At 66.6% G+C, this 47,212-nt stretch carries 43 protein-coding genes and 1 rRNA gene; 15 read left to right on the plus strand and 29 right to left on the minus strand.

Features of this window, described 5'->3' with window-relative positions:
• Positions 1-86: 86 nt before the first annotated feature.
• The 5 genes from FXF75_RS06925 to FXF75_RS06945 form a co-directional block, all read right to left on the minus strand.
• Positions 87-1,517, minus strand: a complete 1,431-nt coding sequence (locus FXF75_RS06925; RefSeq protein WP_163520955.1) for a S8 family serine peptidase — start codon at positions 1,515-1,517, stop codon at positions 87-89.
• A 167-nt stretch (positions 1,518-1,684) separates the two neighbouring features.
• Entirely contained in the window at positions 1,685-2,662 is a 978-nt protein-coding gene (locus FXF75_RS06930; RefSeq protein ID WP_163520957.1) for an NAD-dependent epimerase/dehydratase family protein, read from the minus strand.
• 98 nt (positions 2,663-2,760) lie between these two features.
• On the minus strand, positions 2,761-4,227 hold the full coding sequence (locus FXF75_RS06935) for a flippase (protein ID WP_163520959.1): 1,467 nt from the start codon (positions 4,225-4,227) through the stop codon (positions 2,761-2,763).
• A 57-nt stretch (positions 4,228-4,284) separates the two neighbouring features.
• Entirely contained in the window at positions 4,285-4,695 is a 411-nt protein-coding gene (locus FXF75_RS06940) for a hypothetical protein (RefSeq protein WP_163520961.1), read from the minus strand.
• Positions 4,656-6,086 (minus strand): hypothetical protein, encoded by a 1,431-nt coding sequence (locus tag FXF75_RS06945; protein WP_163520962.1) that lies wholly within the window; start codon positions 6,084-6,086, stop codon positions 4,656-4,658. Before FXF75_RS06945 ends, FXF75_RS06940 begins: the two co-directional genes overlap by 40 nt.
• Positions 6,087-6,425: 339 nt before the next feature.
• On the opposite strand from FXF75_RS06945, the gene FXF75_RS22030 reads away from it, so the two are divergent.
• A complete protein-coding gene (locus tag FXF75_RS22030) occupies positions 6,426-6,593 on the plus strand; it encodes a hypothetical protein (protein WP_205427226.1) in 168 nt (55 codons plus the stop codon).
• A gap of 10 nt (positions 6,594-6,603) precedes the next feature.
• Here the strand turns inward: FXF75_RS22030 and FXF75_RS06950 are convergent, their stop codons facing one another.
• The 8 genes from FXF75_RS06950 to FXF75_RS06985 all read right to left on the minus strand — a co-directional run bounded on the left by FXF75_RS06950 (position 6,604) and on the right by FXF75_RS06985 (position 15,149).
• Positions 6,604-7,635, minus strand: a complete 1,032-nt coding sequence (locus FXF75_RS06950) for a glycosyltransferase family 4 protein (RefSeq protein WP_163520963.1) — start codon at positions 7,633-7,635, stop codon at positions 6,604-6,606.
• Positions 7,636-7,822: 187 nt separating this feature from the next.
• Positions 7,823-8,911, minus strand: a complete 1,089-nt coding sequence (locus tag FXF75_RS06955; RefSeq protein ID WP_163520965.1) for a GNAT family N-acetyltransferase — start codon at positions 8,909-8,911, stop codon at positions 7,823-7,825.
• On the minus strand, positions 8,908-10,035 hold the full coding sequence (locus FXF75_RS06960) for a polysaccharide deacetylase family protein (protein WP_309221764.1): 1,128 nt from the start codon (positions 10,033-10,035) through the stop codon (positions 8,908-8,910). Before FXF75_RS06960 ends, FXF75_RS06955 begins: the two co-directional genes overlap by 4 nt.
• Positions 10,028-11,089 carry a non-hydrolyzing UDP-N-acetylglucosamine 2-epimerase gene (gene wecB, locus FXF75_RS06965; protein ID WP_163520966.1) on the minus strand — a complete coding sequence of 354 codons (1,062 nt, stop codon included), beginning with the start codon at positions 11,087-11,089 and terminating at the stop codon, positions 10,028-10,030. Before wecB ends, FXF75_RS06960 begins: the two co-directional genes overlap by 8 nt.
• On the minus strand, positions 11,086-12,507 hold the full coding sequence (locus FXF75_RS06970) for a nucleotide sugar dehydrogenase (RefSeq protein WP_163520968.1): 1,422 nt from the start codon (positions 12,505-12,507) through the stop codon (positions 11,086-11,088). Before FXF75_RS06970 ends, wecB begins: the two co-directional genes overlap by 4 nt.
• Positions 12,504-13,493, minus strand: coding sequence for a Gfo/Idh/MocA family protein (locus FXF75_RS06975; RefSeq protein WP_163520969.1), 990 nt, complete (start codon positions 13,491-13,493; stop codon positions 12,504-12,506). The genes FXF75_RS06970 and FXF75_RS06975 overlap by 4 nt, the downstream gene beginning before the upstream one ends.
• On the minus strand, positions 13,483-14,571 hold the full coding sequence (locus FXF75_RS06980; protein WP_163520971.1) for a DegT/DnrJ/EryC1/StrS aminotransferase family protein: 1,089 nt from the start codon (positions 14,569-14,571) through the stop codon (positions 13,483-13,485). Before FXF75_RS06980 ends, FXF75_RS06975 begins: the two co-directional genes overlap by 11 nt.
• On the minus strand, positions 14,568-15,149 hold the full coding sequence (locus FXF75_RS06985) for an acyltransferase (RefSeq protein WP_163521149.1): 582 nt from the start codon (positions 15,147-15,149) through the stop codon (positions 14,568-14,570). Before FXF75_RS06985 ends, FXF75_RS06980 begins: the two co-directional genes overlap by 4 nt.
• A gap of 493 nt (positions 15,150-15,642) precedes the next feature.
• On the opposite strand from FXF75_RS06985, the gene FXF75_RS06990 reads away from it, so the two are divergent.
• Positions 15,643-16,203, plus strand: a complete 561-nt coding sequence (locus tag FXF75_RS06990; RefSeq protein ID WP_163520973.1) for a hypothetical protein — start codon at positions 15,643-15,645, stop codon at positions 16,201-16,203.
• Position 16,204: 1 nt separating this feature from the next.
• Complete coding sequence (glmM, locus tag FXF75_RS06995; RefSeq protein WP_163520974.1) at positions 16,205-17,563, plus strand: phosphoglucosamine mutase; 1,359 nt, start codon at positions 16,205-16,207, stop codon at positions 17,561-17,563.
• A gap of 88 nt (positions 17,564-17,651) precedes the next feature.
• On the opposite strand, the gene FXF75_RS07000 is transcribed toward glmM, so the two are convergent.
• The 3 genes from FXF75_RS07000 to FXF75_RS07010 all read right to left on the minus strand — a co-directional run bounded on the left by FXF75_RS07000 (position 17,652) and on the right by FXF75_RS07010 (position 20,155).
• Positions 17,652-17,879 (minus strand): hypothetical protein, encoded by a 228-nt coding sequence (locus FXF75_RS07000; protein ID WP_163520976.1) that lies wholly within the window; start codon positions 17,877-17,879, stop codon positions 17,652-17,654.
• Complete coding sequence (locus FXF75_RS07005) at positions 17,869-18,036, minus strand: hypothetical protein (protein ID WP_163520977.1); 168 nt, start codon at positions 18,034-18,036, stop codon at positions 17,869-17,871. The genes FXF75_RS07000 and FXF75_RS07005 overlap by 11 nt, the downstream gene beginning before the upstream one ends.
• A 583-nt stretch (positions 18,037-18,619) precedes the next feature.
• Positions 18,620-20,155 (minus strand): right-handed parallel beta-helix repeat-containing protein, encoded by a 1,536-nt coding sequence (locus tag FXF75_RS07010; protein ID WP_163520979.1) that lies wholly within the window; start codon positions 20,153-20,155, stop codon positions 18,620-18,622.
• A gap of 230 nt (positions 20,156-20,385) precedes the next feature.
• Between FXF75_RS07010 and FXF75_RS07015 the strand changes: the two genes are divergently transcribed.
• From FXF75_RS07015 to FXF75_RS23460, 4 genes are all read left to right on the plus strand, one after another.
• A complete protein-coding gene (locus FXF75_RS07015) occupies positions 20,386-22,020 on the plus strand; it encodes an alkaline phosphatase family protein (RefSeq protein ID WP_163520981.1) in 1,635 nt (544 codons plus the stop codon).
• An 8-nt stretch (positions 22,021-22,028) separates the two neighbouring features.
• Entirely contained in the window at positions 22,029-23,051 is a 1,023-nt protein-coding gene (locus tag FXF75_RS07020; RefSeq protein ID WP_163520982.1) for a GNAT family N-acetyltransferase, read from the plus strand.
• A 145-nt stretch (positions 23,052-23,196) separates the two neighbouring features.
• Complete coding sequence (locus FXF75_RS07025) at positions 23,197-23,415, plus strand: hypothetical protein (RefSeq protein WP_163520984.1); 219 nt, start codon at positions 23,197-23,199, stop codon at positions 23,413-23,415.
• A gap of 314 nt (positions 23,416-23,729) precedes the next feature.
• Positions 23,730-25,487, plus strand: coding sequence for an alkaline phosphatase family protein (locus tag FXF75_RS23460; protein ID WP_205427228.1), 1,758 nt, complete (start codon positions 23,730-23,732; stop codon positions 25,485-25,487).
• Between the two features lie 80 nt (positions 25,488-25,567).
• Here the strand turns inward: FXF75_RS23460 and FXF75_RS07035 are convergent, their stop codons facing one another.
• The 4 genes from FXF75_RS07035 to FXF75_RS07050 all read right to left on the minus strand — a co-directional run bounded on the left by FXF75_RS07035 (position 25,568) and on the right by FXF75_RS07050 (position 29,279).
• On the minus strand, positions 25,568-25,954 hold the full coding sequence (locus tag FXF75_RS07035; RefSeq protein WP_163520986.1) for a methylglyoxal synthase: 387 nt from the start codon (positions 25,952-25,954) through the stop codon (positions 25,568-25,570).
• A gap of 118 nt (positions 25,955-26,072) precedes the next feature.
• Entirely contained in the window at positions 26,073-27,494 is a 1,422-nt protein-coding gene (locus FXF75_RS07040) for a hypothetical protein (RefSeq protein WP_163520987.1), read from the minus strand.
• Between the two features lie 127 nt (positions 27,495-27,621).
• Positions 27,622-28,215 carry a metal-dependent hydrolase gene (locus FXF75_RS07045; protein WP_163520989.1) on the minus strand — a complete coding sequence of 198 codons (594 nt, stop codon included), beginning with the start codon at positions 28,213-28,215 and terminating at the stop codon, positions 27,622-27,624.
• 47 nt (positions 28,216-28,262) lie between these two features.
• A complete protein-coding gene (locus tag FXF75_RS07050; RefSeq protein ID WP_163520991.1) occupies positions 28,263-29,279 on the minus strand; it encodes a DUF1616 domain-containing protein in 1,017 nt (338 codons plus the stop codon).
• Between the two features lie 385 nt (positions 29,280-29,664).
• Between FXF75_RS07050 and FXF75_RS23295 the strand changes: the two genes are divergently transcribed.
• Together FXF75_RS23295 and FXF75_RS07060 are read left to right on the plus strand one after the other, a co-directional pair.
• Complete coding sequence (locus FXF75_RS23295) at positions 29,665-31,881, plus strand: PKD domain-containing protein (RefSeq protein WP_163520992.1); 2,217 nt, start codon at positions 29,665-29,667, stop codon at positions 31,879-31,881.
• Positions 31,882-32,371: 490 nt separating this feature from the next.
• Positions 32,372-32,572, plus strand: coding sequence for a XapX domain-containing protein (locus tag FXF75_RS07060; RefSeq protein WP_163521151.1), 201 nt, complete (start codon positions 32,372-32,374; stop codon positions 32,570-32,572).
• 305 nt (positions 32,573-32,877) lie between these two features.
• Here FXF75_RS07060 and FXF75_RS07065 read toward each other — a convergent pair whose 3' ends face one another.
• From FXF75_RS07065 to FXF75_RS07085, 5 genes are all read right to left on the minus strand, one after another.
• Entirely contained in the window at positions 32,878-34,737 is a 1,860-nt protein-coding gene (locus FXF75_RS07065; protein ID WP_163520994.1) for an FAD-binding protein, read from the minus strand.
• Positions 34,738-34,750: 13 nt separating this feature from the next.
• Entirely contained in the window at positions 34,751-35,644 is an 894-nt protein-coding gene (locus FXF75_RS07070; protein WP_163520997.1) for a succinate dehydrogenase/fumarate reductase iron-sulfur subunit, read from the minus strand.
• Between the two features lies 1 nt (position 35,645).
• The gene (locus FXF75_RS07075) at positions 35,646-36,011 is read right to left on the minus strand and encodes a succinate dehydrogenase (protein WP_163520999.1); all 366 of its coding nucleotides are present in this window, start codon (positions 36,009-36,011) and stop codon (positions 35,646-35,648) included.
• A gap of 1 nt (position 36,012) precedes the next feature.
• Positions 36,013-36,405 (minus strand): succinate dehydrogenase, cytochrome b556 subunit, encoded by a 393-nt coding sequence (sdhC, locus tag FXF75_RS07080; RefSeq protein WP_163521002.1) that lies wholly within the window; start codon positions 36,403-36,405, stop codon positions 36,013-36,015.
• Between the two features lie 120 nt (positions 36,406-36,525).
• The gene (locus FXF75_RS07085; protein WP_163521004.1) at positions 36,526-37,596 is read right to left on the minus strand and encodes a succinylglutamate desuccinylase/aspartoacylase family protein; all 1,071 of its coding nucleotides are present in this window, start codon (positions 37,594-37,596) and stop codon (positions 36,526-36,528) included.
• Positions 37,597-37,711: 115 nt separating this feature from the next.
• Between FXF75_RS07085 and FXF75_RS07090 the strand changes: the two genes are divergently transcribed.
• From FXF75_RS07090 to FXF75_RS07100, 3 genes are all read left to right on the plus strand, one after another.
• Positions 37,712-39,055 (plus strand): RimK family alpha-L-glutamate ligase, encoded by a 1,344-nt coding sequence (locus tag FXF75_RS07090; RefSeq protein WP_163521006.1) that lies wholly within the window; start codon positions 37,712-37,714, stop codon positions 39,053-39,055.
• A 168-nt stretch (positions 39,056-39,223) separates the two neighbouring features.
• Complete coding sequence (locus tag FXF75_RS07095; RefSeq protein WP_163521008.1) at positions 39,224-39,667, plus strand: hypothetical protein; 444 nt, start codon at positions 39,224-39,226, stop codon at positions 39,665-39,667.
• A 47-nt stretch (positions 39,668-39,714) separates the two neighbouring features.
• The gene (locus FXF75_RS07100; RefSeq protein ID WP_163521010.1) at positions 39,715-40,326 is read left to right on the plus strand and encodes a DNA-3-methyladenine glycosylase; all 612 of its coding nucleotides are present in this window, start codon (positions 39,715-39,717) and stop codon (positions 40,324-40,326) included.
• Positions 40,327-40,553: 227 nt separating this feature from the next.
• On the opposite strand, the gene FXF75_RS07105 is transcribed toward FXF75_RS07100, so the two are convergent.
• Complete coding sequence (locus tag FXF75_RS07105; protein WP_163521012.1) at positions 40,554-40,931, minus strand: hypothetical protein; 378 nt, start codon at positions 40,929-40,931, stop codon at positions 40,554-40,556.
• Between the two features lie 535 nt (positions 40,932-41,466).
• Here FXF75_RS07105 and FXF75_RS07110 point away from each other — a divergent pair.
• The gene (locus FXF75_RS07110; protein ID WP_163521153.1) at positions 41,467-42,477 is read left to right on the plus strand and encodes an ABC transporter ATP-binding protein; all 1,011 of its coding nucleotides are present in this window, start codon (positions 41,467-41,469) and stop codon (positions 42,475-42,477) included.
• Positions 42,474-43,301: an ABC transporter permease gene (locus tag FXF75_RS07115; RefSeq protein ID WP_163521014.1), complete on the plus strand. Its 828-nt coding sequence runs from the start codon at positions 42,474-42,476 to the stop codon at positions 43,299-43,301. Before FXF75_RS07110 ends, FXF75_RS07115 begins: the two co-directional genes overlap by 4 nt.
• A 58-nt stretch (positions 43,302-43,359) precedes the next feature.
• Here FXF75_RS07115 and FXF75_RS07120 read toward each other — a convergent pair whose 3' ends face one another.
• The 3 genes from FXF75_RS07120 to FXF75_RS07130 form a co-directional block, all read right to left on the minus strand.
• Positions 43,360-44,454: an outer membrane lipoprotein-sorting protein gene (locus FXF75_RS07120; protein WP_163521016.1), complete on the minus strand. Its 1,095-nt coding sequence runs from the start codon at positions 44,452-44,454 to the stop codon at positions 43,360-43,362.
• 167 nt (positions 44,455-44,621) lie between these two features.
• Entirely contained in the window at positions 44,622-45,008 is a 387-nt protein-coding gene (locus tag FXF75_RS07125; protein WP_163521018.1) for a hypothetical protein, read from the minus strand.
• On the minus strand, positions 45,005-46,072 hold the full coding sequence (locus FXF75_RS07130; protein WP_163521020.1) for a PQQ-binding-like beta-propeller repeat protein: 1,068 nt from the start codon (positions 46,070-46,072) through the stop codon (positions 45,005-45,007). Before FXF75_RS07130 ends, FXF75_RS07125 begins: the two co-directional genes overlap by 4 nt.
• A gap of 1,072 nt (positions 46,073-47,144) precedes the next feature.
• On the opposite strand from FXF75_RS07130, the gene FXF75_RS07135 reads away from it, so the two are divergent.
• Positions 47,145-47,212: ribosomal RNA gene (locus tag FXF75_RS07135) — 16S ribosomal RNA — on the plus strand; the annotation flags it as partial.

The raw sequence follows: 47,212 nt of genomic DNA on the forward strand, positions 1-47,212 counted from the left end.
ATAGCGGTGAACGAGGAGTATCCGAAAACAGTCACCGGAACGAACGCCGAGGACGCAACAGCAGAAGTGAGAACGGTCCGCGCCGGTTATCGGAGGCGCTTGACCAGTCGGCGGAGGTCGAGGTGACCCGCCCCGTGGTACAGTTCGCCGCCCGGTGCGTCCGTCGCGGTCTCCTTTATCAGCGACTTGAGTTCTTCTGCGGAGATGTCGGGTCGGAGCGAGCGCGCGAGCGCGACTGCGCCGGTCACTTGCGGGGCCGCCATCGACGTGCCTGCCTTCCAACCGTAGCCGGGAGTCGGTTCGCCGTCGGCGTCGTGCTCGACGACGCTCGAGTACACGAGGTCGTAGAACCAGCCCTCGACGCCCTTCTGATACGCGTCGAGGTCGTAGTTTCCACCCTCGGCGCTCACGTCCACGCCCTCGCCGTAGTTGGTGTACTTCGCGGGTTGGGTCGTCGGTTTCTCCAACTTCTTGAGTCCCTTGTCCTCGCGGCTGGCCTTCTTGTCGTCCCAGAGGTAGCCGATGGGACCCGTCGCGGAGACGCCGAAGATGCCCTCGACCTCCGTCGGGAGGCTGATGACGTCGTCGGGGGTCATGTCGACGCCGGCGTTCCCGGCGGAGTTGACGATTATCATGTCCTGCGAGCGGGCGTACTCCGCGAGACGACTGTAGGCCTCCTTCACGTCGGCCACCCAGTCCTCGTTCGGGTTCGCGGGCGGGTACCCGACGCTGAAGTTCGCGGCGTCACAGCCCTTGGTCGCGGCGTCGGTGAGCGCCGCAATCGTGTCGCCGGTCGATGCGCCTTCGCCCGGGACGCCCGAGAAGACGCGGTGAGCGACGATTTCGGTCTCCGGCGCGGTACCGAGGACGCCCTCGCCGTTCGCGTTCGTCCCGGCGACGATGCCCGCGACGTGAGTCCCGTGGTCGCCCGCACCGTTGGGTCGGAAGTCGTAGTCGTCGGTGGTGTAGTTCGCCGACAGTTCCGCGTTGACCACGTCCGCGAGGTCCGGGTGGCCGTCGTAGACGCCCGAGTCAACGACCGCGACGCGACTCCCCTCGCCCTTCGTGGTGTCCTGAACGGTCCGACCGTTACCGGGGTTCTCGGTCAGGTCGCCGACGCGCTGTTTGCGCTTGTCCCACTGGAGTTCGGTGTTGGTCGGTTCGCCGCTGTCCCACGCGGGACCCTTGCTGCCCTCGCCGTTCGCGTCGTGTTCCTTGGCCGGGCCGCCGTCGTACGTCTGGTCGTCTCGGTAGACCGTCACGTCCGGCGTCGTGGACGCCTCGCCGGGGACCACATCCGGGTCGCCCCGCGCCGCGAGGAGGTCGATTTCCGAGATGTCGTGGATAATCTCCACGTCCTCCGGGACCTCACTGCGCGAAACCTCCTGCAGGTCTACGAGGAACCGCGTGTTTCGCGTTCCGCTTCCGCTGGCACTGACCGGTCCACTCACCAGCGCTGCGCTACCGACGGCGCTCCCCGCCGCCTTGAGGAACGTCCGCCTGCTATGGTCTGACATGCATCACATACATCCACCACAATTCATATAAATGTTTATAGACGGGTGAGTAAACAGAAATGGACGAATTATAGGTTTATTGTATCTTCCTTCCGGGAGTAGAACTGTTCACGGAACGATAGTTGTCGACACAGTCTGTCGAGCGAAAACGGAACGCGCGACTCCGATTACCGGAGTTCCTTCAGTTCGGCCAAGTCACGGAGACCTGCCTCCAGCGAAACCGACGGCGCGTACCCGAGTTCCGTCCGCGCCTTCGAGACGTCGGCCTCGCTGTGTCGAATGTCGCCCGGTCGCGGTTCGACGTGAGTAATTTCGGCGTCGGAGTCTGTCACCTCGACCACCGTCTCTGCGAGTTCCTCGACTGTAACGCTGCGTCCCGTCCCGACGTTGAACGCTTCACCTACGCGGTCGGTCGTCGCCGCCAACAGGTTGGCCTGTACCACGTCCGAGACGTGGACGAAATCGCGAGTTTGCTGGCCGTCGCCCTCGATAGTCAGCGGGCCGCCGTCGGCCGCTTGCCGGAAGAAGACGTTCACGACCGCGCTGTACTCGGGGTTCTGGCGCGGCCCGTAGACGTTGAAGTAGCGTAGCGCCACGGTCTCCAGTCCGTACAGGTCGTGGTACCGCCGGGCGTAGTGGTCGAGCGAGAGTTTGTCGATGCCGTACGGCGAGGTGGGGTCCTTCGAGTCGCCCTCGGAGACCGGCACCGACTCCGGGTGGCCGTAGATGGCGGCCGACGACGCGAGGACGACGCGGGCGTCCTCCTCGCGGGCGCGTTCGAGCAGGTCCACGGTCGCCGCGGCGTTGACCCGGTTGCTCTCCGGCGGGTCCGCCACGGACTCCTCGACCGACACCAGCGCGGCCTCGTGAAACACGAGGTCAGTCCCGTCCATCGCCTCCGCGACCGTCTCGGGGTCGCAGACGTCACCTTCCACGAGGTGTGCGCCCTCGGGGACGTGTTCGCGCGCGCCGCCAGAGAAGTCGTCGAGCACGCGCACCTCGTTGTCCCCGACCAGCGCCTCGGCGAGGTGGCTCCCGACGAAGCCAGCGCCTCCGGTTATCAGTACGGTCCGGTTCGACACGTCGGGCGTCCAGTTCGCTCCGACCGCGGAGTCGTCGGACGCGTCGGTGTCGGCGTCGTTCATGCTCCGACCCTCGCCGCGGAGAGCCAAATAACTGGGAGGTTAGTTCGTGACATGGGTTTCGGTGGGTGATTTCGTTCGTCGAATCGTCTGTTCGGTCGTCAGGTGAGGATGGTTCTGACGCGCCGGAGGTCGAGGAGGCCGCCCGCGACCGACAGTCCGGCCCAGACCGCCACGCCCGCCAGAACCGAGACGACGAGCGCGGGGATGCCCGCAATCTGGACGAGAATCCCGTACACGGCGGCCGACATCGCCGCCGTGACCGCGACCACCGCCGCGAGGTGACGGACGAGTTCGCCGACAGACAGCGACAGTTCGGCGTGGATGACCCAGAGGGTCACCGCCAACACCGCGGTGTGGGTGATGACGGTGGCCGCGGCCGCGCCGACTACGCCGAACGCGGGAATCATCACGAGGTTCAACAGGAAGTTGCCGACCGACCCGCCGCCTTTGGCGACGGCGCGTTCGCGCGCCCGGCCGAGGAAGTCGAGGGCGTCCCCGGTGACGTACGAGACCGCCTGAAGGACGACGTAGGCGGCGAACACTTGGAGGACGGGCACGGCACCGACCCACTTCTCGCCGAAGATTAGTCGAATCGCGGGTTCGGCCACGATGACCATCCCGGCGGCGGCCGGGATGTAGAGCAGGAGGATGTACTTCAGCGTCGTCTCGTATATCTGTGCGGCGTGGTCGGTCTCGCCTTCGGCCTTGTGTTCGCCGTAGGCGGGCGAGAGCGTGAACCCGAGCGAGGCCGCGGGCGAGTGGATGAAGTCCACTATCTGCTTCGAGAGGTAGTAGTAGCCCACCGCGACCGGGTTCATGAAGTAGCCGACCAGAATCGTGTCCACGCGCTTGTCGAGGATGTTGGCTCCGCGGGTCGCTGTCAGCGGGACGCTGTACCGGGCGACCCGCCGAGTCAGACCGTCCTCGGGCGGTTCGTCGCGGTCGGCGTCGCGGTAGCACTTCCGGTAGAGCAGGCCGAGACCGACCGCCGCCCCGACGCCGTAGCCCACGATGTAGCCGACCAGCGCGCCGACCGCGCCGCCGACGAGGAGGACGAACACCACCGCGAGGAGCAGACGGCCGACCGACCCGACCGCCCGAATCGCTGCGCTGTAGGTTATCCGGTTGTAGCCTTGGAACAGCACCTGCGAGAAGGTGAACAGCGAGTGGACCGCGACGTACCCCGCGCCGAGGACCAGCAGGGGACCGATTTCTGGTTGGCCGACGACCCGGGCGACGTGCCCGCTGAGGAGCGCGAACAGGCCACCCACGACGCCGATGGCCGCGAGGCGGTAGACCACCGCCGCTCGGAGGACGTGAGGGACCTGACTCGGGTTCGTCTCTCGGTACTCCGTGATGTAGCGCGCGGCCGCCTTCGCGATGCCGAGGTCGGTGAACAGTTGGACGACGCCCATCACCGCCAGCGCCGCCCCGAGTAACCCGTACTCCGTCTGGGTGAGCAGGACTCTGGCGAGGACGACCATCAGCACGCCGCTGGCGACCATGTGGAGAGCGCGGGCGCTCAGCATCGCCTTGAACGAGCGCGCGAAGCGTTTCAAGTCCATAGTGGTTCGAGTGCATCGTCGTTCGGGTTCGGACAGTTGCGTGCGATTCGCGTCACGTTAGCTCGTCCCGTTTATCCGGTACATCTGGAAGCCGCCGTTGGCCTGCACGCGGTTCAGTCCCGGCGCGGCGTCGAGCGAGCGGAACCCGCGCGCGCCGAACCGGAAGCCGTCGTACACCCGCAGGTCGCGCTGGCGCGCCCGGTCGGTGAACGTGAGGTATCGGTCGTCGTAGTGACGCGCCACGTAACTCCCGGTGAAGTTCTCCCCGACCGCGGGATGGGAGTCGTGGGTGTAGAGGCTCCCGGCAGCCAGTTTCAGCCGCCGACTCTGCTGGTAGCCCAGAACACCGTCGGTCCACCGCTCGCCGCCCGACCGGATGCCGACGAACGGACTCGACCCGCGGTGTTCGATGGCCGTCTCGTACCCGCTCATCTGGGCCTCGGAGACGTGGCTGGAGCTCTGGTACATGTACGGCGACTGGTAGACCGTCGGGACCGACAGCGCGAGCATGACCACGACCGCGACGCCCACCACCCTCCGCGCGTCCCCGGCGAGAATCGCGTCGAGAGAGCGTCCATCCCGCGAGCGAGCGCCACCGCGCCGAGTATCGTCACCAGCACCATGATGAACCCGAGCTGTCGGAAGTGCAGCTTCTCGTAGCTGACGATGAAGTAGGCGGTGAACAGTCCGAACAGCGGGACCAGCGCGAGTCCGAGGTACCGGGAGAACGACCGCACGTCGGGAGCGTCCTCGAACCTGCCGAGGAGACCGCCGAGGACGGATACTCCGGCGAGCGCGCAGAACACGACGCTCACGAGGAACAGTTTGGCGAACAGCATCTGGAGGGACCCGCCGACCGCCGACACCGACCCCGCGGCCTGCGTGGTCTCCTGACCGAACCGGAACCCGCTGGACAGCATGCCGAGCAGCGCGGAGGTGGCCCCGGTTGCGCGCTCGTGACGGGGTGCCCACACCGCGAACACCCCGGCGAGGAACACCGTCTGGAGCGCGAGCGTCCGGTGGTCGGTCTCGCGACTCCCGACGAGGCGGGCGAGGAGTTGGAGACCCAGTATGGAACCGAACACGACGAGGACGTTCGCGGCCTGCTGGGGGTGGACCAGCACGACCGCCATCGAGGTAATCGCCATCAACGCCCCCGTCGGTGTCCCGACGAACAGGCCCTCGCGGTCGGCGCGGACGAGGTACCGCGCCGCGAGGTAGAGTATCAGCGGTAGGAACATGATTGCCTGCGTGGTCGGGTGGGGCATGTCGAAGACGCTGACGTTGTTTAGCGGCAGGAACAGCAGCGCCGCCAGCGCCGCCAGCGTGGTCGCGCGCCGGTCGCGGGTGATGGTCCACGTGGTCAGCGGGACGAACAGGAGGAACACCGCGGTGAACGCCGACACCATCACCAGCATCGCGCGCGGGAGTCCCATCCCCGTCACGTCCGAGAGAATCACCGCGACGGTGTGGGTCCCGGGGTAGAGGAAGTTCAGAACCGAGAGCTTTCCGGCGGCGATGTCCTTGGCCCACCCGAGGTGGGTCAGCGAGTCGCCCGCGCCGAAGAAGTAGTACGACCGCACCACCGGCAGCGAGGCCACCGCGAACATGGCGACTCCGGCGAGGACGAGCGCCAACCGTCCCCGTACTCCGTCGGCCCGCAGGCCGACGAAGACCCCCACCAGCAGCGCGATGCTCGTTCCGACCCAGAACGCGACCGGCGTCCCGGCGTATATCGAGAGTTCGTACGTCTCCGGCGGCGACCCGTGGGCGAGGAGTACCGCCGCGGCGAGCGACACGAAACCGACGATGAGTGCGCCTTTCTCCCGTCTCCGGGAGGTGTGCGTGTCCGTATCCATGGTAATGTCAGACCGCGCCCGTCCGGACGCGTAGCTACTTCCAGAACTCCCCGCGTCGGGGCTTTGTTATGGGCCGCCTGAGCCGCCGTAGGCGGTGAAAAACCCGTCACTGACGGGGATTCGACGGGCGCGAACGGAGAGCGGAACTTCGAGACGGTCGCCGCTTGCGCGAGTAGATAGGCCGTCGAGAACCGAACTCAGTCCGCCTCGGGGTACCCCGGCGTGCCTCCGAGTCGGTTGCCGTCGCCCGGTTACCTGAGAGTTAGCTAACCCTTATTAACTCGCGGCGGTAAGTTACCCATAGAAACCCGCTTACGGAACAGAAGCGGGGGACACCCAATGACCGAGAAATACGATACCGACAACAACCGCGACGAAGACGCGTTCGAGACGGAGCGATACGCCGCCGTCAGCGACGGCGCGGGCGAGATGGTGGTCTACGACACCGAGAACACCGACGCGTGGCTCAAGTCCGACGCGGCGGTCGAAGTCGACGAGATGGCGTAGCCGAGTCGCGTCAGCCCTCCTCTTTCTGATACGGCGGAGATTCGACAGTCTGCACCGCACGAGCGTCGAGTACCGTCTCCTCCGTCCCGCGACTCGCGGCGGTTCCCGCTACTCGCCGACTCGCGGAGTTCCGGCCGAGCGCGCGCTCGTAGACCGCCGCGAGTCGCGCCGCCGTCCGCTCGACGCGCAGGTCCGCGACCGACTCCCGGCCGTTCGACCGCCGGGGGTCGGCGAGCACGTCGGCCAGCGCCGCGGCGAGTCTCGCGTCGGAGTCGCCGACGAACGACGGTGAGACGCCGCGCAGGCGCTCGCGCACGTCGCCCACGTCGGTCGCGACCACCGGCAGGTTACAGCACAGCGCCTCCTTGACCGAGTTCGGCAAGCCCTCCCAGCGAGAGGTCAGCAATAGCGCGTCGGCGGCGTTCATGTAGTCGGGCATCCGGTCGTGGTCCGCGTCGCCGAGCGAGTGGAGTTCCACGGGGGCATCGACTCGCTCGCGGGCCGCCTCCACCACGCGTCCGGCCCGCGGGAAGTCCTTGACCTCCCGGTCGGGCGCGTAGGGAAACAGGACGTGGCGAGCGTCGTCGCTCCACCCGACCGCGGCGCGGGCCTCGGCCTTCGGCGCGGGCCGGAACTGGTCGAGGTTCACCCCGTGGGCGACGACGTGGGTCTCCCGGTCGAGTTCGTCCGCCATCTCCTCGGACATCACGACCACCTCGTCGGCGCGCCGGGCGCAGGTCCGCGAGAGCCACCCGAACGTACCGAGCAGGTCCGACCCCCACAGCGAGAGGACGACCGGGAGCCGAGACTGGGCGAGCGCGGCCGGGGCGGTCAGGCCGTAGTTGGCGTGGACGAGGTCGTAGTCGCGCCCGGACTCGGCCAGCACCTCCGGGACGACTCGGAGGTAGTCCCGAATCGACCGGCCGGTTTCGGGGTCGCCGGGCACTTCGAGCGTCGTTCGTTCGACACCTAACTCCGCCAGCGCGTCCGTCTCCCGCCGGTAGAATCCGGGGACGTTCGCGGTAACGCTCAGCACGTTCATTGGTTCTCCGTGGTCCGAGAGGAACCACTTCTCGGCTACTTGACTCGGGTCGGCCTTTGTAATTCGCCCGTTTCAGCGGTTCAACGGGCGGTCACGGAGGATAGACTCGACGGACGGTCGGTTAAGTACTCTAAAAACGAGGCGCGTTCGTCGCTACTGCGGTTCGCGCGCCGGGCGGGTCAGACGCTCACTGGACGAGTTTGTATGCCCGCTTCGCGACGTCCATCGCCGCGCCCTCCGACTCCACGACGTAGTAGGGCACGAGGTCCGCGCCGAACTTGGCCTTGTACCGGCAGAGGCGCTCGGTGTTCGCGCCCATCAGGTCGTACTGGGTCACCGACTCGACCGGCGGGTCCTCGATGAGGTCCTCGACCAGTCGCCAGTGGATGAGGCTGTTGACCGCGGTCCCCTCGTAGATGCACTTCGCGCCGCCCTGCCAGAAGTAGGCGTGGTCGTTCGAGTAGAGCGCGGTGATGCCCGAGAGGTACTCGCCGTCGCCGTCGCGGGCGACGTAAGCCCGCGCCCGGTCGTTCTCCGCCAGCGCCTCGAACAGGTCCCGGACGTACGGCCACGTCAGCGCGAACGGTTCGTCCTGCTCGGCGTAGCGCGCCTTCGTCGCCTCGAACACGTCGCGTGCGCCCTCCACTCCTTCGGTCTGGACGGTCACGTCGAGTTCCTCGGCGTCCCGAATCTCCCGGCGGAGGCTCTTGGAGAACGACTTGCGCACGTCGTCGGCGCTCCGGTCGGCCACGTCGAGGAAGTAGGTGAAGTTCGGTTCGACCTGCAGGTTCCCCCACGCGTACGGCCGGGGGTCGCCGTAGGCCGCGTTGCACTCCATCCGGAAGAGCGTCAGTCGCGAGTCCACGTCGAGTCGGTCCAGAACCGTCTCGGCCATCGGCGACTCCACGCCGGCCTCGGCGAGTCGCCGGTCCAGACCGAGGTCGGTGCCGACCTGCTGGAGCACTTTCTCGGTGAACTCGTTGTTGACCTTCTCCTGCTTGCGGCGCTTCGGACTCGTCGGCATCAGAATCGGCCCGAGGCGCGGGATGCCCATGCTCGGCGGCGGCGACGTGACCGCGGTCCCCACCGACTTCCGCTGGACGAACACCGGCAGGAGCGCGATGGGCTGTTGGCCCTTGAACCCGCCGAACAGTTTCATCTCGGCGTCGGTGTGGCGCGCGACCACCTCCAGCGCCTCCGGTCGGTGAAACACTTCGAATCCGTCACTCGGCAGCGCAGACTCCCACTCCGACAGTTCGAGTTGCTCGACTCTCATCCTGTTGACTCCGTGTTAGCACCGCTTTTCACTTTGTTATCGTCCACCTGTTCGGTGTGTAGGCGTCCCCTGTGGCGGTTTTCGGCGCGGCCGGTCGCGGCGGTACTCGGGTCGTCCGTCTCCGCTCTCTGGGTTTCCGAGTCGTCGGTCCCGACCGCTTCGGCCGCGGTTCGCGCCTCGCCGTCCACGGGGTGGGCCATCCGGTCGTAGTAGTCGGCGGGCGGGCCGACCCACGCGCCCATCTCCAGCGCTCGCTCGACGAGGCGCCGGTAGAGACGCCGATACCCCGGGAAGTCGGTCTGATTGAACAGTCGAGGGTGCCACAGCGCCGACATCACCGCGCCCTCGTCGGCGGCCTCCGCCAGCAGTCGCTCGCACTCGGACCACGCCGCCGCGAAGTCTTCGCCGGGGTCCGGAAGCGCGCACTCCATGACGGTCAGCGGGAACACCACGAACTCGTCGTCGAACGGCCGGAGCGGCAGGTAGCCGTGGTCGAACCCGTACTCCTCGCTCGACCCGAGGCTGGCGTCGTACCGCAGGCCGAGCGCGCGGTGGTGGTCCCACGTCTCCGGCCCGCGATTGAGGTGGTGCTGGCGACCCCCGACAACCTCTTCGCCGAGCGCGGCCTCCAGTCCGGTCTTCTCCATCCGAAGGCGGTCCCTGTCGTCGTACGAGTCGTAGGAACCGTGGAGACCGACCTCCCACCCGCCGTCCCGGAGGCGGTCGAGCAGGGCGAGCATCTCGGGCGTCTCGATGTCGTACCGACCCAGATGCTCGACCCAGTAGAAGGGGTCCAGCCAGTCGCTCGGCGAGCGTTCGAGGACGTGCTGCTCGCGCAGGAAGTAGAACGCCGAGCGGACGCCCAGCGACGCTTCGAGGTCCGTGATTTCCTCGAACTGCCACCACGGGTTCTCGCCGGGCAGCAGTCCAGTCAGTTGGCGGGGGTCGCGGTGTTCGACGGCGTGGTACACCGACTGGACCGTCTTGTACGGTCGGTCCACGTCGTGAGTCAGCAGCAGCGCGAACTCGGCGTCGGCGACCGCCGACGGGACGCCGGCGACGTGAGGGTCGTCTTCCGGTCCGGTCCGTCGCGGGTCCGCGCCCGAATCGTCGGGGTTAGGCATCGTCCAACAGGGTAGTGATTCGGGCCGCGGCGTCGCCGTCGCCGTAAGGTCGGGGCTTCTCGGACGGCGGGTCGGCGTTCGCCAGCGCGCGGCGGATGCGCTCCGGGTCCGCGCCGACCAGCGCGTTCCACCCGGCTTCGACCGTCTCGAGCCACTCGGTCTCCTCGCGCATCGTCACGCAGGGCGTGTCGAGGAAGAACGCTTCCTTCTGGACGCCGCCGGAGTCGGTCGCCACCGCGTCGGCGCAGTCCTGCAGGCGCACGAAGTCGAGGTAGCCCGCCGGGTCGGTCAGGGTCAGTCGCTCCCGGGCGTCCTCGTAGAGTTCGTATTCCCGCATACGGTTTACCGTGCGGGGATGTGCGGGCAGGACGACCTCCCGGGGGTCCTCGGCCAGCGCGTCGAGGATGGCCGCGAGTTTCTCGGGGTCGTCGGTGTTGCCCGCGCGGTGGACCGTCGCCAGCACGTACTCGCCCGCCTCCACGCCGAGGTCCTCCAGCACCGTCGAGTGTTCCTCGGCCCGGTCGCGCGCCCAGAGGACGGCGTCGTACATCACGTCGCCGGTGTCGTGGACCGCGCCCGGGACCGACTCCTCGCGGAGGTTCTCGACCGCGCGCCGGGAGGGCGCGAACAGGAAGTCGGCGGCGTGGTCGGTCAGCACCCGATTGACCTCCTCGGGCATCTCGCGGTTGTAGCTCCGGAGTCCGGCCTCGACGTGGGCGAGGTCGGTGTCCATCTTCGACGCCGCTACCGCCGCCGCCAGCGTGGAGTTAGTGTCACCGTAGACCAGCACCGCGTCTGGGTCCTCGGTCTCGATTCGCTCTTCGAGACCGACTATCATCTCGGCGGTCTGCGCGCCGTGGCTGTCCGACCCCACGCCGAGGTTGTCGTCGGGTTCCGGGATGCCCAACTCGTCGAAGAACACGTCCGACATCTCCTCGTCGTAGTGTTGGCCCGTGTGGACCAGCACCTCCTCGTGACTCCGGCGGAGTTCGCGGGACACCGCGGCGGCCTTGACGAACTGGGGTCTCGCGCCGACCACGGTCAGAACCTTCATCGTCGGCCCTCCTCGCGGTCGGCCGCGTCGATACGTCCGTCCGTCGCGTTCGAGTTCGTTTCCATTGATTCTCCGCTCCCGATTGTGTACACTCGGTGGTCGGTCCCGTCGAGTTCGAGCGTCTGGCGGCCGTCCACGACCACCAGCGGGTCGAACCGACCCCACGAGATGTCGTCGAACTCCTCGTGGGGCGTCACGAGCACGACCGCGTCGAGTCCGCGGTCGTAAATCTCATCCTGCGATATCATTTCGGCGGCGAACCCCTCGGCGTCGTCCAGCATGGGGTCCACCGCGACGACCTCCGCGCCGAGGTCCGCGAGTCGCTCGGCGATTGGACCGGCGGGCGTGGCGCGGGTCTCCTCGACGCCGGGCCGGTAGGTCAACCCCAGTACCCCGACCGTGGCGTCCTCCGGCGAGACGCCCTCGGCGTCGAGTTCGCGGGTCAGCGTCTCGACCGTGAACCGTGGCATCGAGTCGTTGACCTCGCGGGCGGTCTCCAGCAGTCTGGCCTCGGTGTCGAACCCGTTGATGACGAAGTAGGGGTAGTAGGGGATGCAGTGACCCCCGACGCCGGGACCGGGCGTGTGAATCTCGCAGAACGGTTGGGTGTTGGCCGTCTCGATGGCCTCGTTCACGTCGATGCCCAGTTCGTCGGTCAGCGTCGCCAACTCGTTGGCCAGCGCGATGTTCACGTCCCGGTAGAGACCCTCGAACACCTTGACGGCCTCCGCGGTCGTGGCGTCCGAGACCGCGAGCACGTCGTTGTCCGTGATTTCGCCGTAGACCAACGCCGCGACTCGGGTGCTCTCGTCGTCCGCGCCGCCGACCACCTTCGGGTACGCGCCGCGGATGTCTTCGAGCGCCCGCCCGCTGGCGGTCCGCTCCGGGCAGAACGCGAGACCGAACTCGTCGTGGCCCGCCGCCTCGGCGAGCATCGGTTCGAGAAGGTCCTCGCAGGTCCGGGGCGGTACCGTACACTCCACGACGACGAGGTCGCCGGGGTCGAGTCCCGACCCGACGTCTTCGGCCACCGACTGCAGGATGGAGAGGTCGGCCTCGTGGTCGTCTGTGATGGGCGTCGGCACGATGACGACGTGCAGCGCCGCGCGGTCCGCCGCTTCCGCGGGGTCGTCGGTGGCCTCGAACGCGCCCTCTCGGACCGTTTCGGCGACCAGTTCGGGCAGGCCGGGTTCGCGCTTGACGTGGCACGCTCCGTCGTTGACGGTCTCGACCACCTCGGGGTCCACGTCTGCGCCGACGACGTTGCCCGACACGTCGGCGTACACCGCGGCGAGGGGGAGTCCCATCTTGCCGAGACCGTACACCGCGACCGGGACCCGCCCGGAGCGGAACGCCTCGCGCTGGTCGGACTCGGGCAGGTCGCTGTCGTACAGGTGGACGACCTCCTGCAGGCTCACCGGGCGCTCACCTCCGCGGGCCGTCGCTCGTCGGCCGCGATGTCGTCGATGCGCCGCACCACTTCGAGGACGCGCAGGCCGTCCTCGCCCGAGACCACCGGGTCGGCGTCCGAGGTGGCCGCGGCGACGAACGACTCCAGTTGGTTCTTGAGCGGTTCGCCCGTCTCGACGGTCGGGCGCTCCACGATGCTCTCGTGGCGGTAGCGCACGTCGCCGTTGTCCTCGATGTACTCGGGCAGCGAGTGGCGGTGAATCTCGACCGACCGGTCGATGTAATCGACGTTCACCCGACAGCTCTCGGCGGTTATCGAGAGTTTGCGGACCCGCTGTTGGGTCACCCTGCTCGCGGTGAGCGAGGCGACGGTCCCGTCGCCGAACTCGAGGGACGCGGTGGCGTACTGGTTGTTCTTGACCCCGTTCGCGGTGACGTTTTCGGGGGCCTCCCCGAGCATCGCCAGCACCACGTCCACGTCGTGAATCATCAGGTCCAGCACCGCGCTCTCGTCCACCCCTCGGTCCTCCGGCGGCGGTCCGAGTCGGTGGGCTTCGACCGCGATGACGTCGAGGTCGGCCACGATGTCGGCCAGCGCCCGAATCGCGGGGTTGAACCGCTCGATGTGGCCGACCTGTATCGTCACGCCAGCGTCGTCGGCGCGCTCTATCAGTTGGCGGCCGACCGCGGGGTCGTCCACGAACGGTTTCTCGACTAGCACGTCCACGCCGTGGTCGATGCAGTCGCTCGCGATGTCGGCGTGGAACTGGGTCGGGACAGCGATGGAGGCCACGTCGGCGGCGTCGAGGAGCGCGTCCATGTCCATCGCGCGCGTGCCGTGGTCCTCGGCGACTTCCCGGGCCTGCTCGTCGTCCACGTCGAAGACGCCGACCAGATTCACGTTCGGCAGTTCGCTGTACACTCGCGCGTGGTGGCGGCCCATGTTTCCGACGCCCACGACCGCGGCGTTCGTCGGGTTGCGTTCAACGTTCATACTCTTGGATAGCGGCGGTGATAGTTCGGAGGTCGTCTTCGGAGACGTTCGGGTGGACCGGCAGGGAGAGCGCCTGCTCGGCGGTTCGCTCCGCGACCGGGGCGGTGTGGCTCACGCCGTCGTAGGCCGGTTGCTCGTGGATGGGCGTCGGGTAGTAGACGCCCGTGCCGACGCCCTCGTCGGCGAGGTGGTCGGCGAGTCCGTCCCTGTCGTCGGTCCGAATCGTGTACTGGTGGTAGACGTGGCGGCGGTCGTCGGGTTCGGTCGGCGTCACCACGTCGGCGTCGGCCAGCGCGTCGGTGAGGGCGGCGGCGTTCGACCGCCGGGCCTCGTTGAAGTCGGGCAGGCGGTCCAACTGGACCCGGCCGATGGCGGCCGCCATCGAGGTCATCCGGAAGTTGTGCCCGACCCGGACGTGTTCGTAGCCACCCGAGGGCGGCCGACCGTGGTTGACGAAACTCGCGGCGCGTTCGGCCACGTCCTCGCGGTCGGTGGTTATCATCCCGCCCTCTCCCGTGGTCATGTTCTTGGTCGGGTACATCGAGAAGCAGGCCGCGTCGCCGAACGACCCGACGGTCCGCCCGTCGAACGCCGCGCCGTGGGCCTGTGCGGCGTCCTCGACCACCGCGAGGTCGTACTCGTCGGCCACGTCGAGCAGGCGGTCCATCTCCGCGGGGAGTCCGTAGAGGTGGACCGGCACGACGGCGGCCACGTCGTACTCGCGCCGAATCGCCTCCTCGACCGCGGTCGGGTCGAGGTTGAAGGTGTCGGGGTCGATGTCGGCGAACACGGGTTCCGCGCCCGCGAGTCGAATCGCGTTGGCGCTGGCCACGAACGAGAACGGCGTGGTCACCACCTTGTCGCCCTCGCCGACGCCGACCGCTTCGAGGGCGGCGTGGAGCGCGGTGGTGCCGTTGCTCGTGGCGACGGCGTAGTCGGTCTCGCAGAACGCCGCGAACTCGTCCTCGAACGCCCGCACTTCGGGACCGTCGGCGATTCGCCCCGACGCCATGACCTCGCGGACGCGCTCGATTTCGCGCTCGCCCATCTCGGGGGCGGCGATGGGAACGTCGGTCATGCGATGTCGTTCCCCCCGTCGAGGGCCTCGGGCAGCGAGCGATGCTCAGCGGGCGCGCCCATCGCCAGCGTCTCGGGCGGGACGTCCTCGGTCACGACCGCTCCGGCCGCGACGAACGACCCCTCGCCGACGGTGACGCCGGGGAGGAGCGTGGCGTTCGCGCCGACCGAAACGTGGTCTTCGAGAGTCGGGCCTTCCAACTCCACGTCCTTCCGAATCGGGTAGGGGTCGTTGGTCAGGACCGCGCGGGGACCGACGAACACCTCGCTCCCGATGGTGGTGTCGGTCGGCACGTAGACGCCCGTCTGGAGGCTGACGTGCGACCCGATGGTCGTCGTCCCGTCGATTACCGTGTCGGTGCCGACCACCACGTCGTCGCCGATTCGGGTATCCTCGCGCACGAGGACGTCGTGGCCGGTCGTGAAGTCGTCGCCTATCTCCACGTCGGCGTAGACGATGCTCCCAGAACGAATCGTGGCGCGGTCGCCCACGACCGGCGGCGACGCGCCGTCGCGGTGGCGGTGGCCGACCGTGGCGGCCGGGGAGACGTGGCAGTCGTCGCCGAGTCGGGGGTCGATTCGACCGTCGGTCTCGGACCGGGTGTCGGCTTCGGTCACGGTGTACTCACCTCCGCGCGTGAACGGGGAACCGTTCGAACGCTCGTAGTCGGTAGCGGAATCATAGTAGGTCAGTCGCTCTGCCCGGCCGTATCGCCGGACGGCGGGCCGGGCGTTATCGACTCAATGACCTGCTGACCTCTTTGTTATATGGCACCTTGAGACCGAGTATCCGCGGCCTATCCGGCCACCGTCGGGGGAATCCGGTCTCGCGCCTCGCCGGTTTCGGCCGCGAACGACAGGCACCCCGTGTCCCGACACCGACGCGGACAACTGGGTCGTACCGGCGGTCCGAGCGACCGTACCGTGACGTTACCCCCCGACAGCAACTGGGTAACAAAGTGCCAACGTGCCAATTTCAAGGGTATGCGGCGGTCTTACCTGCGGACATCCTCCCAACCCGGTGGCTCTGAACGTGTATCGCCTCCGACGACCTGCCGATACCGACGGGAGCATGTCTCGCGCTGACGAACTCTCTCAGGACGAGGTCTTCGAGGTCCTGAAGAGTCCACGACGTCGATACGCGCTGTACTACCTCCGTCGGGAGGGCGGCGAGTCCGAACTCTCCGACCTGACCGAGCAGGTCGCGGCGTGGGAGAACGAGACGACGCCCGCGGCGCTATCGACCGACCAGCGCAAGCGCGTGTACATCTCGCTCTACCAGACCCACCTCCCGAAACTCGACGAGGCGAACATCGTGGAGTACGACCGCGACGCGGGTATCGTCCGTCTGGGCGACCGGGCGGCCGACCTCGACATCTATCTAGGCGACGTCTCCCGCGAGGAGTTCCCGTGGGACCGATACTACCTCGCGCTGGTCGCGGCCAGTTCCGTCCTCGTCGCGGCGGTGTGGCTCGAGGTTCCGCTCTTCGGCGCGATTCCGGGACTCCTGTTGGCGACGCTCATTCTCGTCGTGTTCGGCGTGTCGGCGGTCGTCCACTTCCTGTCGTACAGGCGCGGCGGCACTGTCGGCACGCCGCCAGAACTGCATCACGCGAACGGAGAGGGCAACTGATATGTTCGGAACTAGCGGTATCCGCGGACGAGTCGGCGACGAAGTGACCTGCGACCTCGCGCTGGCGGTCGGGCGCGCGCTCGCCAGTGAGGGCTACGACCGCGTCGTCGTAGGCAGGGACGCCCGCGAGAGCGGCCGGATGCTCGCGGACGCGGCCGTCTCCGGTCTCCGGGAGTGCGGCGCGGACGCCGTCCGCCTCGGCGAGGCCGCGACCCCCACCGTGGCCCGGAGCGTCGGCTGGTTCGACGCCGACGCGGGCCTGATGGTGACCGCGAGCCACAACCCAGCCCCGGACAACGGACTGAAGCTCTGGAACCCCTCCGGGCAGGCGTTCGACGAGCGCCAACGCGAGACCATCGCCTCGCGCGTGCGCGAAGACGACTTCGACCTCCGGTCGTGGGACGAACTGGGCGGTGTCACCGAGCGGGACGACGCCGCGGAACGTCACGCGGCCGAAGTAGTCCGCGGGGCCGCGTCGGGCGACCTCTCTATCGTCGTGGACGTGGGCAACGGCGTCGGACAGGTCACGGCCGAGGCGCTCCGGCGACTGGGTCACGACGTGGTGACGCTCAACGAGCGGCCCGACGGTTCGTTCCCGGCGCGGCCGAGCGAACCCACCGCCGAGAACTGCCGGGCGCTCTCGTCGTTCGTGGCGGGCGGGGCGGGAACCGCCTCGGGGACGGGCGGTGATGCACCGAGAGGGTTCGACGCCGACCTCGGCATCGCCCACGACGGCGACGCCGACCGGATGCGGGCGGTCACCGAGCGCGGCGAGTTCGTGTCGGGCGACCTCCTGCTCGCGCTGTTCGCCCGCGAGGCCGCCAACCCCGGCGACGAGGTGGCGGTCCCGGTGGACACGAGTCTGACCGTCGCCGACCTGCTCGAAACGCAGGGCGTGTCGGTCTCGCGGACGCGCGTGGGCGACGTCTACGTGGCCGAGCGCGCGACCGACCCCGGGGTCGCCTTCGGCGGCGAACCGAGCGGCGCGTGGATATGGCCCGACGAGACTCTCTGCCCCGACGGTCCGCTGGCGGCGTGTCGGCTCGCGGGTCTGGTCTCGCGCCGGGGGTCGCTCGACGCGCTCGTGGGCGAAGTCGAGCGCTACCCGCTCCGACGCGGGAACGTCGAGACCGACCGGAAGGAGGCGGTCGTCGAGCGCGTCCGCGAGCGTGCCTTCGCGGCGTACGACGACGTGACGACACTCGACGGCGTGCGCGTCGGGACCGACGATGGGTGGTTCCTCGTGCGGGCCAGCGGGACCCAACCGCTGGTCCGAGTGACGGCGGAAGCAAGAAGCGAAGCGCGGACCGACGAACTGTTCGCGGAAGCCAGAGGTCTGGTCGAGGACGCGAGTCGATAGACGCCGAAGGGGAGAAGCAGTCGAACTGGGACGGAAACGAGGGCGGTCGGACGGAACGTACGCCAGACGCGGTCGAACGAGACGCGTGTTAGATGCGGTCCATCACGTCGCAGACCGAACGGGAGTCGGCGACGATGAACGCCTCCTCGCGGAGCATGTCCTCTTCTTCGGGGAGGAACATCAGGTGACCTCGGTCGTCCTTCCGGGCGCGGATGACCTCCCAGTCGTCCATCTCGTAGCCGAGGTCCGACGGCTCGGGGTCGCGGGGCGCTTCGCGCCAGCGCTCGCCGGTGTCCTGCGCGTTCTTAGGAGCCATCGTGACCCTCCGTTCCGCTGGCGGGACGGTCGGCGAACGAGGTCTCGGCCGATACGCGGTGTCTCTCCCCGGCGGAGACCGTAGTCGTCTCGTCGGACGCCCTCCCCGGAATCGTCGGTCGCGCCCCGGCGGGCGTCGCCGGGACTGCACCTGCCACGTTGGGAACCGAACGTCGGTCGAGAGGGGAAGACTCGGATTCGGAGTTGCGTGCCGTCGCGTCGCGTGCCATGCAATGTTCAATGCGTGATTACCACCTGAAAAAGGTACCGACTTGGGTTCAATGTCTGGTTATCAATTTAAGTAATACTCTTGTGCAGTGTCGGTCGGCAGCGAATCCCTCTCGCGGCCCGTTTACCGGAAAGCGCTCCACGAGTATAAGTTGAACTCCGTACACTCCGTCCGGTAATCTCGTCTTTCAGCGGTCGATTACCGACGGAACAGTGTGCAACAGTGATTGCGTAGACATGTACGCCCCCTGTTCGACGGGACACTCGACTCAGTTACCGTCACGCAAACGCGACGGTCGCTCGGAACGGAAGTCGAGGTGGTCTCGTAGGGGAGTGGAGTCGCGGAGAAAAAGGAGGGGGAGAGAGTTGGGGAGGGCGAAGGGAGAGTCCCGGAGGACGGGGACCGCAGAGAGGGCGACGCCGATAGCGGAGGGGCCTCCCGTCTCGACTCGCCGAGCAGTCGGCGACCGGAACGAGTTCGGGAACGCGTCAGTGGGGACCGACCGCCTCGTCTCAGGACCCGTCCTCGACGCGGACGTTCGCCGGACCGTCGAGGCTGAAGCCGGTTATCTCGCCGGAGAACCGGTAGCCGTCTTTGCCGCCGAACACCGCGCCCGTTATCGTCCCGTCCGAGACGCTGTCGCTCTGCTGGACCGACCCGAGGGCGGTGTCCTTGCGGACCGCGCCGCTGACCTCGAAGGTGTAATCGGCCGACGAGCGCGGTCGGTTGCCGCCGTCGATGACCAGTTTGTTCGGGAGCGTCAGGTCGTCCACGCCGACCTCGCTACCGCCGTGCTTGAGCGTCCAGACGCTTTCGTCGAGATTCATCGACGTGATGGCTCCGTCCACGAAGAAGGCGTCGCCGTACCCGTTGCCCGCGACGCCGGAGACGGTCACCGTGCCGTCGCCGTTGTCCGTCACGCTGTCGCCGCCCTCGGCGGTGTGGCCCGTCCCGGAGGTGCGCTTGCGGACGCTCCCCTCGACGGTGAACTCGTACGTGACGCTGGCGGCGCTGTCGTCCGGGACGAGTTCGAGCAGCGTGCCCTGCCCGTCGCCGGACTGCTGTCCGTCGTCCTTCGTGGAGGAGGTCGTGTCCGTGGACGACGAGGTGTTCGACGAGGAGTCTATCTGGCCGGAGGCGGCCTCCTCGGCCGACATCGGGACGCTGTCGGGGGCCGAGACGTCGGGACTCCCCGAGACGTTCACCTGCTCGACCGACCCGGTGACCGGCCCTTCGACTCTGCAGTTCTCCAGCGTGCCCGACCCGCCGTCGCTGGCGAACACGGCGTGAGACCCCGTGACCGAGATGTCGCAGTTGACGGCCTTCAGGCCGGACTGCTCCTTGAACCAGAGACCGCGGGCGTTGACCTGTCCCGACTCGTTCGAGGTCACCGCGTCCTGACTCTCGACGTGGATGACGCTGTCTTTGATGTAACTGCCGGGCGTGCCGAGCCGACAGTTCTCGATGTTGTTGTTCTTGAGGTAGGCGTTCTCTATCTGCGTGACGCCCATGGTCTGCTTGACCGTGTTGCCCGCGTGGGACATGTACATCCCGTCGGCCGACCATCCGGCCACGTGGATGTTCCGGATGGTGACCGTTCCGGCGTTGGCCCAGTCGGACACCGCGGCGTGTCCGCAGCGGTCCACCGCGCCGTCGCCCATGTAGATGTTCTCGGCCAGCGCCTCGCCCTCGTCGGTGCACCGGAGGTAGAACGTGGCGTAGGTGTTGCTCTTGCTGTCGTTCTGGCCTTTCACGCCGACGTTGCGGACGGTCCACCCGCTACCGTTCGTCATCAGTTTCACGTGCGCGCCGTCTGCCGTGATGTCGATGAGTTTGTTCTCGAACGTCTCGCCCGCGTCCACGTTGATGACCTTGGTCTCTCCGGCCGAGACCTCGATGGTGTCGTAGGACGCCGCCCCCACGGACCTGCTCGATGCGCCTGCCGCCGCGACCGACGCCGCCGCCGCACCCGCCAACTTGAGGTACGACCGTCGGTCGAGGAGTGAGTCTTCCGAACCGCGTTCGCGTGCCGTCTCGTCGCGTGCCATGTAATTCTCAATGCGACACTATCTATTCTTAAAGGTTCCGACTTCCGTTCAATGCTGCATTACTGATTTAAGTGTTATGGCTGCCGGTGGAACGGTCGGGACGGTCACACCGAAACCGACCGTTTCGAGCGAGTAACGGCGGCTTAACCCGGTATTTCCGCCGATAGGTGGTATCTCACGCCTGACAGACGGACCATAACAAAGGCCGAACGAACGGTGATGGACGGTACATGGCTGACCGCCCGCAGACGAGTTTGCAGACTCTCCTCGTCGGGATAGACGCGGGGTGTCGGTCGGTCCTCGACCCGCTCTTCGAGGCCGGTGCGGTGCCGCACTTGGAGTCGCTGTTCGAGACCGGCGCGGCCGGGCCGCTGGAGTCCCAGATTCCGCCGTGGACTCCGAGCGCGTGGCCCTCGCTGTACACCGGCGTCAACCCGGGCAAGCACGGGGTGTTCGGGTTCCTCACCTTCGACGGCTACGACTGGGACGTGGTGAACGCGACGCACGTCCGGGAGCGAACCCTCTGGGAACTCCTCGACGGTCACGACAAGTCCAGCGTCGTGGTCAACGCGCCGGTCACGCATCCGCCGCGCGAAATCGACGGCGCGGTGGTACCGGGCTACACCGCACCGGAGGACCCCGACTGCCACCCCGAGGGACTGCTCGACGAACTCCGCGACGAAATCGGCGAGTACCGGGTGTACGCGCCTCGAGACGCGGACGGTCGGGAGGCGGTGGAGTGGTACGAGCGCCTCGTGCGGATGCGGGGCCGAGCGTTCCGCCACCTCGCCGACCGCTTCGACCCAGAGTTCGGTTTCGTCCAGTTCCAGCAGACCGACACCGTCTTCCACGAGTTCCCGGGCGACCACGGCAAGGTCCGGGCCGTCTACGAGGCGGTGGACCGGCAGTTGGGGTCGATTCTGGAGGAGTGCGACCCCGACACCGTCGTCGTCGCCAGCGACCACGGCATGGGCGAGTACACCGGCCACGAGTTCCGGCCAAACGAGTTACTCCGCGAGCGGGGTCTCGTAGAGACCACCACCGAGGGCGAGGGGATGCCCACGTGGTCCACCATCGCCGACAACCAGTTGCAGGACGGCGAGGCGGGGAAGACCGTGGCGGACGACGACCCGACCCCGCTCGAACGCGTCGTGGCGGGACTCGCCGGAGTCGGACTCACCAGTCAGCGCATCCACGCCGCCCTCGACGCGGTTGGTCTGGCCGACTTCGTGGCCGAGCGCGTCCCGGCAGACGTGGCCCGCGCCGGGTCCGAGCAGGTCGATTTCCCGGACTCGCAGGCCTACATGCGGGACCGAATCGAACTCGGCGTCCGGGTGAATCTGGCGGGTCGCGAACCCGACGGCGTCGTCTCCGAGGCGGAGTACGACCGCCTCCGCGAGGACCTCGTGGACCTGCTCTCCGACGTCGAGACGCCCGAGGGCGAACCGGTCTTCGAGCGAGTCGCCCGGCGCGAGGAGGTCTTCTCGGGTCCCTACGTCGAGGAGGCTCCGGACGTGGTCACGGTCCCGCGCGACTACGACGAGTTCCTCTCGACCAGGGTCGGCGACGGCCAGTTCGCCCCGCCGAGCGAACCCTACAACCACAAGCGCGACGGCATCGTGGCGATTTCGGGGGACGGTGTGAATCCCAGCGCGGACCTCTCGGACGCGCACCTCTTCGACGTGGCCCCGACGATTCTGGCGACGATGGGAGTTCCGGCGGCCGAGCGCATGGACGGGTCGGTCCTCCCGGCGGTCGGGGCGGTCGGCACGGAATCGTACCCCGCGTTCGACGCGGGCGGACAGGTTACGACTGACGACGGGGACGTGGAGGCGCGACTCGCGGACCTCGGTTACCTCGAATAACGCAGAGCATGAGCGTGACAATCATCGACAACGACGGCATCAGCATCGGACGAGCAACGGAGTTGGACCACCACGATTGGGACGACCTCGTGGAGCGGTCGCCTCAAGCGAGCGTCTTCCACTACCGGGGGTCGCTCTCGACGCAGGCCGACCACGCGGACGCCCGGGTCCACCCGCTCGTCGGCTACAAGGGGCAGGAACCGGTGGGACTGCTCCCCGTCTTCGAGACCCGGAAGGGCGGGATGACGACGGCGTTCTCCCCGGCACCGAGCCTCTGGGTCTCGTATCTCGGCCCGGCGCTCCTGAACCACCGAAAGCTCAAGCGCCGCAAGCGCGAGCGCCGCAACCGGCGGTTCGTGGAGGGGTGTCTCGACTGGGTGGAACGGGAACTCGGTCCTAAGTACGTCAACGTGCGGACCGCACCGTCGTATCGCGACGTGCGGCCCTTCGAGTGGCGGGACTTCGACATCGACGTGCGCCACACCTACTCGGTGGACCTCACCCCCGGCGAGGAGGACGTGCTGATGTCGTTCTCCAGCGACGCCCGGAACAACATCCGGACCGAGGGCGACTACCGGGTGTACGAGGGCGGTCGCGACGAGATTCGGACCATCATCTCGCAGGTCCGGGACCGCCACGACGAACAGGGCGAGAGCTACGGGGTGACCCCGGCGTTCGTGACGGACCTCTACGAGAAGCTACCGGAGGGGACGGTCAGGCCCTACGCCTGCGAAATCGACGGCGAGGTCGCCGGCGGGATGGTCGTGCTGGAGTCGGGCGACACCGCCTATCGGTGGCAGGGCGGCGCGAAACACGACCGCGACCTGCCGGTCAACGACCTCGTGGACTGGGCGGTCATGACCGACGCGATGGACCGCGGCGTCGAGAACTACGACCTCGTGGGCGCGAACGAGCAGCGACTCTGCGGCTACAAGGCCAAGTTCGGCCCGCGACTCCGGTCGTACTACACCATGGAGAAGGGGTCGCGGGTCACCAACGCGCTGTCGAGCGTCTACAAGAAATTTAGATAAACAGTTTCAACGGGCGAAGGGCTTATTTTCTTCCACGCTCTAATTTAATTATCGAAGGCGCTCCGCCACCGACCGACTCGTCGTTCTGGCGGCGTCACGCCGGGCGGGGTACCATCGAGCGGGAACCAACCCAGTCACTCGACCAATGACCTCCAAGAACCCCGACACCGAGTCCGAGCGGCCGACCCTCGTGCGGGCGAAACTCCGCCTGCGCGTCGAGCGTGCGAGCGTGCCGACGCTCGGCGAACTCGAAGGTCTCAAACTCGTGGTCGTGACCGACTCCGGCGGCCGACTCGCCAAGGCGATTCTCGTCCTGCTGGCGCTCGCCCTCTGGCACTTCGGAGTGGTCCCCGCACCGTGGTAGCGGATAGTTCGGACCTGCTACCGCGTACAGCAGTCGCTTAACCCGACGACTCGGCGGTAGCGCTGGCGTTCGCCGAAGCGCGACTCGACCGACGAAGCGGACTCGGTCCCCGAGCGCACTTCGACAGCCGGAAGTGGAGACTCGTCACCCGAAACCAGACGCTTCGGCTGATGAGACGTTGGTCCGGACGGAAATCACAGACTGCTTGACTCGTTAACCGTTCTGTGTCGTCGGCCTAAGCGCCCGACAACAATACGCCGCGAACGCATACTCCGGCCGAGAGCGGTCGCGGAGAACCCGACCGCGGGAGACCGATGTCGAGCAACCACAACACCGTCGTCCTCGGCTTCGATGCGCTGGACTTCAACTACCTCGACGCCTTCGAGTCGTCGCTGCCCAACTTCGCGTCGCTGCGCGAATCGGGGGTCGAGGCACCGCTGGAATCGACCTTCCCGCCGTGGACCGGGAGCGCGTGGCCGTCGATGTACACCGGGACCGACCCGAGCCATCACGGCACCTACGGCTTCTTCCACCACACCGACGGCTACCCAAGCGACGACGTGCTGGTCACGCGCGACCACGTCCGGGAACCGGCCATCTGGAACTATTTGACCGCGATATCGGAACCCGTCGTCGTGCTGAACGTCCCGGTCACGCACCCCGCCGAACCCGTCGAGGGCGTCCTCGTCCCGGGGTATCTCGCCCACGAGGAGGACGCGGGCTATCCCGAGGGCGTCCGGGACGAACTCTCCGAGGCCATCGGCGAAGAGTACCGAATCTACTCCGAGGCCGAGACCAGCGAGGACTGCGACGACAAGGAGGGGAGTTCGCTCGACCTGATTCGGATGCGCGGGGAGGCCGCCGAGTACCTGCTGACCGAGTACGACTGGCGGGTCGCGGTCGTGCAGGTCCAGAAGACCGACACCGTCTTCCACGACTTCGACGACCGCGAGGCGTTCCGCCGGGCGTACGAGCGCGCCGACGAGGTCCTCGGCCGGGTGCGAGCGGCCGCGGACGACGCCAACGTCGTGGTCTGTTCGGACCACGGCATGGGTCGGGTGGACGGCTACACCGTCTACGTCAACGAGATTCTCCGGAACGCCGGGTTCGTCGAGACCACCACCGACTCGTCGGGACCGAGCCTGATGACCGAGAAGGCGACCCTGACCGGGACGGCGTCGGACAGCGACGGGTCGGCGGCCGCGTCCGGAGGCGGTCCGTCGGTCACCGGACAGGTCGTCTCGGCCGCGACGGCCACGCTCGACCGGGTCGGGGTCTCCCCGGGCGACGCCTACGCGCTGGCGACGCGGCTGGGTCTCGGGGGGGTTCCTCTCGAACGTTCTCTCCTACGAGGCGGTGTCGGCCGCCAGCGAGGGCGTGGATTGGGCCGAATCGACGGCCTACTGCCGGAGCATCGAACTCGGGGCGCGGGTGAATCTGGCGGGCCGCGAACCCGAGGGCGTCGTCACGCCCGAGGAGTACGAGCAGGTCCGCGACGACCTGATTCGGACGCTCTCGGACCTCCGCACGCCCGACGGCGACCCCGTCTTCGAGTGGGTCAAACGGCGCGAGGAGGTGTACGACGGTCCCTTCGCGGAGTACGCCTGCGACGTGCTGTTCATGCCAGCCGACATGAACCACGTCCTCAGCACGAACCTCATCGGACAGGAGTTCGTGCCGGTGAACGACCACGACCACAAGCGCGACGGGGTGTTCCTCGCCGCGGGTCCGGCGTTCGAGGACGCCAGCGCCGGGTCCGTCCCCGACCGCCTCTCGCTCACCGACGTGGCCCCGATAGCGATGGCTGCCGCGGGTCTCGACGTGCCCGCCCGGATGACCGGCGAGGTGCCCGAGGACCTGCTCTCGGAGTCGGTCGCGCGGGCCGACTACGGCGAGGTCCCCTTCGGCAGCGACGACTCGCGGGGCGACGGCCCGGCCGACGACGGGTCGGTCGAGGAGCGTCTGAGCGACCTCGGCTACATCTGAGCGGTCCGCGACTTCTGGCCTCCCTGCGGTCGTCGCGTGCTGGCGCAATCGCCGTGCCGTGCGGTCTTCAGTTGCTCAAGCAGTAATCAGCTTCTTGCTCTCGTTCTACGAACGTCGTTCTCCGGCCTCCAGCACTACGTCACCGTCTTGATTCCTCACCTCCGTCTCACGCCGCTTCCTCCACCTCGGCGGCTAACCCGTCCAGCAGGTACTCCGCGGAGGCGCGGGTCGTCGCCATCGGCACGTCGTGGACGTCGCAGAGTCGCAGGAGCGCGGTGATGTCCGGTTCGTGGGCCTGCGCGGTCAGCGGGTCGCGCAGGAACACGATACCGTCGATGTCGCCCTCGACCACCTCCGCACCGATTTGAGTGTCGCCGCCGATGGGACCGGACTCCTTGCGCTCGACGTCGAGACCGATTTCGTCGGCGATTCGCTCACCGGTCGTGCCCGTGGCGACGAGGTCGAAGGTCGATAGCAGCGACTCGTACTCCCGGGCGAGCGACACGATGACTGGCTTTTCGTCGTCGTGGGCGATGAGTGCGACGCGAGGCATACCGACCCGTTATCGCGCAGGACGAAAAGCGTACTCGCGGGGTCAGATATTGACTGCGCCGAGCGCCGACGGAGTTCGGGACGTTCGGAGGCGCGTCTGGGCCGGACGGCGCTCGCGTTCAGCAGGACCCGTCCGTGGTGAGTTCGGTGGTCTTCACCGTCGCGGACTCGCTGACGACCGCCTCGCCGCTCACGTCGATGGTCGAGTTACTGACCGAACAGCCCTCGGCGTCGGTGACCGAGATGCCGTCACGGGACCCGCGAGGGTGCTGGATGCAGACGTTCTCGAACTGGCAGTCGTCGCGGCCGTTGGCGCGCACCGCTCTCCCGTCGCTCGCGGTGCCGGAGATGCGGAGACCCCGCGCCCTGAACCGCGTCCGCTTCGGGAGCGCGCCCATACTCGGGACGGTCTGGCCCTGCATGCTCTCGATGGGGTCCCGGACGTTGACCGCGAGGGTGTCGGCGTCGGTCCGAATCCGGGTGTTCTCCACGACGGCCTCGCCGAACTGCTGGCCGACGACGATACCGCCGGAACTGTAGGTGCCGGTGAGGTCGGTGATGGCGATGTCGCAGTCGCGGATGCGGACGCTGCCGCCCTCCTCGGCCCAGATACCGCGCATGTTCGGCTTGTGCTGGGGCTGTTTGGGGTTGTCCACGCGCACGGTCACGCCGCGGACCAGCGCGCCGTTCGTCCCGCCGCCGACCCGGACCTGCTCGATGCCGTTGTTGGCGTAGTACCCCCCGAGGACCCGGAGCGGGCCGGAGTGGTACGCCGCGTACAGTCCCTCGCGCCAGTGCTCGATTCGGCAGTCCCGAAAGGTGAGTCGGCCGACGCTGTCGGGGAACACGTAGAGGGCGTGGCCGTTGGTAGAGCCGTCGGGGAGCGAGAGGTTCTCGAACCGGAGGTCGGCGTTCGGGTCCGCGGCGGCGACCTCGAAGGCCGTCCGAGGTGCGCGTCGGTGCCCGCGGACCGTCACGTCCTTCACGGCGTTGGTACCGCCGCTCACCGAGATGTGCGACACCGGCGCGACGTTGTCGCCGCGACAGTCGATGGTGAACCCCGCGAACAGGAGTTCGCGGAGGTCGCCCCACATCAGCCAGTAGTTGACGTCCTTCGGCGGGACGAGCGCGGCGTCCTCGCCGACGATGCCGAGGTTCCGGTAGCCGGTCACTCGCCACTCGTCGAGTCGGTAACGGCCCGACGGGAAGTAGAGCAAGGTGTCGTCGCCGACGTGCTCTTCGAGAATTGGATTTATCGGCTCTCCGCCCGAGGCGTCCGCGCCCGCCTCCGCGACGTTCACGACCGTCCCGTAGTCGGCCGCCTCGACGAGGTCGTTGGTGGTCTGGGTCGGGTCGGTCTCCGTCCGAGTCGCCGTCTCGGCAGTCGCACCCGTGGTCGTCTCCGTGCGTCGAGCCGTGGTCTCTCGGGTCGTGGTATCGGGGGCGAACTCGCCGCACCCCGCGAGCGACCCGGCGACGACGGTCGCTCCGGCGGCGCGGAGCCACGCACGTCTCGTCGGCGGACTCTCGTCGTCGTTCACGCGGGTAGGTCCGTCCCTCGAAACCATTGTTATAGGTGGCCTGAGGCGGGCTACGCCGTCGCTTCGAGCGCAGTAAGCGTGCTACAGTGGACCAAGGGCCAGTCGAGTCCCGGAGGTCGGCCGCCGGTCAGCGCGGTTCTTCGGCAGGGCGACTCACCCGTACCCGCGACCAGACGGACCGGAGCGGCGGCGTGCCGTCGTACAGCCACAGCGCCACCACCGACGCGAGCAGGCCGAGTTCGACCGCGACGTACGCCGATATCGCGCCGCTGGCCAGTTCGGTCACGTACCGCGCGAACAGCGTCCGGACCATGTCGAGGAACCCCACGCCCGTCTCGGTCCCGGACGCCGGAATCGCTGGCCAGAACAGGAATCCGTAGCTGGGTTCGCTCCCGACGAGTAGCGGGAAGAAGGCGTCTGCCGGGAGGTGGCTGAGGTAACCGAACGCGAACGCCGCGCCGACGCTCCGACGGTCGAACGCCGCCGCCACCGTGACCGCGAGCGCCGCGACCGGCAGCGCCGCGAACAGCGAGTGGGCCAGCGAGTGGCCCGAGGGCAGGACGCCGAGCGTCCACGCCAGCGGCTTGTCCACGAGGTCCGGAAACTGCGTGCCGAGCGCTAACGCCGCGACCGGCCACGCCCGCGGCGCGCGACGACAGAGCGCGTGGACCAGAAGCGAGTAGCAGAGGTAGCCGACGGCGAGGTGTTCCCACGGCCACATGGATTAGTGATTGTCCATCAGAATCGGTGATAGTGTCTCGGGAGTCGTCACGCGGACACGTTCACCCAGACGTGGACGTTGCGATAGGCGTTCTCGGTGGTCGGGTCCGCCGGCGGGTCGCCCTCGTAGACGAGGTAGACCAGTCGGAGGTCCTCGCCGGTCATCGTCGGCGTCACCTCGTGGGTGGTCCGCCACTCCTGACCCGCGCCGACGGTCGGCGTGAACGTCGCCAGCGTCCGGTCCTCTACCACCTTCGCGCCGCCGTCGTCGGCCTGCCTGACCCGTTGGAGTTCGACCACGACCGAGTAACTCGTCTGCTCGCCCTCCTGGTTCGCCAGTTCGACCACCAGCGGTCGGCTCTCGCCGCGTTCGAAGTTCTCCGGGTAGTCGTCCGCGACGAGTTCGCCGGTCTCGTTCTGGGAGAGCAGCGAGACGCCGGTGAACTCCTGACTGTCACCCGGCGCGGCCACCGCGTAGCCGACGGCGGCCACGGCGACGACGACGGCGGCCGCGAGACCGACGTTGACCGCCCTGTCGGCCAGCGACCCCGTGGAGACGGCCCGCCGACCGCCGTCGGCCCACGCCCGAATCGAGAGCGCGAACCGGCGGTCGGCCGGACGCCGGAGGCGGCGCACCCCGGCCGCGGCGGAGAGGGAGACCGTCAGCGCCGCCACCGAGAGCAGGACGGTTCCCGGGTCGATGGCCCACGGCGAGACCGCGAGCGCGACGCCGAGTATCGGGAGTACCGCCAGACTGAGACCGAACCCGAGCGCCGCGCGCTCGGTCTCGACGAGTCCGTGTTGACGGACGGCGGCGAGCGTCCGACCGACCGCGGCGTCGTCCGGCGTCGCACCGGGGAACAGCAGCGCGACGAGCGCGTAGCCCGGTGCGAACAACACCAGCGGGAGACCGACTGCGACCCCCAGCGGCGACCCGTACACGCCGGGTCGGGACAGGAGCGCGACCGCGACCACGGCGTACCCGACGATAGCGAGCAGGTCGAGCGGGAGCGTCGGGCGGGCGAGGCGGTCCACGAGCGTCTCGTCTGTCGTTCCGTGACTCATGGGTCGTCCGGGGAGGCGGCGACGTTCGTCCGAGACTGACCGAGGAGAGTTCGACGGCTCATTACACCCGGCCAACGCTGGATTGCTACTTTGTTATCACCCGACTGTCGGAGTACAACGCGACGTTACTCCCGGCCGAAGGACGAATCGCCGGACGCGGCGCTGCCGACCGGCGATTCGCGAAACGCTACGAGCCGGGTTCAGGTGCGGCCTACGCGGGCGACAACTCGCGTATAACAAAGCCCCGAACGGCGGTACCTCCCCGATAACCCTCGCTCGGGCGGTCCCCGTCCGGCGAGAACGCTTCAACGTCGGAATAACACGCACTACGGTGAACTACGATGCTCAGGAACGACTACGCAACTCCCGAACGGAGGTACCGAACGTGAAACGAACTGTTCTGGCGACGCTGCTCGCGCTGTTCGTCGTCGCGGCCGCGGTCACCGGACCCGTAACGGCCGCGAGCACGCCCGACGACGCCGGGAACTCGTCGGGACCCTCTCAGCGCTGGGCGAAGACGGTCGGCGGTGGTGACGACGACAAGCTAGCGACCGGTCTGAAGGTGGACGACGGGTATCTTGTCGTGGGGTGGTCGAACAGTTCGGCGACCGACGGGAAGCACGACGGCTACGTCTCGATGCTCGACCGGACAGGCCAGACGAAGTGGGAGCGTACCTACGGCGGACCGGGGACCGACCGCATCTACGACGTGGTGCAGGTCGAAGACGGCTACCTCGTCGCCGGAATGGAGACCGAGTCCACCGGTCAGGCGTGGAAGGGATGGGTGATGAAACTCGGTCCTCAGGGCGACAAAAAGTGGGAACGGACCTACGGCGACAGCGGTCCGTCGGCGCTCTGGTCGCTCACGCGCTCGGACGGGAAAGTGTACGTCGGGGGCTGGCAGGACGACCGCGGGTCCGCCGAGGGATGGCTGATGGAACTCTCCTCGGACGGGGACGAGGTCTGGAGCGAGACCTACGAGACGCGCCGCTCGGGGGCCGACGAGTACGTCAACTCGGTGTTCGTGACCGGGAGCGGCGAACTCCTCCTGACCGGGACCACCGAGGGCAGCAGCGTGGACCCGGGCGACGCGTGGGTGATACGCGCCGATAGCCGCGGAGACCTAGAGTGGCAACAGACCTACGGCGGCGGGCAGTTCGACCGCGTCCACGACGCGACCGCGGCGTCCGACGGCGGGTTCGTGCTGGTCGGTCGGACCGCCAGTCGCGGCGCGGGCGGGGAAGACGGCTGGCTGCTCAAGATTCGAGGCGACGGCCAGACCCAGTGGCAGCGAACCTACGGGACCCCCAAGTCCGACGCCTTCTTCGGCATCCACGACGACCCCGACGGCGGGTACGCCGTCTCGGGGACGAAGCACGTCCTCGGAGACTCGGGCGCTGACGGTTGGGTTCTGAAGACCGATTCCGCTGGCAAACGCGACTGGCAGCGGACGTACGGCCAGAACTACTGGGACAAGTTCTGGCCGGTCGTGGAGGGTCACGGCGGGGGCTACCTCGCCGTCGGCGAGTCCACGAGTTACGGCGACAACCGCGACGGGTGGGTCGTCCGGGTCGGCGGTCCCGCGGTCGCGGCCGTCGAGGACGCCGACGCCAACGAGTCCGGAACCACCGTGAGGTTCGAGGACTCGCCGGTGCAGGCCGTCACGCTCGCGGACTCGAACGTCTCGGGAATCCTCGCGGTCGCCGAGCGCACCGACCTGTCCGCGCTCTCGCCGCCCGGCGACCCCCTCTACGCGGTGTCGATGAACGGGTCCGAGGCGGTGACCGACGTGTCGGCCACCGTCGAGTTCGCGGTCCAGAAGAGCGCCGTCGGGACCGACCTCTCGGACGTCCGCGTGGCCCAGCGCACTGCGGAGGGCTGGTCGCTGCGACGGACGACGGTGGTCTCGGAGGCGAACGGCACGGCGATTCTGTCGGCCGAGACCGAGAATGCGAGTACGTTGGCGGTGACGTCCGTGCCCGCGCCGACCGCGAGCATCGACGCCGACGACGCGGTGATGGCGGGCGACACCGTCGAACTGTCCGCGAGCGGTTCGATGGCCGAGAACGCCACGCTGGCGAGCTACGAGTGGTCCGTCGGCGAGCGGTCGGCGACCGGGGAGTCGGCGACCGTCAGCTTCGAGCGCCCGGGCGTGCGCACGGTGAACCTGACGGTCACCGACGAGAACGGTCTCCGCGACACCGCGACGGCGACGCTCGTGGTCAACGACCGGCCGACGGTCAGCGTCCGGACGCCGGACGCCGCGACGGTCGGCAAGGCGAGTAGCTTCTCGGCGAACGTGAGCGACGACGTCGGCGACGTGGCGGTGACGTGGCAGTTCGGCGGCGCGACGGTGACGGGCGAGTCGGTCGAACACAGCTTCGGGTCGGCGGGCACCAAGACTGTCACGGTGGTCGTCGAGGACGAGTACGGTGCGACGGTGACCGAGGAAGTCCAAGTCGAGGTGAGCGCGCAGGACGCCGGTGGAGCGACGACCGATGCCGGGCCGGAGACCGGTGGCGGCGTCCCCGGGTTCGGTCTGGGTGTGTCGCTGGTCGCCTTGCTCGGAGCGGCGCTCCTCGCGGGCCGACTACGGGGCTGAGCGCCGGGTGTATCGCTCCGTTTCAACCGTTTTGGAGGCAGTAAGACGCCCGTAACCTCCCGTTACGAACGGGAGGGTGGCGTATACTAAAGAACCTACCGCGGCTACAACCGAGTACGTCGAAACGAACGACGGTGATTTACCCTGAGTTGGACAATCCCCACGTCAGACCTCGACGAATCGTTCGAAGAGGGAGAAGTCATGTTCGCTGTGGACGACAGCGACGAAGAACGCACGACGGTCATCGCCGACATCTCGAACGACGAAGCGTATCTGGCGATGCCGTTCGACGAGTCGAACACGCTCTCGCAGTGGCGCTGAAGTAACGACCCGCTTTTCCGCCCTTCCACGACTCGGTTCTATTTATCGCGACTGCCCCGAGCAACTGCGCTTCGCTCGGTGACGCGGACGAGCGGACGTGGCTTCTGGGACTGTTCTCGACACCCGCAACCAGAAACTGCTTTTGAGGTCCAGCGCCAACGCGGAGGACATGAACGTCACACTCACGCTCCTCGCACTCCTGACGGGGTTCGTCACGGGCGCGCTGTTCACCTTCCTCGGAATTCCGATGCCCGCGCCGCCCGAACTCCCCGGCGTCGTCGGCATCGTCGGCATCTACGTCGGCTACAAGACGGTCGAATACTTCGACGCGGGCGTGGACCTCCTCTCGATGCTCGGACTCGCGGGATAGACGGCTCTGTTCTCTCTGCGAAACTGTGTGGCCGTCCACGGTCCGGCCAAGGTTCACGTACGAAACCGGGACGAACTCGGACCGGACGCTTCGTGCGGTCCCGGGCGACCGCAGTGCACGCACACTGTGGGACCGCCAGTCCGACTACCCCGAGAGGGCTGTGCCACTAACGGAGACACCGATGTCGAACGTCGTCGCTATCGCTCCCTCCGAACGACGTTCGCGTTCGCTAAAACGAGTCGGCGAGCGACCGCAGAAACGAGCGGACGACCGTGAAAAGGGTCTCGCGGAGACGGCCGCGTCGGTCAGTAGGACCGCTCTTTCGGCTCGTAGGTCTTGTCCTGCCCTTCGAGGATGACCGGCTTGTACCAGAGTTCGGGCGACCCGTCGTTCCACGAGAGCATCGTGTGCTTGAGCCACTCGTCGTCCTTGCGCTCCTGATGTTCCTGCCGCCAGTGTGCGCCGCGGAACTCGTCGCGCGCCAGCGCGCCGAGGGTGATGGCTTCCGCGAGGTCGATGAGGTTGCGGGTCTCGATGGTGTGAATGAGGTCGGTGTTGAACGTCCGCGACGGGTCGTTGACGTACACGTCCTGATACGCCTCGCGGACCTCCCGGATGTCCTCCAGCGCGTCCTTCAGGTTCTCCTCGTTCCGGAAGACGTTGACGTTCTCGGTCATCGACTGCTGGAGTTCGTCGCGGAGTTCGGCGTGCTGGATGCCGTCGTCCTTCTCCATGAGGCGCTCGATACGGGTGCGCTCGCGTTCGATGGTACGCCGGACCGTCTCGTCGGGTTCGACGACCGCCGCACCGCCGTCCGCCACGGCGTCTTCGTCGCCGTCTGCGGCCACGTCGTCGCTCGCCTCGACCGCACCGGGTTCGACGGGGGTGTCGAGACCGTCCTCTTCCTCGATTTCGCCCGTCTTGCCCTTCGTAATCTCGGCCTCGCCGAGGTCCGCACCCGCGGCGTGACGACCGGCGCGCGCGCCGAAGACGATGAGTTCCGGCAGGGCGTTGCCGCCGAGTCGGTTCGACCCGTGGACCGAGACGCAGGCGCACTCGCCCGCGGCGTAGAGACCGTCGATGAGGGTCTCGCCGTTCTCGTCGGTCTCGATGCCGCCCATCTCGTAGTGCTGGCCGGGCTTGACCGGCATCGGCTCTTCGAGACCGTTCACGCCCTCGAAGTCGCGCGCGAGGTGGAGGATGTTCTCCAGTCGGTCGGTGATGCGCTCCTCGCCGAGGTGGCGCATGTCGAGGTAGACGTACTCGTCCTCGACGCCGCGGCCCGCGTTGACCTCCGTCAGTTCCGCGCGCGACACCACGTCGCGGGAGGCGAGTTCGCCGTCGTTGTTCGCGTAGCCGTGCTCGAACATGAAGCGCTCGCCCTCGCTGTTGTAGAGGATGCCGCCCTCACCGCGCACGCCCTCGGAGATGAGGACCCCCGTCGAGGGGAGCGTGGTCGGGTGGAACTGGACGAACTCCATGTCTTCGAGCGGGACGCCCGCGCGGTAGGCCATCGCGGCACCGTCGCCGGTGTTGGCGACCGCGTTGGTGGTGTGGTCGTACACCTGTCCGGTGCCGCCCGTCGCGAGGATGACGCCGTTTCGGGCCTTGAAGCCCTCGACCTGTCCGGTCTTGATGTCGTAGGCGACGACGCCGTGACACTCGCGGTCGGCCGGGTCGTCGTGGTCGGTGACCGCGAGGTTCGAGACGTACCACTCGTCGTACACCTGAATGCCTCGCTTGACCACCTGCTCGTACATCGTGTGGAGCATGTGGTGGCCGGTCTCGGCCCCCGCGTAGGTCGTCCGGGCGAAGGAGAGTCCGCCGAACGGTCGCTGGGAGACTCGGCCGTCGTCCTCGCGGGAGAACGGCATCCCCCAGTTTTCGAGTTGGATGGTCTCCTCGGGGCTGTCCTGCGCGAGGGTTTCGATTGCGGGGGCGTCTCCGAGGTAGTCCGACCCCTTCATCGTGTCGTAGGCGTGGAGTTCCCAGTCGTCGCCCTCGCGGAGCGCCGCGTTGATACCGCCTTCGGCCGCGCCGGTGTGGCTCCGAACCGGGTGGAGCTTCGTGACGATTGCCACGTCGGCACCCTCCTCGTGGGCCGCGATGGCCGCTCGGAGTCCGGCACCGCCGCCGCCGATTACCAGAACGTCGTGTTCGTGCATAGTTGCTAATCTCTTACCAGAATTTCAGGTTCTGTTTGACCGCTTCCCGCTTGAGTTCCTGAATGTGCTCGGTCAGCGGGATGTCTTTCGGACAGACGTTCGTGCAGGAGAACTGGGTCTGGCACCGCCAGACGCCGTGCTCTTGGTCCATCACGTTCATCCGGTGTTCCTTCATGTTCTCGCCCTCGCGCTCGTCCATGGCGAACCGGTAGGCCTTGTTGATGGCCGCCGGACCGAGGTACTGGTTGTCCCCGGCCGCGATGTTACACGAGGACATGCAGGCACCGCACCAGATGCACCGCGTGGACATCTTGATTTTCTCGCGGTTCTCGCGAGTCTGTCGGTACTCTTCGAGGTCGCCCTCGGACTCCTCGTCGGGTTGGAAGAACGGCTCGACCGCGTGCATCTGGTCGTAGAAGTGCTCCATGTCCACGACGAGGTCCTTCACCACGTCCTGATGCGGGAGCGGTTCGACCCGGACCGGCTCTTCGAGGTCCGAAATCTGGGTCTGACAGCCGAGTCGCTGTCGGCCGTTGATGAACAGCGCGTCCGACCCGCAGACCGCCTGTCGGCACGAGTGGCGGAACGTCAGCGTGGTGTCGTAGCGGTCGCGGGCGTAGATGAGTGCGTCGAGGACCGTCATCCCCTTCTCGCGGGGGACGGCGAAGTCGTCGAACCGCGGTTCCATCTTGCCCTCGACTTCGGGGTCGTACCGGAACACCTTCAGTCGGAAGCTCTCGCCCTCGACGTCGGCGGGCGCGCCGGACACCGACTGCTGGCGCTTGGCGTCGCGGTCGGCCCGTCGCTGGTCGCCCTTCGACGCGCCTTCCTGTTCGACCGACGACTCGGCCTCGTGTTCTGCGCTCTCGGTTCTCCCTCGGTCTTCTTCTGGTAGTTGCGTGCTCATATTACATCACTCCCGACATGACGAACGCGAGGTAGACACCCTGTGCCGCCAGCGCGAGACCGGCGATAGCGAGGACGCCTTTCACCGCGGTCTTCTTGGTGCCGGTCAGGCCCTGATTCAGCAGCGCGGCGTAGACGCCGTTCACGCCGTGGAACGTCGCGGTTAGCAGGAAGAGTATCATCGTCGCGAGGTAGCCCCACTGCTCCATGCGAGCGGTCGTCCCGGCGAACGTCACCTCGGAGGCGTGGTGGACGAAGTGGAGGAGGAAGAAGTGGAACGCCAGCACCACGACGAGGAACGCCGCCGTCACGCGCTGGAGCAGCCACGAGAGGCTCCCGCTCCGGAACGAGGAGTAGCGTTCGGCCATCTCAGAACGCCCCCTCGAGGAACGACGGGATGCTCGCCAACACGATGACACCCGTAACTATCAACGATGCGTAGAAGCTCTTGTCCTGCGATTCGAGTCCGAGTCCGAGGTCCACGAACAGCAGGCGGACGCCGTTCAGAATGTGGAAGACGGCGACCGCCAGCAGGCCGACCTCCATGACCCGGACGAGGAGCAGGCTCTCAAGCCCCTGAATCGTGTCCGTGTACGCGCTCGCACCGGACGTGGCGGTACTCAGCACGGCGATGTGGGTGAACAGGTAGCCGACGAGTACCCATCCGGTGAACTTGTGGAATATCCAGGCCCACATCCCGGCCGTGAACTCCCGCCACCGGCCGAAGTCTTCGACGAGGCCTCGATTGTACGATTGACTCATACTTGTCCGTTCGGGAGGTTGGACTGTGGGCAAATAGAAGTTTCTACCTACTGCCGAACTCGACGTCCACAGATACCACCGGTTTTCGGGGCACGTCTTGGCGTATCCGCCTCGACCGAGTCACCGACCGCCAGCGTTCTCGGGCGGCGGCGTCGGCGTCTCCACGGTCTCGGTTCTGCCGCGCTCGCGCTTCAACGCACGTCGGGTCTTGGCGGACAGTTCGACCATGTGACACAGCGGATTTCCGGGGTAGACGACGGGGTTCTCCAGCACGCCGACCAGCAGTCCCGTGAAGGGCGCTTCGACGGGTTCGCTGTCGGTCTTGAACGGGTTGGTGATGGTGCAGATGGTGTCGCCCTCGTAGACCAGCGACCCGCGGTCGTGGTGCATGTCCACCAGTCCGCCCGCGTCGGCGCGAATCCACGTCTTCTCCTTGGCGTCGTCGATGACGGTCCGCCATCCCGGCCACTTCACCGACTGGGTCCTGTGGACGCCGTACTCCGAGAGGACGCTCTCGACGCCTTCGAGACCGCGGTCGATGAACTGTCGCTGGAACCGGTGGGCCTCGCCCATCTCGATGGTGATGGTCGGGATACCGTAGTCGGTGGTCTCCCGACGGAGCGTCCCGGCGGGACCCTCCGAGGAGATGATGACGTTCGACCCGAACGACTTGGCGAGTCGATTGACGTCGGGGTTGTCCATGTCGGCGCGGACGTGTAACATGTTCGTCCGCCCGCGCGTGGACGTATGAAAATCTAGCCCGATGTCGCACGGCGCGAGGAAGTTGTGGAATATCTGGTAGGCCATTCGCTTGGCGCTGGTCGAGCCTTGTCGTCCCGGAAACGACCGGTTCAGGTCCCGGTCGTAGATGGGGAGGTAGCGCTCCTGTGCCAGAAAGCCGGGCACGTTCAGCACGGGCAGACAGACGAGCGTCCCGCAGAGGTTCTCGTGGTTCCACTCGTGGGCGACCTCTCGAACGACTTCGATACCGTTGAGTTCGTCGCCGTGGGCCGCCGCCGTGAGGAACACCGTCGGTCCGGGTTGGGTCCCGTTGACGATAGTGACGGGGATGCGAACCGGGTCGCCGAGGTACGTCTCGCTGATGCCGTATCGGATGTTCTCGGTCTGTCCCGGTTCGACGATGCCGTCGCTGTACGTAAACGCGTCCGGGTCTCCCTCCGAACCGGTCATACCACCCATTCGGACCTGGCTGTATATAAAGACGCGGCAGACGGTACGTGTCCTTTCCCGAACGGTCGCTCGGTGTCTCCCTTTTTAACCGATGCCGTACAACTAGTGACTACCAATGACTGCAGACGGGTCCAGTGTGCGGGTCGGTGTACTTAGTCTCCACAACAGCAAGGAAACCAAAGCGATTCTGAACGCGATAGCGGACCTCGGCCACGACCCCTCGTGGCTCAGAGAGGAGAACACTGCGGTTCGGCTACGGGACGGGGAGGTCGACCTCGAACCCGACGTGGATATCGTCGTGAACCGCCTCCTGCTCTCGAACACCGAACAGCCGTCCGAGGCGCTCGGTCTCGCTAAAATCTACGACTCGGTACTGCCGGTTCTCAACGACCCGAATTCGGTCATGACGGCCATCCACAAGTTCTCGGCCGCGACAGCACTCGCCGACGAGGGTCTGCCGGTGCCCGACGCGCTGCTCGCGCTGTCGAACGACCGCCTCAACGACGGCCGAAGCGACTTCGGCGAGGAAGCAGTGTACAAGACGGCCATCGGCACCCACGGCGGCGGGACGTGGAAGGTCGGGCCGGACGAACTCGTCAATCCGCGGGTCGGCGACCGGCAGGCGTTCCTTCAGGAACTCATCGAACGCGACGAAGGCGAACACCGCGACCTCCGGGTGTACGTTGTCGGCGACCGCATCGTCGGCGCGATGAACCGATACGCGCCCGATAACGACTGGCGGACGAACGTCGCGCTCGGCGGTGCCGTGGAGGACGCCACCGACGAACTCCCGCGGGACGCGGCGAACATCGCGCGGGACGCCGCCGCCACTATCGGACTCGATTGCGCGGGCGTGGACCTCATCGAGGGTCACGACGGCTGGTACGTCCTCGAAGTCAACCCGACCGCGGGGTTCAAGGGCCTGTTCAAGGCGACCGGCCGGAGCGCCGCGCCGCACATCGCTCAGTTGGCCATCGAGCAAGCCGGCGGTGCCGTGGACGAGGCGACGGTGGAGAACCTGACCGCCTCGCTGGACGACTCGGTTCCCGCCTGTAAGCCCCGGCCCAAGGACACGCCATCCGGCGAACCTATCGTCATCGGCTACACGGAAGAGGTCATCCTGAGCGGCACGAGCGGTTCGGAAACCGTCATCGCCAAGTCGGACACGGGGGCCACTCGGACCAGCATCGACACCAGACTCGCGGCCGAAATCGGTGCCGGTCCAATCAAGAGCATCGCCAAAGTCAAGTCGGGCAGCAGCAAGTCGAGTCGCTCCCGACCCGTCGTGGACGTGGTGGTCGGCGTCGGCGGGAACCGCCACACGGTCACCGCCAGTATCGAGGACCGCGGCCACATGGACTACCCGGTCCTGCTCGGCCGTGACATCCTGAAACACTACCAGGTCAACGTCCAGAAGCGCGTGGACGCCGAAGAGGAGACCGAAGAAGAGGAAGAGTGAGTCGGCGGCCTCGCGACTCCGCGACCCGCAACTCCGGATAGCGCGACCGCACATTTTTGACGGTCGGCGTCGTCGAACCGACAGTCATGGCCGACCGCCCCGCCAGACAGACCCGCGCCGCGACGACTCGACGGCGACAGTCGTGGTCCGGATGGGGGGGAAGGCAGTGTGGACGAGAAGGACGGCGTGGGCGTGTTCCTCGACGACGTCGCGTACACGTTCGGCGACGTGTCGGCGCTGGGTCTCCCGGTGTTGTCCGTCCTGCTGATGGCCGACGCGTCCGAGTGGTTCGGTCTCAAGGCGTTCGGACTGGTGGCGTGGTTGACGATGGTCGGCGGCGCGGCGCTGATTCGCGGCGGATGGGTCTCGCCGCTGGCGACCGACGCGCTCGGTTGGGTGGCGATGACGCCGTGGCTGGTCGCGCTTCGACTCGTCTACTACAACGCGACGCTGGCGCTGGCGGCCTACGGCGGGCGCGCGCTCGCCGGACGGTGGTCACCGCTCGCGGCCGCCGGGTTCGCCCTCGTCGTCGGCGCGCTCTCGGCGGCGCTGTTCCCGCGCGCCGGGGACTCGTTCTACGGTGTCGTTGGAGAGCGACAAGCCGACCAGTGATTCACAAGCCACACGCTAATCTATCTCCAGTCCCTACGCCGTGTCGAATGACCGACGAAGCTATCACCGCACTCCGGGAGGACGAACTCCTCGGACCGCTAGTCGCCGAGTACGGCCCGCTGACCATCGAACCCGCGGAGGACTTCTTCCAGCGATTCGTGACCTCCGTCCTGCGCCAGCAGGTGTCGATGGCCTCGGCCGCGGCGACCCGCGAGCGCCTCTTCGAAGCGGTGGCCGTGACGCCCGAGGGAGTCCTCGCCGCCGACCCCCAGACGCTCCGCGACGTCGGACTCTCGCGCCAGAAGACCGAGTACGTCCGCAACATCGCCGAAGCGTTCGTCGAGGAGGGGTACTCGCAGGCGTACTTCGCCGACATGACCGACGAGGAGGTTCTGTCCGAACTCACGTCTATCAAAGGCGTCGGGGCGTGGACCGCGAACATGCAACTAATGTTCTCGCTCGGCCGCCCGGACGTGTTCCCGGTCGGGGACCTCGGTATCCGAAAGGGAATGGAGGCGCTGTTCGACGCCGACATGACCCGGACCGAGATGGTCAAGGCCGCCGAGCGGTGGGCACCCTACCGGAGTTACGCCAGCCTCTACCTCTGGCGCGCCGACGAAGACATCACCGATTCCGTCGGCGAAGTGACTCCCCTGTAGCGGTCCGCCTCGAAGTAGTCTCGTCCGCGAAAACGTCGCTCACTCCCGGACCAGTTCCGTTCTCGAAGAAGTCGCGTTCCCGCAAACGAATCCCCCGTTCGAAGCGACCCCATCCCCGAAGCGGTCCCGTGGAGGGCCGAAGGTCAGTACGGAGTGTGGCGGTTCGCACGGAACGCCTCGGTCCGCCGAGTTCCGGATGGTGGACGACAGCGACGACTCGTGCGGGGTTAGACGACGTTCTCCTCGCGGGCGGCGAGGTCGAGGTACTCCACCAGCGGCGCGTCGTCGTCGTCGAGCGATACGTAGCCGTCCTGGGCGTCGAAGGTGACTGCGTCGGCGTCGGCCAGACGTGGAATCTGGCTGTGGTAGAGGTCAGCGAGGACGCGTTCTTCGTCCGGGGAGTCGCCGTTGTCGCGCTCCCACGAGGCGACCTGTTCGGCCAGTTCTTCGAGCGTTACCGAGTGACCCTGTTCTCGGAGGTAGTACAGCACGTATCGGCGGCGGCGGTTCGAGAGGAGGTCGAGCGTGGCGTCGAGCGTCGGAGAGATACCCCGTCCCCCTCCGACGTGGCTGTCGGTCACGTCCGGAGCGTCCGTGTTCATCATACAGTGCTTACTGGATACTCCGGGACAAAAAGCACGGTACCTAAACGATTAGGGAGTGACGAGTACTGTCACCTAGTCCCCACTTTATAGCGGGAAACCAGCGCAAAACAACGGAAATACTACGTTACGTGAACTCAATGCACAAACTATCGACCTCGGGCAACCGTCGTCGGAAACCCTTAATCCCCACGAGCGCCTATCGACGAGTGCGTACCTCAAGTCCCCGTCCGAGCAGTCCCACACGGGAGCGATGACAGCACGGAGAACCCGGGTACGCGACAGACAGTGTCTGGTGCCACCGCACGGCACTCGTTCGCCGGTTTCACCGGCCCGAAATTCGGCGCTGGTAACAGCGCCGCCCGGCACGAGGGTTTGCCAGCAGACTCGGCACGCCGCCACGGAATGACGCTGGAGGTTAGTGTTCCGGGCGACATTTCGATACTTCGACGAGTCCATACTGTCGCTCTGCCGGTGTTGGCGGCCGGTAACTGTCCTTTTACTCTTCAGGCCCCTACTACTCGTAATGACCCTGCAGATGAACCGAGTGGACCACGGGCAGTCCGCGGAGACGGCCCGCGTCGCGGACAGCGACGACTCGTCGGCCGCACTCGCCGTCGAGGGCCTCCGCAAGCAGTTCGGAAGCGGTGGGGACGCGGTCACGGCGGTCGAGGACGTCTCGTTCGCGGTCGAACCGGGGTCGGTCGTCGGCCTGCTGGGACCGAACGGTGCGGGGAAGACGACCACCATCAAGTCGATTCTGGGGATGGTGCTGCCGGACGAGGGGACCGTCCGGATTCACGGTATCGACGTCGCCGCGAATCCGCGCGCGGCCTACGCCCACGTCGATGCGATGCTCGAGGGTGCTCGCAACGACTACTGGCGGTTGACCGTCCGGGAGAACCTCCGGTACTTCGCCACCATCAGCGGCGTCGACCCCGACTCGATAGCCGACCGTCACGACCAACTGCTCGAGAAACTCGACCTCGCGTCGAAAGCCGACGAACCCGTGCGAAGTCTCTCCCGCGGGATGAAACAGAAGGTGTCGCTGGCCAGCGTCTTGGCGAGCGAAGCGGACGTCGTGTTTCTCGACGAACCCACTCTCGGTCTCGACGTCGAGAGTTCGCTGACGCTCCGCCGCGAACTCCGCCGAATCGTCGAGCGGCGCAACCTGACCGTGGTCGTGAGCAGTCACGACATGGACGTCATCGAGGACATCTGCGACCGGGTGGTCATCATGAACGACGGGCGGGTCGTCGCCGACGACACCGTCGAGAATCTGCTTCGCGACTTCGACACGCGGGGGTACCGAATCACCAGTCCGGACTTCGACGAGTCACTGCTGGCCGAAATCGGCGAGCGATTCGAGGTCACCGACGTCGAACGGTTCGACGACCGGACCCGCGTCGAGGTGGCGACCGACAGCGACGGGTTCTACGCGCTGGCGGCGTCTCTCCGCCGCCACGACGTGACACTCGATGCGGTCGAGACGGTCGAGGCGGACCTAGAGGACGTCTTCGTGGAGATGACGGGCGGTGAGTCACGATGACCGACTGGAACTCGGCCGACGCGTCTCGCGGGTCCGAGGACTCGCCGCGGCGGGCGGGCTACCTGCAACTCGCCCGCGCGGTCCTTTACCGGGAGTATCTCGTCTTCGTTCGCTACCCCGCTAACGCGGTCGGGGGCATCGTGGTCTCGCTGTTCTTCTTCGGACTGCTGTTCTACGGCGGCCGGATGATAGCCGGACGCGCGCTGACCGACTCCATCGAGGGAATCATCGTCGGCTACTTCCTGTGGACACTTTCGGTGGGTGCCTATTCGGCGATTTCCAACGACATCGGCGCGGAGGTCCAGTGGGGCACGCTCGAACGCCACGTCATGACGCCGTTCGGGTTCGCGCCCGTCGCGTTCGTCAAGGGGGTCGCGAAACTGGTTCGGACGTTCGTCACGTCGTCGGTCATCCTCGCGGTGATGCTACTGGTGACCCGAACGACCCTCCGAATCGACGTGCTGACCGTGGTCCCCGTCGCCGTCCTCAGCGTCGCCTCGGTGCTGGGGCTCGGATTCGCGGCCGGCGGCGTCACGGTCCTCTACAAGCGCGTCGGCAACTGGCTCAACCTCCTCCAGTTCGGGTTCGTGATACTCGTCTCCGCCCCGGCCTTCGGAGTCGGTTGGACGAAGTTCCTCCCGCTGGCGCTCGGCAGTTCGATGCTCCAGCGCGCGATGGTCGATGGGACCCGCCTCTGGGAGTTCCCGCCCGGCGACGTGGCGATTCTGGTCGGAACCGCAGCCGGCTACGTACTCCTCGGGTACGCGGTCTTCGAGTACGCCACGCGTCGCGCCCGACGGCTCGGCGTCCTCGGAGATTACTGACCGGTTCGAGACTGCCGCGACCGACATCGGGAACGGCTGAAAATAATTCTACTGCCGACTACGCGCAGTCGATGGACTCGGCGACCGCGAGCAGTTCCGACTTCGGGAGCGACCCGGAGACGCTGTACGATTCGCCGCCGCACGTCCACCGGACGATGCCGGTCGAACTGTACTCTGCGTACGTCCCTTCCTGTCCGTCGATGGTGACGTTTTCGGCGTCGGCGTTCGTTGCACGCGACGCGTCGGTTCGGTTCGACTGCCGTACGTGCAGTCGGTCCGTGTCGTTCCGGTACGACAGCGACACTACGGTGTAATTGTCCGTGGACGTGACGGTGACGTTGCCGAGTTCGTAGTCATCGGGAACTTGTCGGGGTTCGGTGACGTCGAACGGGACATCGGACTCCGCTGCACTGACGGTGTCGTACTTCTGGGTGTCCGGAATCTCGGTCTCGACGACTTCGGCGTCTTCCGGCGGTCGGAACTCGAACGTGTCCTCCGAGACGTTCGCGTCGAACGTCAGGTTGGAGTACGTCGTCGTCGTCTCGTAGGTCTGATTGCCGAACGACGAGACCATGTGGCGCTTGACGGGGAACCAACTGTCTTTGTCAATCCACAACGTGAAGTTCTGCGTGATGTTCGCGATTGAACTCCCGTTCTTCGGGACTAACGAGAGGACGTACGTACTCCGGTTTCCGACGGTCTCCGTCCCGCGATACGAGACGTTGTAATTTTCGAGGACGTTCTCCACGAGTTGCTGGAAGTTCTGGGACATCCCCTGCGTACCGAAACTCGAGAGATTCGTCTTGCGAGCAGTGTTAGTCGTCTCGTTGTACATCCACATCGCTGAATCGTTCTTGACGAGAATCGTCCCGTTCTGTGACTCGGGCGCGACGTACTCGTACCGCATCTCGTTAGACGACTGGTTGACCCAGACGTTCGCCTCGGTCGTCCGCGTCTCGTTGCCGGTCACTATCTTCGTCGTGACCGTTCCGGTGAAGGTACCGATGTTCTCGTACTTCTGTTCGACTTTCTCTCCGAGTTCGTCGGCCGACATGTCCGCCCCACCGAACTGCATCCCGGCGCAGCCACTGAACACGACGAGGAGTGCGACTGCGAGGGCGGGGAACGACGGCAACGATTGTTGGGAGGCCATGATTTCTTTTAGTTACTCAACCAACATATGTTTGCGGGTTTCGTCTGCGATTACATCTGGGCGGTCGCACGTTCTCCTCCCCGAATCATCGCCCTACGATTCTCGGTCCCGAGAGAGGATGCGTGCGGAGTGAAGAGTGAATGTTACGCTCCGGTCACCAACGTCCGCTAGTCGTCGGTCCACGCGACGACCACCCCGACGGACACCGCTGCGACCCACACGAGGAGCGATTTCAGGACGTAGTACAGCGACCCGTTCGTACGCGCGTCCATCGTCCCCGTGACCGTGCCTAAGGTGACGAAGGCGAGGAACGTCGCGGCACCGAACCGCCAGACTGTGCCCGACCGGACGTCCGGATACCACGTATGGACGACGAACGCGGCACCCACTGCGACGAGACTGCTCGCCTGTAGTGACCATCCGAAGGGTTCACCGACGAGCGCCGCATCGAACGCGACGTCGAGACCGTTCGTCGCGAGACCGAACGCGAACCAGAGCGAGACGTATCTGGCGAAGTCCGCGACGCCGTCCCGGATAGTTCCCCCGTCGCTCATGGTTCTCCGAGGGCGTACAGCGTTCGGCCGAGAAGCACGTACAACGTACCGCCAGCGACTATCGGCGAGTTCGTCCGATTCGCGCTCTCGGGTTTGCTCACACGGAATCGCTGTTCGCCTGACGACGCGTCGAAAGCCGCGACACCGTCTTCGAGACCGACGTAGAGCGTATCACCTGCGAGAGCAGGCGTACTCTCTTCGACTCCGTCCCGGAGTTCGACACTCCAAGACGTTTCGCCGGTGTCCACATCGAGTGCGACGACGCGGCCCGTCTCACCGAACGAGAGGTAGACCCTAGACCCGTCGGAAATCGGTCGGACCTCCTCACCCGCAGCACTCAGCGACCTCGACCACCGAGTCGTCCCATCGTCGAGGTTCAGCGCATACACGGGGTCAGTCCCACAGTAGACAGTGTCGTTTGCGATGCAGGGACCACCTCGCCGACCACTGTCGAGGTGCAGGTTGCGTACCCACTCCGTCGTGCCGGTGGTCGCGCCAACGGCACCGAACGACCCGTCTCCCTCTATAACCGGTCCGACGATGTATCCCTCCGCGTACGCGCTCGGATGAACACCCTCATCCGGCGGTGTTTTCCAGCGCTCGAGACCGGACCGGGTGTCGATGGCGACGAGTCGGTCACCCGTTCCCACGAACGACGATACGTAGACCGTACTGCCGGCGCGAAGCGTCTCGTCGAGGCTACTGTTCGTCTTGTACTCCCATCGCGTGCGCCCGCGTGCCCGGTCGAGCGCGTACAAACTGACTGACGACCCGACGAGTAGACGTTCCCCGTCGAGGACTGGACTGGTCTTTACGCGCATCGGTCGATTACTCCACGGTAGCGTCCCGAGGCGACTCGTCTGCCAGCTCAGTTCACCCGTGGTCACGTCGAAGGCGTGTATCGTGCGGTCCGAGACGGCGTAGACCGTCCCGGCCGAGCAGACCAGCCACGTCCGCGTCGCGCGGTCGTCCGAGAGCGTGGCCCGCCAGCGGACTTCCGACCGCTCTCTCGGTCCGTCCACGTCCGGCACGTAACCCGTTCGTGCGGGGTCTCGCCGTTGCATCGGCCACGTGCCGTCAGCTATCTTCGTAGCGTGCCGGGGAGGGCTTCGGAACCACCCCGAGGGGAGTGTGAAAGCGCCGAGAGTCGCACCGGTCCCGACTGCCAGCGCTCGACGGCGGGTAACGAGGGACCTGTTCCGAGTCATAACGTGTTTTCCCGTTGAAACTTGTGTACACTCACTACTTAGCTGTCGTTGGTATGGAATCGTCTCGTTTCGAGACGGTGTCGAATCTCGAAATCCGTTCCCATTACCGTATCGGTTGATGGGGGGAGTAATGAGGAGTGGAAGATGGCAGTATCGAGAGTAGCCATCTATGCATGTCCGCCCGCCCGCATCAAAATCACCAATCGTTAGCCGTGCAGTTCCGTCGGTTTGTAGAATCACCTATCTCGTCACACGACGCTGCGAACGATTCCCTTGGAAACTCTCCCCGTTGTCGTTCTGGTTCGACGGGCTTAAGTGTAACCCGGCCATTCGTTTGAATGCGAACGAGGTCCGGTGGTTTGGGCCTCCGAGAGGTGGCGAGAATCGGCGTCTTTATCAGACGTCTCGGCCGCCTCTCGCACGACGCTCCAATCCGATGCCGTTAAACGTCTACGGCTACTCGGAGTGGATGTCCTCGTCGTCCCGCGATTCGGGACGGCGACCGCACGTCCAATCCGGTGCCCTTAAGTGTATAAGGCCACTCGGATTGGACGTGACCGAGCCTTCGGGGGTCTTCCCACCGAAGGCCGACCACGGTTCGACGCCCTTAACTGATACGGGCACCTCGAACCAAATGCAGCAAAAGACGCAGTGCGATTCGCGAGACGTTCAACTCGTCTCGCAGTCTCGGACCCGGCCGAGGTTCGATGGGTTTATGACCCATCGACACCAACGTTCGGGTCCGAAGGAAATGAGGATTCCACCCCTGCGGTCCGCCGTACACGATGGAATCTGATGTTAGCCCTGGTAGTTCGGTGATACTCGGTCGATTACACGATTAGTGTCGTCGAACTAACGGACCTAGAAGATAGACACGATATATGTGTCTCCGCCAGAAACCCACCGAGCCATTACGCGCTCGGCAACCATTCCGGTTGATCCTGCCGGAGGCCATTGCTATCGGAATCCGATTTAGCCATGCTAGTTGCACGGGTT

The sequence above is a fragment of the Halorussus sp. MSC15.2 genome, from assembly GCF_010747475.1.
Taxonomy (GTDB): Archaea; Halobacteriota; Halobacteria; order Halobacteriales; family Haladaptataceae; genus Halorussus.

Excerpts from the sequence above, each read along its gene's own strand:
- FXF75_RS06955 (WP_163520965.1), bottom strand. The coding sequence starts at position 8,911 with ATGAGAGTCGAGCAACTCGAACTGTCGGAGTGGGAGTCTGCGCTGCCG.
- FXF75_RS07115 (WP_163521014.1), top strand. The coding sequence starts at position 42,474 with ATGACCGACTGGAACTCGGCCGACGCGTCTCGCGGGTCCGAGGACTCG.
- FXF75_RS07100 (WP_163521010.1), top strand. The coding sequence starts at position 39,715 with ATGACCGACGAAGCTATCACCGCACTCCGGGAGGACGAACTCCTCGGA.
- FXF75_RS06960 (WP_309221764.1), bottom strand. The coding sequence starts at position 10,035 with ATGCCTAACCCCGACGATTCGGGCGCGGACCCGCGACGGACCGGACCG.
- FXF75_RS06980 (WP_163520971.1), bottom strand. The coding sequence starts at position 14,571 with ATGACCGACGTTCCCATCGCCGCCCCCGAGATGGGCGAGCGCGAAATC.
- FXF75_RS07110 (WP_163521153.1), top strand. The coding sequence starts at position 41,467 with ATGAACCGAGTGGACCACGGGCAGTCCGCGGAGACGGCCCGCGTCGCG.
- FXF75_RS07065 (WP_163520994.1), bottom strand. The coding sequence starts at position 34,737 with ATGCACGAACACGACGTTCTGGTAATCGGCGGCGGCGGTGCCGGACTC.
- FXF75_RS06975 (WP_163520969.1), bottom strand. The coding sequence starts at position 13,493 with ATGAACGTTGAACGCAACCCGACGAACGCCGCGGTCGTGGGCGTCGGA.
- FXF75_RS07060 (WP_163521151.1), top strand. The coding sequence starts at position 32,372 with ATGAACGTCACACTCACGCTCCTCGCACTCCTGACGGGGTTCGTCACG.
- FXF75_RS06945 (WP_163520962.1), bottom strand. The coding sequence starts at position 6,086 with ATGGATACGGACACGCACACCTCCCGGAGACGGGAGAAAGGCGCACTC.
- sdhC (WP_163521002.1), bottom strand. The coding sequence starts at position 36,405 with ATGAGTCAATCGTACAATCGAGGCCTCGTCGAAGACTTCGGCCGGTGG.
- glmM (WP_163520974.1), top strand. The coding sequence starts at position 16,205 with ATGTTCGGAACTAGCGGTATCCGCGGACGAGTCGGCGACGAAGTGACC.
- FXF75_RS06930 (WP_163520957.1), bottom strand. The coding sequence starts at position 2,662 with ATGAACGACGCCGACACCGACGCGTCCGACGACTCCGCGGTCGGAGCG.
- FXF75_RS22030 (WP_205427226.1), top strand. The coding sequence starts at position 6,426 with ATGACCGAGAAATACGATACCGACAACAACCGCGACGAAGACGCGTTC.
- FXF75_RS06925 (WP_163520955.1), bottom strand. The coding sequence starts at position 1,517 with ATGTCAGACCATAGCAGGCGGACGTTCCTCAAGGCGGCGGGGAGCGCC.
- FXF75_RS07075 (WP_163520999.1), bottom strand. The coding sequence starts at position 36,011 with ATGGCCGAACGCTACTCCTCGTTCCGGAGCGGGAGCCTCTCGTGGCTG.
- FXF75_RS06940 (WP_163520961.1), bottom strand. The coding sequence starts at position 4,695 with ATGTACCAGAGCTCCAGCCACGTCTCCGAGGCCCAGATGAGCGGGTAC.
- FXF75_RS23460 (WP_205427228.1), top strand. The coding sequence starts at position 23,730 with ATGTCGAGCAACCACAACACCGTCGTCCTCGGCTTCGATGCGCTGGAC.
- FXF75_RS06935 (WP_163520959.1), bottom strand. The coding sequence starts at position 4,227 with ATGGACTTGAAACGCTTCGCGCGCTCGTTCAAGGCGATGCTGAGCGCC.
- FXF75_RS07045 (WP_163520989.1), bottom strand. The coding sequence starts at position 28,215 with ATGTGGCCGTGGGAACACCTCGCCGTCGGCTACCTCTGCTACTCGCTT.
- FXF75_RS07010 (WP_163520979.1), bottom strand. The coding sequence starts at position 20,155 with ATGGCACGCGACGAGACGGCACGCGAACGCGGTTCGGAAGACTCACTC.
- FXF75_RS07020 (WP_163520982.1), top strand. The coding sequence starts at position 22,029 with ATGAGCGTGACAATCATCGACAACGACGGCATCAGCATCGGACGAGCA.
- FXF75_RS07130 (WP_163521020.1), bottom strand. The coding sequence starts at position 46,072 with ATGCAACGGCGAGACCCCGCACGAACGGGTTACGTGCCGGACGTGGAC.
- wecB (WP_163520966.1), bottom strand. The coding sequence starts at position 11,089 with ATGAAGGTTCTGACCGTGGTCGGCGCGAGACCCCAGTTCGTCAAGGCC.
- FXF75_RS07035 (WP_163520986.1), bottom strand. The coding sequence starts at position 25,954 with ATGCCTCGCGTCGCACTCATCGCCCACGACGACGAAAAGCCAGTCATC.
- FXF75_RS07070 (WP_163520997.1), bottom strand. The coding sequence starts at position 35,644 with ATGAGCACGCAACTACCAGAAGAAGACCGAGGGAGAACCGAGAGCGCA.
- FXF75_RS07000 (WP_163520976.1), bottom strand. The coding sequence starts at position 17,879 with ATGGCTCCTAAGAACGCGCAGGACACCGGCGAGCGCTGGCGCGAAGCG.
- FXF75_RS07105 (WP_163521012.1), bottom strand. The coding sequence starts at position 40,931 with ATGATGAACACGGACGCTCCGGACGTGACCGACAGCCACGTCGGAGGG.
- FXF75_RS07025 (WP_163520984.1), top strand. The coding sequence starts at position 23,197 with ATGACCTCCAAGAACCCCGACACCGAGTCCGAGCGGCCGACCCTCGTG.
- FXF75_RS07120 (WP_163521016.1), bottom strand. The coding sequence starts at position 44,454 with ATGGCCTCCCAACAATCGTTGCCGTCGTTCCCCGCCCTCGCAGTCGCA.
- FXF75_RS07085 (WP_163521004.1), bottom strand. The coding sequence starts at position 37,596 with ATGACCGGTTCGGAGGGAGACCCGGACGCGTTTACGTACAGCGACGGC.
- FXF75_RS07050 (WP_163520991.1), bottom strand. The coding sequence starts at position 29,279 with ATGAGTCACGGAACGACAGACGAGACGCTCGTGGACCGCCTCGCCCGC.
- FXF75_RS06950 (WP_163520963.1), bottom strand. The coding sequence starts at position 7,635 with ATGAACGTGCTGAGCGTTACCGCGAACGTCCCCGGATTCTACCGGCGG.
- FXF75_RS07015 (WP_163520981.1), top strand. The coding sequence starts at position 20,386 with ATGGCTGACCGCCCGCAGACGAGTTTGCAGACTCTCCTCGTCGGGATA.
- FXF75_RS07125 (WP_163521018.1), bottom strand. The coding sequence starts at position 45,008 with ATGAGCGACGGGGGAACTATCCGGGACGGCGTCGCGGACTTCGCCAGA.
- FXF75_RS06990 (WP_163520973.1), top strand. The coding sequence starts at position 15,643 with ATGTCTCGCGCTGACGAACTCTCTCAGGACGAGGTCTTCGAGGTCCTG.
- FXF75_RS07090 (WP_163521006.1), top strand. The coding sequence starts at position 37,712 with ATGACTGCAGACGGGTCCAGTGTGCGGGTCGGTGTACTTAGTCTCCAC.